General features: G+C 35.6%; 49 protein-coding genes (1 of these 49 running past the window's edge). 16 read left to right on the top strand and 33 right to left on the bottom strand.

The genetic code is table 11. The features are described from left to right. A protein-coding gene (locus F6U93_RS06490; protein WP_150938020.1) for a hypothetical protein crosses the window boundary here: on the top strand, positions 1-596 show its 3' portion. 121 nt of this gene lie to the left of the window's left edge; the window shows 596 of its 717 coding nt (coding positions 122-717); its start codon lies off the left edge, out of view; its stop codon occupies positions 594-596. Here F6U93_RS06490 and F6U93_RS06485 read toward each other — a convergent pair. Next, a complete protein-coding gene (locus tag F6U93_RS06485) occupies positions 580-1,200 on the bottom strand; it encodes a thioredoxin family protein (RefSeq protein WP_150938018.1) in 621 nt (206 codons plus the stop codon). The genes F6U93_RS06490 and F6U93_RS06485 overlap by 17 nt on opposite strands. 110 nt (positions 1,201-1,310) lie before the next feature. Between F6U93_RS06485 and F6U93_RS06480 the strand changes: the two genes are divergently transcribed. After that, positions 1,311-1,877, top strand: a complete 567-nt coding sequence (locus tag F6U93_RS06480; protein ID WP_150938016.1) for a DNA-3-methyladenine glycosylase I — start codon at positions 1,311-1,313, stop codon at positions 1,875-1,877. Here F6U93_RS06480 and F6U93_RS06475 read toward each other — a convergent pair. Next, positions 1,874-2,863, bottom strand: coding sequence for a 2-hydroxyacid dehydrogenase (locus F6U93_RS06475; protein WP_150938014.1), 990 nt, complete (start codon positions 2,861-2,863; stop codon positions 1,874-1,876). The two genes, F6U93_RS06480 and F6U93_RS06475, sit on opposite strands and share 4 nt — an antisense overlap. Positions 2,864-3,124: 261 nt before the next feature. On the opposite strand from F6U93_RS06475, the gene F6U93_RS06470 reads away from it, so the two are divergent. Beyond that, entirely contained in the window at positions 3,125-3,823 is a 699-nt protein-coding gene (locus tag F6U93_RS06470; RefSeq protein WP_150938011.1) for a DUF2490 domain-containing protein, read from the top strand. Positions 3,824-3,846: 23 nt separating this feature from the next. On the opposite strand, the gene aat is transcribed toward F6U93_RS06470, so the two are convergent. After that, positions 3,847-4,473 (bottom strand): leucyl/phenylalanyl-tRNA--protein transferase, encoded by a 627-nt coding sequence (gene aat, locus F6U93_RS06465; RefSeq protein ID WP_150938293.1) that lies wholly within the window; start codon positions 4,471-4,473, stop codon positions 3,847-3,849. Positions 4,474-4,641: 168 nt separating this feature from the next. Continuing rightward, entirely contained in the window at positions 4,642-5,022 is a 381-nt protein-coding gene (locus tag F6U93_RS06460; protein WP_150938009.1) for a DUF3127 domain-containing protein, read from the bottom strand. Between the two features lie 372 nt (positions 5,023-5,394). Here F6U93_RS06460 and F6U93_RS06455 point away from each other — a divergent pair, with 372 nt between their 5' ends. Both F6U93_RS06455 and F6U93_RS06450 read left to right on the top strand, forming a co-directional pair. Next, a complete protein-coding gene (locus tag F6U93_RS06455) occupies positions 5,395-6,546 on the top strand; it encodes a sensor histidine kinase (RefSeq protein WP_150938007.1) in 1,152 nt (383 codons plus the stop codon). A gap of 2 nt (positions 6,547-6,548) precedes the next feature. Further along, positions 6,549-6,893 carry a hypothetical protein gene (locus F6U93_RS06450; RefSeq protein WP_150938005.1) on the top strand — a complete coding sequence of 115 codons (345 nt, stop codon included), beginning with the start codon at positions 6,549-6,551 and terminating at the stop codon, positions 6,891-6,893. Here F6U93_RS06450 and F6U93_RS06445 read toward each other — a convergent pair. Both F6U93_RS06445 and greA read right to left on the bottom strand, forming a co-directional pair. Then, positions 6,888-7,277, bottom strand: coding sequence for an HIT family protein (locus F6U93_RS06445; RefSeq protein WP_150938003.1), 390 nt, complete (start codon positions 7,275-7,277; stop codon positions 6,888-6,890). The two genes, F6U93_RS06450 and F6U93_RS06445, sit on opposite strands and share 6 nt — an antisense overlap. Before the next feature lie 315 nt (positions 7,278-7,592). Beyond that, on the bottom strand, positions 7,593-8,066 hold the full coding sequence (gene greA / locus F6U93_RS06440; RefSeq protein WP_150938001.1) for a transcription elongation factor GreA: 474 nt from the start codon (positions 8,064-8,066) through the stop codon (positions 7,593-7,595). 272 nt (positions 8,067-8,338) lie between these two features. Between greA and F6U93_RS06435 the strand changes: the two genes are divergently transcribed. Continuing rightward, positions 8,339-8,776 (top strand): Rieske (2Fe-2S) protein, encoded by a 438-nt coding sequence (locus F6U93_RS06435; protein WP_150937999.1) that lies wholly within the window; start codon positions 8,339-8,341, stop codon positions 8,774-8,776. 156 nt (positions 8,777-8,932) lie between these two features. Here F6U93_RS06435 and F6U93_RS06430 read toward each other — a convergent pair whose 3' ends face one another. The 8 genes from F6U93_RS06430 to F6U93_RS06395 all read right to left on the bottom strand — a co-directional run bounded on the left by F6U93_RS06430 (position 8,933) and on the right by F6U93_RS06395 (position 16,312). After that, entirely contained in the window at positions 8,933-11,119 is a 2,187-nt protein-coding gene (locus F6U93_RS06430; RefSeq protein WP_150937997.1) for a TonB-dependent receptor, read from the bottom strand. Positions 11,120-11,438: 319 nt separating this feature from the next. Further along, complete coding sequence (gene arfB, locus F6U93_RS06425) at positions 11,439-11,846, bottom strand: alternative ribosome rescue aminoacyl-tRNA hydrolase ArfB (RefSeq protein ID WP_150937995.1); 408 nt, start codon at positions 11,844-11,846, stop codon at positions 11,439-11,441. Further along, a complete protein-coding gene (locus F6U93_RS06420) occupies positions 11,846-13,396 on the bottom strand; it encodes a DUF4301 family protein (protein ID WP_150937993.1) in 1,551 nt (516 codons plus the stop codon). The genes arfB and F6U93_RS06420 overlap by 1 nt, the downstream gene beginning before the upstream one ends. Further along, complete coding sequence (locus tag F6U93_RS06415) at positions 13,383-13,964, bottom strand: AAA family ATPase (protein ID WP_150937991.1); 582 nt, start codon at positions 13,962-13,964, stop codon at positions 13,383-13,385. Before F6U93_RS06415 ends, F6U93_RS06420 begins: the two co-directional genes overlap by 14 nt. Next, positions 13,925-14,557 carry a nicotinamide riboside transporter PnuC gene (pnuC, locus tag F6U93_RS06410; protein ID WP_150937990.1) on the bottom strand — a complete coding sequence of 211 codons (633 nt, stop codon included), beginning with the start codon at positions 14,555-14,557 and terminating at the stop codon, positions 13,925-13,927. Before pnuC ends, F6U93_RS06415 begins: the two co-directional genes overlap by 40 nt. Further along, positions 14,541-14,801, bottom strand: a complete 261-nt coding sequence (locus tag F6U93_RS06405) for a thiamine-binding protein (protein WP_150937988.1) — start codon at positions 14,799-14,801, stop codon at positions 14,541-14,543. The genes pnuC and F6U93_RS06405 overlap by 17 nt, the downstream gene beginning before the upstream one ends. Positions 14,802-14,850: 49 nt before the next feature. Continuing rightward, positions 14,851-15,633, bottom strand: a complete 783-nt coding sequence (locus F6U93_RS06400; RefSeq protein WP_150938291.1) for a geranylgeranylglyceryl/heptaprenylglyceryl phosphate synthase — start codon at positions 15,631-15,633, stop codon at positions 14,851-14,853. A 49-nt stretch (positions 15,634-15,682) separates the two neighbouring features. After that, positions 15,683-16,312 (bottom strand): 4'-phosphopantetheinyl transferase family protein, encoded by a 630-nt coding sequence (locus tag F6U93_RS06395; RefSeq protein ID WP_150937986.1) that lies wholly within the window; start codon positions 16,310-16,312, stop codon positions 15,683-15,685. A gap of 130 nt (positions 16,313-16,442) precedes the next feature. Here F6U93_RS06395 and ahcY point away from each other — a divergent pair, with 130 nt between their 5' ends. Beyond that, on the top strand, positions 16,443-17,759 hold the full coding sequence (gene ahcY / locus F6U93_RS06390) for an adenosylhomocysteinase (protein WP_150937984.1): 1,317 nt from the start codon (positions 16,443-16,445) through the stop codon (positions 17,757-17,759). Positions 17,760-18,131: 372 nt separating this feature from the next. On the opposite strand, the gene F6U93_RS06385 is transcribed toward ahcY, so the two are convergent. Continuing rightward, on the bottom strand, positions 18,132-18,401 hold the full coding sequence (locus F6U93_RS06385) for a hypothetical protein (RefSeq protein ID WP_150937982.1): 270 nt from the start codon (positions 18,399-18,401) through the stop codon (positions 18,132-18,134). A 96-nt stretch (positions 18,402-18,497) separates the two neighbouring features. On the opposite strand from F6U93_RS06385, the gene F6U93_RS06380 reads away from it, so the two are divergent. The 3 genes from F6U93_RS06380 to tamL all read left to right on the top strand — a co-directional run bounded on the left by F6U93_RS06380 (position 18,498) and on the right by tamL (position 26,426). Further along, positions 18,498-18,980, top strand: a complete 483-nt coding sequence (locus F6U93_RS06380) for a DUF1569 domain-containing protein (protein ID WP_150937980.1) — start codon at positions 18,498-18,500, stop codon at positions 18,978-18,980. A gap of 235 nt (positions 18,981-19,215) precedes the next feature. Beyond that, on the top strand, positions 19,216-24,114 hold the full coding sequence (locus F6U93_RS06375) for a translocation/assembly module TamB domain-containing protein (RefSeq protein WP_225312594.1): 4,899 nt from the start codon (positions 19,216-19,218) through the stop codon (positions 24,112-24,114). 23 nt (positions 24,115-24,137) lie between these two features. Continuing rightward, entirely contained in the window at positions 24,138-26,426 is a 2,289-nt protein-coding gene (tamL, locus tag F6U93_RS06370) for a translocation and assembly module lipoprotein TamL (RefSeq protein ID WP_150937978.1), read from the top strand. Positions 26,427-26,839: 413 nt separating this feature from the next. Here tamL and F6U93_RS06365 read toward each other — a convergent pair whose 3' ends face one another. From F6U93_RS06365 to rplU, 5 genes are all read right to left on the bottom strand, one after another. Continuing rightward, complete coding sequence (locus tag F6U93_RS06365; protein WP_150937976.1) at positions 26,840-27,850, bottom strand: phytase; 1,011 nt, start codon at positions 27,848-27,850, stop codon at positions 26,840-26,842. 154 nt (positions 27,851-28,004) lie between these two features. Continuing rightward, on the bottom strand, positions 28,005-30,839 hold the full coding sequence (locus F6U93_RS06360) for a TonB-dependent receptor (protein WP_150937974.1): 2,835 nt from the start codon (positions 30,837-30,839) through the stop codon (positions 28,005-28,007). Positions 30,840-30,995: 156 nt separating this feature from the next. Next, positions 30,996-32,564, bottom strand: a complete 1,569-nt coding sequence (locus F6U93_RS06355) for a tetratricopeptide repeat protein (RefSeq protein ID WP_191963462.1) — start codon at positions 32,562-32,564, stop codon at positions 30,996-30,998. 152 nt (positions 32,565-32,716) lie between these two features. Next, the gene (gene rpmA, locus F6U93_RS06350) at positions 32,717-32,977 is read right to left on the bottom strand and encodes a 50S ribosomal protein L27 (RefSeq protein ID WP_013869859.1); all 261 of its coding nucleotides are present in this window, start codon (positions 32,975-32,977) and stop codon (positions 32,717-32,719) included. 43 nt (positions 32,978-33,020) lie between these two features. Next, positions 33,021-33,644: a 50S ribosomal protein L21 gene (rplU, locus tag F6U93_RS06345; protein WP_150937970.1), complete on the bottom strand. Its 624-nt coding sequence runs from the start codon at positions 33,642-33,644 to the stop codon at positions 33,021-33,023. Positions 33,645-33,952: 308 nt separating this feature from the next. On the opposite strand from rplU, the gene F6U93_RS06340 reads away from it, so the two are divergent. Continuing rightward, the gene (locus tag F6U93_RS06340) at positions 33,953-34,570 is read left to right on the top strand and encodes a heavy-metal-associated domain-containing protein (protein ID WP_150937968.1); all 618 of its coding nucleotides are present in this window, start codon (positions 33,953-33,955) and stop codon (positions 34,568-34,570) included. A gap of 277 nt (positions 34,571-34,847) precedes the next feature. On the opposite strand, the gene gldD is transcribed toward F6U93_RS06340, so the two are convergent. From gldD to mutY, 4 genes are all read right to left on the bottom strand, one after another. Next, entirely contained in the window at positions 34,848-35,429 is a 582-nt protein-coding gene (gene gldD / locus F6U93_RS06335) for a gliding motility lipoprotein GldD (RefSeq protein WP_150938287.1), read from the bottom strand. After that, on the bottom strand, positions 35,429-36,736 hold the full coding sequence (locus F6U93_RS06330; RefSeq protein ID WP_150937966.1) for a gliding motility-associated protein GldE: 1,308 nt from the start codon (positions 36,734-36,736) through the stop codon (positions 35,429-35,431). The genes gldD and F6U93_RS06330 overlap by 1 nt, the downstream gene beginning before the upstream one ends. A gap of 50 nt (positions 36,737-36,786) precedes the next feature. Further along, entirely contained in the window at positions 36,787-37,251 is a 465-nt protein-coding gene (locus F6U93_RS06325; RefSeq protein WP_150937964.1) for a single-stranded DNA-binding protein, read from the bottom strand. A gap of 151 nt (positions 37,252-37,402) precedes the next feature. After that, a complete protein-coding gene (gene mutY / locus F6U93_RS06320) occupies positions 37,403-38,443 on the bottom strand; it encodes an A/G-specific adenine glycosylase (RefSeq protein ID WP_150937962.1) in 1,041 nt (346 codons plus the stop codon). Positions 38,444-38,582: 139 nt separating this feature from the next. On the opposite strand from mutY, the gene F6U93_RS06315 reads away from it, so the two are divergent. Both F6U93_RS06315 and F6U93_RS06310 read left to right on the top strand, forming a co-directional pair. Continuing rightward, a complete protein-coding gene (locus F6U93_RS06315) occupies positions 38,583-38,873 on the top strand; it encodes an HU family DNA-binding protein (RefSeq protein ID WP_013869848.1) in 291 nt (96 codons plus the stop codon). Between the two features lie 422 nt (positions 38,874-39,295). After that, positions 39,296-40,843, top strand: a complete 1,548-nt coding sequence (locus F6U93_RS06310; protein WP_150937961.1) for an Rne/Rng family ribonuclease — start codon at positions 39,296-39,298, stop codon at positions 40,841-40,843. A 952-nt stretch (positions 40,844-41,795) separates the two neighbouring features. Here F6U93_RS06310 and F6U93_RS06305 read toward each other — a convergent pair. Next, a complete protein-coding gene (locus tag F6U93_RS06305; protein WP_150937959.1) occupies positions 41,796-43,091 on the bottom strand; it encodes a DUF445 domain-containing protein in 1,296 nt (431 codons plus the stop codon). A gap of 264 nt (positions 43,092-43,355) precedes the next feature. Here F6U93_RS06305 and F6U93_RS06300 point away from each other — a divergent pair, with 264 nt between their 5' ends. Then, positions 43,356-43,733, top strand: coding sequence for a hypothetical protein (locus F6U93_RS06300; protein ID WP_150937957.1), 378 nt, complete (start codon positions 43,356-43,358; stop codon positions 43,731-43,733). Positions 43,734-43,961: 228 nt separating this feature from the next. On the opposite strand, the gene F6U93_RS06295 is transcribed toward F6U93_RS06300, so the two are convergent. Together F6U93_RS06295 and F6U93_RS06290 are read right to left on the bottom strand one after the other, a co-directional pair. Next, positions 43,962-44,924 (bottom strand): OmpA family protein, encoded by a 963-nt coding sequence (locus F6U93_RS06295; protein ID WP_150937956.1) that lies wholly within the window; start codon positions 44,922-44,924, stop codon positions 43,962-43,964. Positions 44,925-44,954: 30 nt separating this feature from the next. Beyond that, on the bottom strand, positions 44,955-45,716 hold the full coding sequence (locus tag F6U93_RS06290) for an exodeoxyribonuclease III (RefSeq protein WP_150937954.1): 762 nt from the start codon (positions 45,714-45,716) through the stop codon (positions 44,955-44,957). A 170-nt stretch (positions 45,717-45,886) separates the two neighbouring features. On the opposite strand from F6U93_RS06290, the gene F6U93_RS06285 reads away from it, so the two are divergent. Further along, positions 45,887-49,309, top strand: coding sequence for a hypothetical protein (locus F6U93_RS06285; protein WP_150937952.1), 3,423 nt, complete (start codon positions 45,887-45,889; stop codon positions 49,307-49,309). 101 nt (positions 49,310-49,410) lie between these two features. On the opposite strand, the gene F6U93_RS06280 is transcribed toward F6U93_RS06285, so the two are convergent. The 6 genes from F6U93_RS06280 to F6U93_RS06255 all read right to left on the bottom strand — a co-directional run bounded on the left by F6U93_RS06280 (position 49,411) and on the right by F6U93_RS06255 (position 56,155). After that, the gene (locus tag F6U93_RS06280; protein WP_150937951.1) at positions 49,411-49,803 is read right to left on the bottom strand and encodes a regulator of G-protein signaling domain-containing protein; all 393 of its coding nucleotides are present in this window, start codon (positions 49,801-49,803) and stop codon (positions 49,411-49,413) included. A 54-nt stretch (positions 49,804-49,857) separates the two neighbouring features. Beyond that, the gene (locus F6U93_RS06275) at positions 49,858-50,184 is read right to left on the bottom strand and encodes a hypothetical protein (RefSeq protein ID WP_150937949.1); all 327 of its coding nucleotides are present in this window, start codon (positions 50,182-50,184) and stop codon (positions 49,858-49,860) included. A 494-nt stretch (positions 50,185-50,678) separates the two neighbouring features. Continuing rightward, entirely contained in the window at positions 50,679-51,422 is a 744-nt protein-coding gene (locus F6U93_RS06270) for a succinate dehydrogenase/fumarate reductase iron-sulfur subunit (protein WP_150937947.1), read from the bottom strand. Positions 51,423-51,432: 10 nt separating this feature from the next. Beyond that, positions 51,433-53,445: a fumarate reductase/succinate dehydrogenase flavoprotein subunit gene (locus F6U93_RS06265; RefSeq protein WP_150937945.1), complete on the bottom strand. Its 2,013-nt coding sequence runs from the start codon at positions 53,443-53,445 to the stop codon at positions 51,433-51,435. Positions 53,446-53,456: 11 nt separating this feature from the next. Beyond that, on the bottom strand, positions 53,457-54,134 hold the full coding sequence (locus F6U93_RS06260) for a succinate dehydrogenase cytochrome b subunit (RefSeq protein ID WP_150937943.1): 678 nt from the start codon (positions 54,132-54,134) through the stop codon (positions 53,457-53,459). A gap of 161 nt (positions 54,135-54,295) precedes the next feature. Then, entirely contained in the window at positions 54,296-56,155 is a 1,860-nt protein-coding gene (locus F6U93_RS06255) for a T9SS type A sorting domain-containing protein (RefSeq protein WP_191963460.1), read from the bottom strand. 122 nt (positions 56,156-56,277) lie between these two features. On the opposite strand from F6U93_RS06255, the gene F6U93_RS06250 reads away from it, so the two are divergent. After that, the gene (locus tag F6U93_RS06250) at positions 56,278-57,573 is read left to right on the top strand and encodes an aminopeptidase P family protein (protein WP_150937939.1); all 1,296 of its coding nucleotides are present in this window, start codon (positions 56,278-56,280) and stop codon (positions 57,571-57,573) included. Positions 57,574-57,671: the final 98 nt, after the last annotated feature.

Below are 57,671 nucleotides of genomic sequence, written 5' to 3'. Positions count from 1 at the left end.
ACGAATTGGAACCTGAAAAGGAACCTACGCCAGAAGAAATAAAAATATTGGAAGCTTTAGAACAGCAAAACCATGCTAAAGCCGAAACCAATCAAGCTTTTAACCAAAATGAAAAAGCGAAACACTTTGCTCAGGCCTACAAACCTATAGCACCACCTGAAGATTACACCCCAAAATCGAATGAAAAAGGCGAAGCTCAAGAGCCTACTCAAAAAAACGATTTTAAACCAGCTACTGATGCGTCTTTAAACCAAGAAGAATTATCTAAATTCAGTAAGGTTAACGAATTGCTAAAGAAACAGCGCGCACAAAATAATTCTAGAAGTAGTATTAGTTTTTCACTTCCAAATAGAACCAAAGTACATATTCCAATCCCGATATATCTTTGCGAAGTGGATGGAAAAATCATTGTCAATGTTACAGTAAACGCCAATGGTGATGTTGTGGATTCTTATGTAAATACTGCCTCTACATCAAACAACGAATGCCTTATGGAACGTGCTTTAGAATACGCTAACCGTTCACGATTTAGTAAAGCACCAAATCAAAAGGACCAATTGGGTACGATTACCTTTATGTTTAAAGGCAAACGCTAGCCTCTTGCAATTTTATGAGCATTAAGGTGACATCATCAATCACATTCTGACCTTTATTATCATTATACCAATGCTGTAAATCGGCTTTAAAAGCAGGCGTTAATTTACCATTCTTAGCAACAAAACGTTTCACATAATTGGCCGCTTCACTAGGTCGCGGACCGTACGTATTCAACACCTCTTCTCTTATATTATCAATAACAATCACTTTAGGAATGGAAGCACTACCATTGGTTAAAAACTGCTCCATCAATTGTAAATTTTCATCGCGGATGACTATTTTAAAATCAATGTTTTCACTTAGCGAAGCCACCTTATAAAGTGCCGGCACGACATGAGCGGCATCACCACACCAACTTTCAGTAATAACCAACCAAGTAACTTGACGTTTAAACTCAGCAATACGATGCTGTGCTTCTACTGATACCTTAATGGTTTTATCCCAACGTTTCATGCGCCTATCATTTAGCTTGGTATAATTTGCTAATTCTTCGGTTTTACTTACTCCCGTATTTGAGTTTTCATCAACGAGTTGTTTTACTAAAGCCCGATAAGCTTCATACGACATACTACGCTCTAAACTTTCTTTAATAATAGATTTCATAAGCCTTACATTTAATATGGGATAATCATTGAACGACACAAAATTAGTACCTTAACAAGATAATTAAGATGACATTTGTCATAATACTCATATAAAACATACAAAATCAGATGAATACTATAGAAAGATGCCTTTGGTGCCAAGGTGATGCCCTTTACGAAGCCTACCATGACCAAGAATGGGGCGTGCCTGTTTATGATGACGACAGTCTTTTTGAATTCTTGATTTTAGAAACTTTTCAAGCCGGTTTGAGTTGGATTACCATTCTGCGAAAGCGTGAAAATTTCAGAAAAGCTTTTGATGATTTCAACTATGAAAAAATAGCTCATTACGATCAAGATAAAATTGATAATCTGCTTCTAGATGCCGGGATTGTACGCAATAAACTCAAAATAAAAGCCACCATAAGCAACGCTCAAGCCTTTATTAAAATTCAAAGAGAATTTGGTAGTTTCAGCAAATATATTTGGGGTTTTGTAGATGGTAAACCCATTAAAAACACATTTAGAACACATAGCGAGATTCCGGCAAATACCCCCCTAAGTGACAAGATTAGTAAAGATTTAAAAAAACGCGGATTCAAATTTGTAGGTTCAACCGTTGTTTATGCACACATGCAAGCCACAGGTATGGTTAACGACCATACGACAAACTGCTTTAGATACAACCAAGTTTAATTAACTTCATTAACGAGTTCTTCCCCGTTTTTAAAAGCTTTGATATTTTCTAAAGTCGTTGTGGTAATTTCAAACATGGCTTCTTTGGTGAAAAAAGCTTGATGCGACGTGATTAATACATTAGGAAAACTATTTAAACGCAGGATAAAATCATCATGAATGATACTTTCAGATAAATCTTTATAAAACAAGTTTTCTTCCTGCTCATATACATCAATGCCTAAATAGCCTATTTTGTTTTGAGATAAGCCTTCAATAACAGCAGCTGTATCAATTAAAGCTCCTCGACTGGTATTAATAATCATCACGCCATCTTTCATCAAGGCTAAAGATTCTTTATTAATAATATGCTTAGTACTTTCCAATAATGGACAATGTAGTGATATGATGTCTGAGACTTTAAATAATTCTTCTACAGAAACATATTTCACCCCTTGCTCCTTTAAGGCTTCTGAGGGATAAACATCATAAGCTAAAATCTCACAACCAAAACCACTGAGCACTTTACAAAAAGCGGCTCCAATTTTTCCGGTACCTACTACGCCAATGGTTTTATTACTTAGGTTAAATCCGATAAGTTTATTCAGTGAAAAATTCCCTTCACGCACCCGGTTATAAGCTTTATGAGTTTTCCGGTTTAAGGTTAATATTAAGGCTAATGCGTGTTCGGCAATCGCTTCAGGAGAATACGCCGGCACACGAGTCACTTTGATATCATGAGCTTTAGCGGCTTCTAAATCGACATTATTAAATCCTGCACAGCGCACCGCTATTAGTTTAATATTATTCTCAGCTAAAACAGACATAGTTTTAGCATCCAATTGATCATTTACGAAGGTACAAATGGCATCAAAACCCTTGGTTAAATTTGCTGTATGAGGGTTTAAAGGCGTTTCAAAAAAAGTGAAATCAAATTGGTAATCGATATTATATTTTTCAAAATATTCTTGATCGTAAGGTTTTGAGCTAAATAAGGCGATTTTCATAAAAATAAGATTTAACACCATTTATCTGTTGAAATTACCGTAATAAAACTCCCTTTTCTGCCAGCCGGCAGACTGGTTTCATTTTTCTTCTTCATATAAAGAAAAAACCAATCATTTTCTGTTACGGTAATTTCAAACAAGAACTGGTATAATTTAAAAATTGAAGATAGTAAATCCTTTTAATTCTTTTTGCCGAAAACTATAAATCTAATTACTTTTGAACTTTGTTAGATAAAGCTTATTTAAATTATCATCCAAATAATGGATTTGAGAAATAAACGATATATAATAAATAGAACTTTATTTATCATTTTCATTCTAGGATGGTTTAAAGTTTTTGCCCAAGACAGCTCTGCAGTTTTAGGTGAAACTTCCGTTATACTCATACATCCAATTTCTAAAAAATATACTGCAGACCTTACTGTTCGTTCGCGTTATTTCTTGTACGACCCGCCCTCTTGGCAGTTGCGACAACAGCAAGTTGACCTCAACCTTTTCTCAAATTACATCATAGATAAAAAGCACATTGTAAGTCTTGGTATTTATTACAGATATAGAACCCTTTTTGATACAGGACGTAGTGAAGTTAGACTCACTGAAAAATACAATTACATTACCTATAATCAAAAAATTCGTTACAGGCATAAAATTAGAACTGAACAACGTTTTTTAGAGGATTTAACCATTTTTAGACAACGGTATCTATTTGAAGTTGGCACTCCACTAAAAGGAGATACGTTTGATGTTGGTGAAACCTATTTTACTGGAAGTATAGAAGGTCTTTTAAGTTTAAGTACTGAAACCGAAACCATCACAAGCTTAAGAACCATCGCTCAAATTGAATGGAAACTTACAACAACTTTTAAAGTCAAAACAGGACTTGAATACCGGTTATATGATTTTAATCAGGAGGCATACAGTCGCTTATTTTTTCTGACGTCAGCCGTACTTCTTCTTTAGTTTTTCAAATAAAAAAAAACAGCTTACAAATAACTTAAAAAGGATGCTCTTGAAATTTCTTCAGCACCCAAACTTTCAAGGTGATTAGTGTGCACTTGGCAATCAATGAGCTTATAATTATGGTTTTGAATAAACTTAATAAAACCCACTTTACTAGCATTACTAACTTTAGAAAACATGCTTTCGCCACAAAACACGCCATTTCCCAAATCGATACCATAGAGTCCGCCAACGAGACTATTATCTTGCCAAACTTCAACCGATTTGGCATAACCAAGTTGATGTAATTCACTGTAAGCATCAATCATGCTTTGTGTAATCCAGGTATCGTCTTGCCCTTCGCGTTTTATTTTAGAACAGGATTGCATGACCTCTAAAAAGGCTTTGTTTTCGGTTACCGTGAATTGGTCTTTACGAAGTACCTGCCGCATACTTTTAGAAACCTTTAATTTTTCAGTAAACAACACAAATCGGGGGTCTGGTGACCACCATAAAATCGGATCGCCTTCACTAAACCAAGGAAAAACACCCGTTTTATAAGCTAAAAGTAAGCGTTCCACAGACAAATCGCCACCAACGGCAAGTAGGCCGTCTGCTGATGCTTCATGGGCTGCTGGGAACCTAAGATCCTCTGATAAAACGTGAAACATGGGCTCCATGACCGTGAAAATTAAAAAATTAAAGACACAAAATTAATAAAAGTTAAATAAACCGGTTTACCAAGTTCATTTTGAAGCTGCGTGGAATAAAAAAACCTCAATGCACTTCAACATTGAGGTTTTATATTTATTTCCGCGAAAGCGAAAAACCTTTTTAATTTAGAAAGGCAAATCGTCTGCGTCTTCTTCTTTTAAATCACCTGCTGGCTCAAAAGCATCTGCTGGTGGTACTGGAGGCATGCCTGCGTCTCCTGCTCCTGCTGGTTGAGCTGCTTCAATACGCCATCCTTGAATAGAGTTAAAATACTTTGTTTCTCCTTGAGGATTTACCCATTCTCTACCGCGTAAATTGATGTTAATTTTAACTTGTTGTCCTACTTGGTAGTTGTTTAATAAATCGGTTTTATCTTGAACAAACTCCACCATGATGTGCTGTGGGTACTGCTCATCTGTAGTTACTACAATTTCTCTTTTTCTAAATCCGTTACTTCCAAATGATTGTGTTTCCCCAACCATTTTAATTCTTCCTTGAACTTCCATTTACTCGTGTTTATGTTTGATTTTACTTCTTAACTCAAAATTAATTAAATATTGGGGCGCTCGTCTATTGTAAGATTCCATTGTTCTATGAATGGCAAGCGGCCAGATGCTTTAGCACCTGTATTCCAACGAAAAAACCTGTAATTTATTGGCCAACAGCCTATTTTGATTAACGCAGTAGATCTTCCCCAAAATATTTCCACAAAACTAACTAAAAAAATCTTGAAAATTGAATCTAGTTTTCAACATTAACAAAAAGCTTTTCTAAAAAAATGCTAAGCTCACGTCTCGCTCTAAAAAATCAATTTACCAAGTCTTTGCGCAATATTATTAACAGATTTGCATTATATTACCAATCAAATTTTGATATCAATGATATTTGCAAAATATAGCAATACTTTTCGTTGGGGCATTATTATCGCATCGTTTGCTATTGTCTCTCTCATTTTATGGAAAACTTATGAATTCTTTCAGCATTTTAAAGAGGAAGAGCGCATTAAAATGGAAATCTGGTCTTTTGCTCAAACGGATTTAATTAATTCTGACGACAATACCAACCTAGATTTAACCCTAAAGATTTTAAACAGCAATACCACCACCCCTGTATTAGAAATTAACAAGGATGGCAGTATTGGTAGTTACCTCAATATTGATGACACGCAATTTTCCGATCAAAAATATGTTGACAAATTAATTGCTACCTTCAAAAGTGAAAACAGGCCTATTGAAGTTATTTTCGACAATAAATTAAACAGTACGATTTACTATGGCAACTCGCCGTTGTTAAACAAATTAAAATACTACCCTTTAGCTTTATTACTCATTGTTTTTCTTTTTGGCGCCGTTATTTTCTTCTTCTACCGAAGCAACAAAAACGCGACACAAAACAAACTATGGTCAGGAATGGCTAAGGAAACCGCTCATCAAATAGGCACGCCGCTTTCATCTTTAATTGGTTGGACCGAAATTTTAAAAACCGAAAACGTCAACCCCGATTATATTATTGAAATCGAAAAAGACGTGGATCGCTTAAAAACAATCACAGAACGTTTTAGTAAAATTGGATCACTGCCCACCTTAGAAAAAGCAGATATTATTGCTGAAACCATTCACTCTTATGAATACTTAAAAGACCGGTCTTCAAACCTTATTGAATTTGAATTATTTGTTCCGGAAGGAGAAATTTATGTAAATTTAAACAAAGAACTTTACAGCTGGACCATTGAAAATTTGGTTAAAAACGCGATAGATGCTATGAAAGGCCGCGGAAAACTTAAAGTTGAAATCTCACAGCTTGAAAATTACGTCAAAATTTGTGTGAGCGATACCGGTAAAGGTTTGGCTAAAAAGAACTTTACGAAAATTTTTGAACCTGGTTACACCACAAAAAAACGTGGTTGGGGCTTGGGATTATCATTAACAAAACGTATTATTGAAGAATTCCACGATGGAAGAATTAAAGTTTTACAATCTGAAATTGGTAAAGGCACCACTTTTCAAATTAGCTTAAAAAGCACTGTATAATTATGCCGGAGAAACTTATAGAAATTAAAGAAGTTGCTTTAAACAACAATTGCCCTGAGTGCTATAACACTAAGGGTTTGCATTTATTATTTAAGCAAAAAGTAGTTGAAACCTCATTCTACAAGGCACTTACGCCAGAAATTAAGCATGAATTAAATTGCAAAACATGTGAAACAGCCATTTATCCTGAACAATGGACTGATGACATTGACCGTGTTGTAGACTATCAGAAAAAAGTATTTGAACCAAAATCACCATTTACCAAACTCAAAGCGCTGTCTTGGACCTTAATTATTAGCGCTATCGCTATAATTGGTATTGGTATTTCGGTAGTAGTGGCTTTATAATTCGGCTTGAATGGTCTTGGCTAAATCTTGAAACTCTGCTTCAGTCATAGCCACCTTTTTAATAAATCGTGCATCATCCATAGATTGTAAGGGAATTAAATGCACATGGGCATGAGGTACTTCTAAACCTATTACTGACATGCCAATACGCTCACAAGGCACAGCTTTTTTAAGCGCTAAGGCTACAGCTCTTGAAAAGGCCATCAAACCATGATACGTCGTTTCATCTAAATCAAAGATTTTATCAACCTCTTGCTTCGGAATACATAACGTATGTCCTTTCGCATTGGGGTTCACGTCTAAAAACGCTAAAAAATCTTCGGTTTCTGCGACCTTGTAACAAGGAATTTCGCCATTTACTATTTTAGTAAAAATTGATGCCATAATATCATTTTGAGTATTGAGAGTTTACAAAAAACTCATTTTAATTTTACAGCATATTGGTAATCATACATCATGATATTATTGTCATTCATAACGAAGTGAAGCATCTAATAAGATTCCTCGGTTCCTTGAAATGACAAAAAAACAATATACTTTCAGGTTAATAACAAAGCATGAATAATCAAATTAATTTTGCTACTACCTTATACTAAAATAAGTTCACTGTAAATATAAAAGATTCCTGTTGAAATAAACAGGAATCTTTATGATCACTTCTTTAAAATGTATTTTATGGTATATTTCTACAATGAAAATCTACCTTGAGATTTCAACAATATCAAATTTCATTACCCCGTTAGGCACTTGAATTTCGGCCACATCACCAACAGATTTCCCTAGTAAACCTTTCCCGATAGGTGAATTTACAGAAATTTTTCCTGTAGCTAAATCGGCTTCACCATCGGCTACCAAGGTATAATTCATTTCCATGCCATTGGTTTGGTTCTTTATCTTCACTTTCGATAAAACTAAAATTTTAGAGGTATCCATTTGTGACTCATCAATAACGCGAGCTCCGGCAAGAGCGTCTTCCAATTTAGAAATTCGCATTTCTAACATCCCTTGTGCTTCTTTGGCGGCATCATATTCGGCATTTTCACTTAAATCCCCTTTATCTCTGGCTTCGGCTATGGCTCTAGAGGCTTTTACACGCTCAACATCTTTAAGTTGTCTTAACTCGTCTCTCAATTTTTTTAACCCATCTGCTGTATAGTACGATGCTTTACTCATAACTTCATTGTTTTACTTAATAAAAGATGCTGAGATACTTCAACATAAAATAATAGCGTTAAAGGATTCAGCAAACAAAAAAATCCCGTTTCCACGAGATTGTCCTACAAATATACAAAATATTTAAATTATATGTTTTTTAATCTGAGAGTCCGCTTAATTTTTTTATAAGTTCCTAAAAGACCATTCATATAAAAGTCACAGCGTTAAACAATAAAATTAAACCCGCACTGTTTTCTATTTATTGTAAATTGCGCCTTATTTTCCATGCTATGAAATTACTATATACCTTATTCCTGTCTTCTTGTTTCGTGTTATTAACGAACTGTAGTGGCAGTAATGATAACGATGAGAACTGTAACTTTTTACTGGATGTCACGGTAAATTATCAAATTGATTTAAACCTGCCTCAATACAGTCAATTAAATTTTGATGGCAATTCTATTTATATCCCTGGTATTGGAAACAACGGAGTAATTGTAGCTAGCATTGGCGGAAGTTACATGGCTTGGGATGCCAGTGACCCCAATCATGCTAGAAGTGAATGCTCTGCTATTGTACCTGATGGTTTATTTGGTGAATGTGGCTGTGGAGATGGTAACCGCTATAATTTTATAACAGGCGAACCAGACAATAATGACGGTTTAAGATGTGCTTTAAAATTTTACAGAGCAAACTTGAGCGGCAATATTCTTTACATTTCGAATTGAGATACTTTTTTATTGGGTATCATTTAAAAAAAAGACCTTTCAGGTTTTAAAAACCTAAAAGGTCTGAGATACTTTTCATTATAAACTTTAAGAGTTCTACCAAACATGAGAAAAAAGCAGATACCTCTCTACGTTTGGAACAATCAATACATTGTATTAAAACTTCAAATTAAGGCCCACCAAGAAATTAGCCGTGGCCTGCGGATAATAGCCCGCATAATAGCCTGTAGTAATCCCTGTTGGGCTAGAAGGATTATTATAATCATAAGAACCAAAGTATCCATTAGACACATATTCCCGATTAAAAATATTGTTTGCTAATCCTGAAATTACAATAGCTTTGAATATTTTTTTAGGTTTAATCACATAGGTGATACTTAAATCGTTAACAAAATAGTCTGGAAGTTTTGATTCTTCGTTATCGGTATTTCCCATGTATTGTTCACCCACAAATTTACTTAACCATGATAATTGTAAATTTTCTATTGGAGAATAATTAAAAGCATTACCCACAACAACATTTGGTGAAAATGATATATTAGTTTCTCCTAAATCAACTAATTCGCCATCAATTGAACTTGTAAAATCTCTGTTTTTATTTCGGCTTAACGTCACGTTGGTGTTCATGCTGAATTTATCAGTAAACATGATATTGGCATCCACTTCAAGTCCTAAACGGTAACTTTTACCACTTGTGGCTCTTAATGGGCTTCCCACATCATCTAACTCACCAGTTAACACCAATTGATTTTCATAAAACATATAATACAAGTTGGTGTTTAAATTTACTTTTTCGCTATTGTAACGCCAGCCCAATTCTACATCATTAAGGGTTTCATTTTCAGTAACACCCGCCTTAAAATCATCTCTATTAGGCTCTCTATTAGCAATAGCAAATGAGGCATAAAAACTATTGAAATCACAATGTTTATAGGTTATACCAACTTTCGGATTAAAGAAACTGAAATTCGCATCAGTCACAAAAGGCACACCATCAGAATTGACCCCATCGGTTTTATAGTCTACAAAACGGCCTTGTAAATCAACAAATCCTGTAAACTTTCGTGCAAATTTGAACGTGGCTTTAGAGAAAACACTAAAATCTTTTTTAGTCGCATCACCATCATAATAATGATCTCTAATTTCGGCATCTGGAGCAAATTGTCTGGCCCAAATCACTTCACCAAAGTGATCTCCAGAATAGGTGTTGTATGAAACTCCTGAAATAATCTCTAAACTGTTCTTCTTATAGGTCACATTGGCGTTAACCACATAAAAATCGTTATCCAACCAACGTCTTCTAATCACATCGGTAATTGGTTCACCGTCATCATTAACGTCTGTTGCTACAACAATACCATTATATAAATCAATATCGGTGGTTTCTGACTCATACTGCTCAAAATACCCTTCTCCTTTTGTGTAGTTTAAACCTAAGGTTGTTGACCAACGGTTGTTTAAACGCTGATTCCAGTGTAACTGATAATGATCCTGCCAGTAGGCATCAATTTCATTATCATATGTGTAGGGATTTTGGCGACGATCTTCCTCCAATTGCTCGGCTGTTAAACCATACCAAGCTTGATAGGTTTCTTCTTCATTACCAAAAGTTAAGGCTTTAATTAAGGTGTTTCCTTCTTTGTAAACCCCTTGAATGAAATACGATTTTAAATCGGTAAAAGCACGATCGACATACCCATCAGAATCAATTTTAGAAAAACGACCAGACACTTCAAAACGATCATCAATAAGCCCTGTACTCATTTTTACGGTATGTTTTCTAGTATTATAACTTCCGAAACTATTGGCTATTTCCGCGGAAGCGATATCAGAAGAATTATCAGTTAACAGGTTTAAACTCGCTCCAAAAGCCCCTGAACCATTTGTTGAAGACCCCACACCACGTTGCAGTTGTAAACTTTCGGTGGAAGACGCAAAATCACCCAAATTCACCCAAAACGTGCCTTGACTTTCAGGATCATTATAAGGAATTCCATTTATAGTCACGTTTACTCGAGTTGCATCGGTACCACGAACGCGAATACCTGAATAACCAATTCCTGCTCCGGCGTCACTAGTTGTAACAACAGAAGGCAAATAATTTAAAAGCGTTGGAATGTCTTGACCTAAATTACGTTTTTCAAGTTCTTCTTTGGAAACATTAGAGTGTGTTATAGGCGAATCGGCGTTGACTCGTACCGCTTTCACTACAACCTCATCTAGATTTTCGGTAACGGTTGAATCTACAGGCTTATCATTCTCTTGGGCAATAGTGCTTATTGAAAATAATAAAACAGCCATATACAGCAGTTTCTTAGTAGCAATTTTTATAGTCGATTTCATATCGATTAAATCTTAATAATCGAATAAAAAGAGGCTATTATTCTTTAATGTTAGTGATTTGTTTTTTTAGAATTCATGCTGAAGTTTAAAACCAACAGAAATTCAAATTCCTAAACAGCATTATCTGTTCTAGGTTCGATGGGTATGATCTCAGCCCTTTGGCAGTTAAAAATTAAAAGTTAGAAAGGAATAATTAATTGCTATGCAAAAAATGATTCAATCTAAACTCATAACAGATCACTGAAAGAAGCACCCCTTTATTGAGAACGCTGCAAAAGTACTAAGCATTTACCAAAAGCCAAGACTTTACTTAGGTTTTTTAATCGAGGTCCGGCTTACGCCTATTGGCCTTTTTATCAGAGACTTGCTTTTTGTTTTTTAGGCGTTTTTTTACGACAGATTTTGGGATTTTAGTTGGAATACGGCGTTTTCTTACTTTTAAAGCTTCAGTGATGACATCAAAAAAGCGCTCTATAGCTAGGTTTTTATTTTTATGCTGACTCCTGCTTTCATCACATTGTAAGATTAAAACGCCTTCATTAGTCAGCCTATTTTCAAGCTTTCTAAAAAGACGTTTTCTTTGCGTATCAGTAAAAATTATGCTGTTATTCAAATCGAAAGTAAGCTCAATCTTAGAGGACACTTTATTAACATGTTGTCCGCCACTACCCGAACTTCTAACAGCTTTAAACTTTAATTCATTTATTAGTTTTTCCTTACTAAACATTAAGACACTTGATGTGCTGGCTTCAGCAAATCGTTTACGGTTTTAACAGGATTAAATGTTTCTAAAGGCACTTCAACAAAAATAGAATTCCAAAAAGCCATACTACCATTCCATAAACCAGGAAGCTCTAATGCTTTAATTTCAACGCCGTTTTGGGTTTTAGTCGTGATAAAAGCCGCCTCAGGATCCACATAATCTTTAAGGTTAAACTTTTCACCTTTATAATTTTTTACTCCACAAACCAAATCGGTTGGATTGAAATGTGTGGCCTTATAAACAATGCCTTGTTGGGCTGTTTTACTAAAATCGATTTGTGCGAACTCTACAATTTGCAGGGACACCTCATCATTTTTATCCTTCACCCAAAATGGCCCACCACCAGGTTCACCTTGATTTTTAACCATACCGCAAACACGAATAGGTCGGTTTAGTTTCTGTAGCAAATAATCTATTTTTTCTGAATTTGAAAGCGCTTCAAAATCAACATTTACCGGCACATTAAGGCGGTAGCGTAAAAACACTATCATCAATTGAAAGTCGGCATCGGTAAGATTACCTGAATCTAATTTGTGCAAATATTCAAAAACCTTTTCTTGAGCTTCAAGTAAGACTCCAGCAAGAAGTTTTTTGTATTTAGAAACCTCTCTATTTTGATTGGCTACTACAATATTATCAATGTTTTTTATAAAAAGGATATCGTGATCCAACTCGTTTAGATTTTCTAATAGTGCACCATGACCTGCAGGTCTAAACAAAATGGAACCATCGTCATTCCTATAAACCTTGTCTTTTGCCGTTAGGGCAACCGTTTCTGTTTCTTGCTTTTGATAAGAATAAGACACATTGAACGTGGTTCCTGTTTTCTGTTCCAAGTCTTCTTTTATTTTAAGCAATTCCGCATTAAAAAGGTCATGATGTTTTTCTGAAACTGTAAAATGCAGATTGGAGTTCCCTCCAGAAGTGGCGTACAATGTTGATTCAAATAAATGCTCTTGAAAAGCAGTAACATTCACCGCTTCGTACTGATGAAAAGGCAATAATCCTTTTGGTAAAGACGCATAGTTTAACGCATCTTCATCTAGCATGGTTTTTACAAAATGTACACAGCGTTCACCTCGAGACAGACCATTGAAATCTGCAACGCATTCGCGCACTTTATTTAACACCTCATCATAAAAAGGAAAAGCCTTTAAATTTGCAATAAAGGTTCCTATTAAAACATTAGATGGCTTAACTACAAAGTCATCTAAAGATTCTTTCGCGGGATTATATTTATTTAAAAATTGAAACAAGAACTTAAACATACGTGATGCTGCACCAGAAGCTGGAACAAATTTAAGAACAGACAGGTCCTTTAGCTTCTCATCATAAAACTGAATCAACTTTTCAGTTTCGGCTTCGTTATAATTTTCAATCCCTTTTCCTATGGTAGCGGCACCAATTAGTTCAGAATGTGTCATCCCATCTTTTAAGCGGGTAATTTGCTTTTTAATTTGTTCAATGGTGATGCCTTTTTTATAGATCTGTTCTATATCCTTATCTAGAAACATTATTGTCTTCTTTTAATAATTTATCAATGTGTTTTACAGCGGTTTTTAGGCGTTCAACCTTACTCCCTTTTAGTAAAACATATGGTTTATCATGTTTAATTAATTCATTTTGAAATGCTTCAAACATCTCTTCACGTTGGTTGGGCTTATCTCTTAAATCGTCTGCTTCCCAAGGCGTATCAATATAGGTCAAAAAATACAAATTGTAGCTGTTTTCCAATGCATATTTTTCAAGAATAGGGTCACAACTTCCTAGGTAATACACTTCAGAATACACTTTCGTTTCTAGCAAATCGGTATCACAAATTAAAACCGTATCTGTTTTTTTCGCCAGTTCATTTTCAAAGCGCATTTGGCCTTCGGCAATAGGCAGTAAATCTTTAGTTTCACAGGTTTTTCGTTCGTTATTCCATTTATTCTGAAGGTACTCCCGCGCATACTCAGGCACCCAAACCGAATTATAGTGTCGTGCTAATTGCCTAGACAGTGTCGTTTTCCCTGTAGATTCAGGACCAAACAGCACGACTTTTATGCAATTTGCGGGTTCTTGTCTAAACTTTTCTTCCATGCTTTATAACCATAAATGGCAATTACTGTAAAAATTAAATACTGAAAAGAGGTAAACACTAGGCCTTTATACAAATAAAGTGGTACCGAAATAATGTCACCAACAATCCAATACACCCAGTTTTCAAGTTTCTTTTTGGCCATAAGCCACATGCCAACAAAGAATATAGCCGTAGTGAGCGTATCTACATAAGCTGTCCAAGAATTAAATTTATCAAACACAGCATATACTACGACAATAAACCCAAGGGTTAAAAGAAAAATGAGTACACTCCAAAGATGTTCTTTCTTCGTGGTTGCAGTTACAGGAACTTCGTTGTTACTAGCATCTTTTCTTGTCCAATAATACCAGCCATAAATACTCATAGTAAAATAATAGGCATTAATGAGCATATCCCCCAAAAGTCCGTAAACCAACAAGATATAAACAAAAATCGCAGTACTGATGATTCCTGTTGGGTACACGAGAATATTCTCTTGCTTCGAACACCAAACACTCAGGAAACCAAAAAACACACCAAGCATTTCTAAGACAATGAGATGCGTTGGAATGCCCTGATACTGCGAAAAAAACCAATCAAAAATGTGGCTCATAATCTTGTCTATCAGATTTTACGATTTTCATATATAGCAGACCGCGTTCTATCAATTCAAAAGCTTCTTTTATTTCAACGGTGAGTAATTCCATAACGGCGTCATAATCACCATATACCTGAGTGCTTAACGGATTTTCAAGCACGGTTAAATCTGATGCCCGTAATTTTTTAATGAAATTTATAATGGCTGGCTCGTATTCGTCTTGAATAGGCGTTAGTGTTAATTCAACTGATATTTTCATAGTATGATTAAATTCTCTTAATGAGACATATTTTAGGTTAAACGGCTTTTTAATGTATTACTGCTCCGTCATTATTATCTTCCTTTAATAATTGTTCCGCAGAAGAAGGCGCTTTTAAGTCTTCAAAAAACAATTCATCTTGTTCAAAAGCGGTTCCAATAACGGCTAAATCGGCTCCAGCCTCATAAACCGCATCAAGCTGGGCTTTGCTTCTTATACCTCCACCAACAATAATTGGGAGTTGCACTGCTTTTTTGACTTCAGAAATTATACGCTGTGTCAAAGGAGCTTTAGCACCACTTCCAGCCTCTAAATAAATCAACTTCATACCAAGTAGATGTCCGGCACAAGCGGTATCCACAATATCCTGTACATTGGTACGAGACAAAGGTTTTTCGCCCGTTACACGTTCAACAGCTGTTACTTTTCCGCCTTCAATTAATAGATAGCCGGTTGGAACAACTTCCAAATTACTGCCTTTTAATTTTGAAACCGCCTGCACATGTTTTCCTATGAGATATTCGGGATTTCGACCTGAAATAAGCGACAAAAACAACAAGGCATCCGCTTTGTTGGTAATTTGGGTCACATCACCAGGAAATAAAACCACTGGTAAATTGCTGTGTTTTTTAATTTCAGAAACGAGAATATCGGTTACAAAATCGTCCACCGTGCTTCCACCAACAAAAATATGTGTCGCCAGCGATGCGTTTACTTTTAGTAAAAAAGAATCAGTTCTTTCAACAGGAAATTTATCGGGATCGATTAAAACCGCTAGTAGCTTTTTTTTCTCTAAAACCGATTTTAATATGTTTTGATATATGTTATTCACCACAAATATTTATCTAACGTTTAACGCCTTAATTTTTAACCATTAATTATTAACCATCAACAGCGTAAGCGCAGGTAAACCCTTCAAATTCAAAAAAATGAATGTCGTATGGGTATTTCTTGTCTTTGTAATCAATCCAAGCTTTAGTTTCTTCGTCTTTCAACTCAAAAGGAATCACTAAAAGACAATCTTTAAAACTCAAACCAGGAACAGCAAATAACTTATATAAAGACTCTTTAACGCACCAAATGGCCGTTAATTTTTTAATGTAACAAGTTGATGTTTTATCGAGGTAATCAAATTCATAATCAACAAACTTATGAGCGATCACTGTAATTTTATCACGTTGTTTTTCAATATCAATACCCACAATACCATCACTAACAATCACCCCGGCAAAAATGAAAGAATGTGTAATCGAGATTTGCCTACCATCTTTTAAATGTGGCTTTCCGTTTTCGTCGTAAAATAAATCGGTGTCATCATAGCCAAATTCGGCCAATAATTTACGTACACAAAGAAATCCGCGTTGGTGCAATTCACTTTTCATACCCAAAACACGCTTTAGTGTTTCTGGTTTTAGCACCATACCTTCCATTAAATCATCATAAGACTCTTCAATCTTCCAGATTTTAACGGTAGTTTGTGAATTTGGTGTTATGGTTTTATAAAGAGGCATTTAAAATCTAAAACTTATTGATTACCTTTGCAGCTCCTAAATATTTAAGGGCTATTTTGATAGGCGAATTTAAGTATTTTAAGTCCTAATCACAATGATGTTTGGGTTTTAACAAAAAGAAAAAATTGATATGAGTACAAAAACAATTCCATACGTAGCAAACAAGGTAAAAGACATCACACTTGCCGATTGGGGTAGAAAAGAAATAGAATTAGCCGAAGCTGAAATGCCAGGACTAATGAGCTTAAGAGAAGAGTACAAAGATGCTCAACCTCTAAAAGGCGCTAGAATTGCTGGTTGTTTACACATGACCATTCAAACAGCGGTTTTAATTGAAACTTTACAAGCTTTAGGTGCTGAAGTCACTTGGAGTTCTTGTAACATTTTCTCTACTCAAGATCAAGCTGCTGCGGCTATTGCTGCTGCTGGAACAGCTGTATACGCTTGGAAGGATATGACTGAAGAAGAATTTGACTGGTGTATCGAGCAAACTTTATTTTTTGGAGAAGACAGACAACCTCTGAACATGATTCTTGATGATGGTGGTGATTTAACCAACATGGTTTTAGATAAATACCCAGAATTAGCTTCAGGAATTAATGGTTTATCTGAAGAAACCACTACTGGTGTTCACAGACTTTACGAGCGTGTAAAAAAGGGAACACTTCCAATGCCTGCTATTAACGTAAATGATTCAGTTACTAAATCGAAATTCGATAACAAATACGGATGTAAAGAATCTGCTGTAGATGCGATTCGTCGTGCAACAGATATCATGTTAGCTGGAAAACGTGTAACTGTTTGTGGTTATGGAGATGTTGGTAAAGGTACTGCGGCTTCTTTTAAAGGTGCAGGAAGTATTGTAACCATTACAGAAATTGACCCAATTTGTGCACTTCAAGCTGCGATGGACGGTTTTGAAGTTAAAAAACTAGAAACTGTTATTGGAAATACTGATATCGTTATCACAACAACAGGAAATAAAGATATCGTTCAAGGCAGACACTTTGAGGCTTTAAAAGACAAAGCTATTGTTTGTAACATTGGGCATTTTGATAATGAAATTGACATGGCTTGGTTAAACAAAAACTACGGTCATACTAAAAACACGATCAAACCTCAGGTTGATAAATACACTATTGACGGTAAAGACATTATCATACTTGCCGAAGGCCGTTTAGTAAACTTAGGTTGCGCAACGGGTCATCCAAGTTTTGTAATGAGTAACTCTTTTACAAACCAAACTTTAGCACAAATTGAACTTTGGACTAATGCTGATGCCTACGAAAACCAAGTTTATATGTTACCAAAAGCTTTAGATGAAAAAGTAGCAAAATTACACTTGGCTAAAATTGGAGTTGAATTAACTGAATTACGCGAAGAGCAAGCCAGTTATATTGGTGTAACGGTTGAAGGACCATACAAACCAGAGCACTACAGGTACTAGTTTTTCATTTCCGCGAAAGCGGAAATCTCAAGCACGGAAGTAATTATATAAAACAAAATCCCAAGCAATCATGTTTGGGATTTTTTCATTTTTGGGCGTTACCCTGAAAAAGGGTCGGGCTTTCACTACTCGCTCCCTTCTTAGGTCGGGGAGCTCAAACAAGCCGTTCAATCCCTAACGCAAGTGTAGAACTCTATTCATTTACCAAATCCAATCAAAACACTACCAGAAATTCGAATCTTCATAAGAGAAAAAATTCAGCTATTCAGCAGGGTCTTCGAGCGGAGTCGAGAAGTAATATTTTGATAACCATTATTGTTCTCGACTCCGCTCGAACGCCCTAAAATTCATCACTAAAACTCTTAACACTTATTAATCTACCAAGTCTTCTTCAAAATACCACCATAAACTGGAATCTATAGAGGATTTCATTTTAGTAATATCTGCATGGTCTTTTAAAAAAATAGTGAGGTTATCGCCTTCTCTATTGCGACCATAAGTTTTTCTAATTTCAACAAGTTCAACATCATCAAAATGATCTAAGTGTTTTTTAATTCTAGGCACTAAAGCTTCATCACTTAAAAAAATTTTAATTGTAGGGTGCGATGGGGAATTTCTAATTTCAGATCTAAAAGGCAGCATATCTTATCAGTTTTAAATGAAACAATTAGGTTGGTTATAGTTGGAATAGCTTAAAGTTAAGAATTTAATTGATATCTTTTAGAAATATTTTAAAGCATGATTCACAAGCAAATAGAAAAACTTCAAAAGCTATTAGATGAAATAGAGGGTACTTTTCCTTACAAAAACCTAAAAAATCCAGAGGTTTCAAAATCGACCATTGGCTGGCAACTCGACCATAGCTTAAAAGTTTTTAATGCCGTTTGTAAAGTCCTGGCAGCTTCCAACCCTGAGGATTACAAGCCAAATTTCAACCTCACCCGTTGGTTTATTTTTTTAATAGGTGCCTTCCCTAGAGGAAAAGTTAAAGCTCCAAAACAAGTGGTTTCTACAAGCTCAAATATTTCAGTAAACATATTAAGGAGTCAGCTTGAAGACGCTCACACAGGATTAAAGATCATAAGCACTTTAGATAAACACGCCTTTTTTAAGCATCATATCTTTGGAAATTTATCAAAAAAAAAGACCTTTAGGTTTTTAGAAATACACACAGAACATCATTTAAAAATTGTAAGAGAAATTTTAGCCTATTCCAAATAAAGAAAAGCTTAAAATACCTTATTTTTACCGCTTAAAAACCTAAACTCCCTTCAAACTGAAAGAAAACGCAGAAGAACCGAATAAAGACAGCACACCGCCTAAGAAAAGGAAGTACCGAGGCTTAAGACGCTTGGGCAGAGTTTTTATGGGCTTAATTGTTTTTTTTGTTGTTCTCGTTCTCCTGATTAGAACCCCATGGGCTCAAAATTTTATTAAAAGCAAAGCCCTCAATTATGTGTCTTCTAAAACAGACACTAAAATCGATATCGAATCCCTATTTTTAACCTTTGATGGCGACATAAAAATCACAGGACTTTATCTTGAAGACCTACAACAAGACACACTTATTTACTCCAGATCATTAGAAGCTAACTTGGCAATTATCCCACTAATTACCGGTGAGAGTTTTGGAATAGATGGTCTAGACTGGGAAGGTGTTCGTGCGCACGTTTGGCGAAAAGACTCTATTCAAGGCTATAATTTTAATTTTTTAATCGATGCTTTTGCTTCGCAAGACACGACTACTGTTGAAGTTGAAACCGACACAACCTCAACAAACATGAAGTTCATGTTAAGAGACCTCGATTTAAAAGATTTTGAACTCTCCTTTAATGACGACCTCATCGGCATACAAAGTTCGGCTAAATTCGATGAACTATTTCTAGATTTAAAAACCATGGACCTCGACGCTATGCTCTTCGAGGCGCCCGAAGCTAGCATTACCAATGCTAAAATAGAAGTTCTTCAAAGTGAATCAAAAACCGTTGATAACGATACCACAAGCAGTACCTTACCTCGATTTCTTGTAGAAGAATTTGCTTTAAAAAATGTTAATGTCCATTACAATTCGAGCACAGCTGATTTAAATTTAAAAACCAATATCCATAATTTTTTAGCTGAAGACACCGAAATTAATCTAGACACGAACCTCATCACTTTAGAGGACATTGCTTTAAGTAATTCATCTGTAAATCTTGAACTCACACAGGTAGCAAGTACAACTGCCCCTGAAACTTCAGAAAAGTTTGAATGGCCAGATTACGATATTTCCGTAGACCAAGTTAACCTAGAAAACAACAATATTGCCTACTTTGTAAATGGCAACAGATCTAAAAAAGGTGTTTTTAACGCCAATGCTTTAGATTTTAAAAACCTGACACTCATAGCCAATACCGTTTACATGAATAAAGGCGGTGTGGGTTTAAATGTTGAAAAAGGGCAGTTTCAAGAACGTTCTGGTTTAAACTTGAAACATCTCATGATGCAGGCAAAACTCGGTGCTAAAAAACTAAGTTTAGGTAATTTAGACATCGCTTTAAACAAAGACAGGCTTGTGGGTCATCTTGAAATGCAGTACCCTGAGATTAACGCCTTGATGGAAAGACCTGAAAAGTCTAAGCTTGATGTGCAACTTTCTAAAATTAATTTTGATTTTAACGACATATTTCTGTTTCAACCTGATTTAAGAGCCAACGAATATATGGCTGCTTTAAGTAAAAAACAGCTTTCGGGTAATGCCAAAGCGAATGGGTACATTTCAGACATCCATATTCCGAGTTTAAATTTACAATGGGGCGATTCAACGAAACTCTCAGCTACAGGTCGTATTAAGAATGCTACTAATACCGATTCTTTAAAATACAACCTTCCAAGCTATAAAATCAAAACGTATAAACCAGACATCGAGCGCTTTGTTGCTATTGAAGATTCTACTGTAAACATTCCTAATAGTATATTTTTATCAGGAAATATTGAAGGCTCACTCAACGGAGTATCAACAAACAGCACCTTAGCCACAGACCAAGGGTTTGCGAGTATTGACGGAAGTTTCGATGACTTTGAGAATATTAAATTCAACACCGAAATTGCCGTTGAAGAATATGAGCTAAACAAGCTGCTTAACGACCCCAAATTCGGGACACTAACCGCTCATGTTTCAGCGAATGGCGGTGGTAAAACGGTAAACAACCTTAACGCCTTAGCGACTGTTTTTATTAACGACTTTAGCTATAACAATTATGAGATTTCAGAACTTGAAATTAACGGCGATATTAAAAACGGTGAAGGCGTTATCACTTCTATTTACAAAGATGAGTTTATTGATATCGACTTAAATGCCTATGTGATTTTAGACTCTATCGCTCCAGAGGTTACAGCAGATCTTATTCTAGCAGGTGCCAACTTGCAAAAATTAGGTTTAACCAATCAAAATATAAAAACCGCCTTTAATTTAAACTTCGATTTTAAAGGTGACGCTTCTACATTTGATGCTTATGCGCTAATGAATGAAGGAGTGGTGGTTTATGACAATGAATCCTTTTTACTTGGTGAATTAAAAGCCATTGCTCACCTAAAACCAGACACGACTTCGGTTGTTGTTGAAAATAAAATTATTAATGTAGACTTACAGTCTAATGCGAGTCCAACGGTTTTTAGTAAAGCGTTAGAACACCATATCACTAGTTATTTTTATAGAGATAGTAGGACCGATGTTTTAGACACCCTGCAAAACCCTGTTAAAATTAAACTTAAGGCTAGACTGGCCAATTCTGATGTCATCAACGAGGCCTTTTTGGTGAACTTAGAAGATATGGACACCATAAATGTAGAAATGGATTTTAATGAGAAAGAGCGTAAACTCTTGGCTCATGTAGATGCCCCTCACATCAATTATTCTCAAAAGATTATTGACAGTTTATCCTTTACAATGGTTACCGATGCTGATAAGTTTGATTTTAATTTAGGCTTTAGTGAAATTAGCGCCGGCCCCCTACTGCTTCCTAAATCAATTATTACAGGCGAACAAATAAATAACGAACTTCATTTAGACCTTAATGCATCATATAAAGGAGAGGAACTATCTGATGTACGCGCTACAATTACAGGTACCCGAGACAGCTTAAATTTTCATGTTTTACCTGAAAAGCTTCTCTTAAATAAAGAACTATGGAGCACGCCTCAAGACAATGCGGTCATTTACTACCCCGACCGTATTACTTTCAATAATTTTAGTTTTTCAAAAAACAATCAATCGGTTGGTTTTACCGATAAGCTTCCGGAAATAAAAAAAGATCATATTGCAATGACCTATGAAAATTTCAAATTAACTGAGATTTTCAACTATTTAAACCCTGAAAAACCCATTGCAAAAGGAGATTTAAACGGGCTATTAGTACTTGAAGACCCACTAAATAACTTAGGTTTTCTAGCCGATTTAAATATTTCTGAATTAGAAATAAAAAACATGAACATGGGCACTTTAAGTCTCCAAGGAAAATCTCAAGGTGCTAACAACTACAGCGTAGAAAGCACTTTATCGGGTGGAGATATTGATTTAAACCTTAACGGAAATTATAAAACCCAGAACAACATTGCCAATTTAGACATCGATATCAACCTGAATCAATTCAACATGCATGCCTTGGAAGGCTTAACTGATGGTGAAGTGATGGAAACCGACGGCTATTTTAAAGGCAACTTTAAAATTAGTGGAACTACTGAAGCCCCTAAATATGACGGCACTATCAACTTTAATCAGGCGAAATTTAGAGTCACCAAACTTAACACAGCCTTTGCGCTAATTGACGAAACTTTAAAAATTGACAACACAGGTATCTATTTCACAGATTTTGAAGTTCAAGATGAAAACAATAACGCTTTTGATATTGCTGGAAACATAGGCACAGACTCCTTTATCAATCCAACATTCGACTTAAGTTTAAATGCTGAAAACTTTCAAATTTTGAATGCTACAAAAGATGATAATGACATGCTTTATGGGAAGATTGTTTTTGATGCCGATGCTAAAATTACGGGTGATTTAGAAATTCCTAAAATAGACCTCAGACTTAACGTAGACTCTGAAACAGATGTCACCTACATCATGCCGGCCTCTTCGGTTGATGAAGAATCACGAGAAGGTGTTGTACGTTTTGTAAACCGAAAGGACCCTGATGCTATTTTAACAGAAACTAATGAGCAAACCACTACCCTTACTGGTTTTAATATTTCTAGCTACTTGGTGGTTGGCGACAATGCAACATTTAATATAATTATTGACGAACAGACCAACGATAACTTTAAGGTATATGGTCAAGGTGAATTTGATTTTACCATGAGACCCAATGGCCAAATGAACCTTTCGGGAGTTTATAATGTTTCCGGAGGCCATTATGAAATGAGCTTATATAATTTGGTAAACAGACGCTTTGAACTTGCTCCAGAAAGTAGAGTGACTTGGTCTGGAAACCCTTTTGATGCAGAGATGGATGTTAGTGCCATATACGACGTTGAAACCTCTGCTTCTGGCTTAATGGCTTCGGCGGCTTCTGGAATAGACCTCAAGGAGAAAGGACGCTACCAACAAGTTTTACCTTTCTTGGTGTATTTAAATATTGACGGCGAACTTACAGCTCCTGAAATTTCATTTAAGCTCGATATGCCTGAAGATGAACAAGGTGCTATTAGCGGGCAAGTATATGGCAGGGTACAGCAAATTAACCAAGAACCTGATGCTTTAAACAAACAGGTCTTCTCACTTTTAGTTTTAAATCGCTTCTATCCAGATTCAAATAGTGACGGTAGTGAAGGTGGCTTTAGCGCGATTGCTAGAGATAATTTAACCAGTGCGCTTTCTGACCAGCTCAATGTATTCTCAGATAAACTTTTAGGAAATTCTGGCTTTGATTTGGATTTTGGACTTAATAGCTTCACCGATTATCAGGGCGATTCACCTCAAGATCGTACCAACTTAGATATTGCTGCCCAGAAGAAACTATTTCACGACCGTTTAATTGTAAAAGTGGGTAGTGAAGTTGAAGTACAAGGGCATTCTGATGGTAGAGAATCTACCCCGCTTATTGGGAACGTAAACCTAGAATACTTGCTCACAAAAGATGGCCGTTATAAACTTAGAGGGTTTAGAAAAAACGAATATGAAAATATTATTGAAGGGCAAACCATTGCTACTGGACTAGCCCTTGCTTTCACCCAAGAATTCAACAAATACCGAGAGCTTTGGGACGCCATGTTCAAAGCCACAAAAGAGGAAAAAGAAGTAAAGAAAGCACAAAAAGAAGAAGAAGAAGAAGAAGAAAACCTCGAAGACAAAAACGAAACTAAAAACAAAGACTAACAAAAAATAGCATCCATTTAAATATGACGTTTAGAAACTTCTTAGTCTTATGTACCATCATCGTATTATGCTACGCTTGTAGTGTTGCGAAATACATTCCAGAGGATGAACGTCTCTACTCTGGTGCTACGCTAGAAATAGAAAGCGATTCTTTACTTAAAGACAAAGCTAAAGATGTTATTAAAACCAATTTGAATTCAGTCATTGCCATAACGCCTGAGCCAAATAGTAAAATTTTAGGCATGCCTTTAGGCTTATATTACTATTATAAAAACCAGCAGGAGCATCCTGGATTTATCAATAAATGGCTGTATAAAAACTTTGGCGAAGAACCTGTTTACGAAAGTGATGTACAACCTTTTGAGGTGGAGTCTCTACTGCTTAATAGATTAGACAATAGAGGGTTCTTTTACAGTTCAGCGTCTTCAGATTTTGTATTTGATGAAGAAGACAAAGAAGCATCGGTAGCCTATAAAGTTATAGTAGCTCAACCTTATAAAATGGAACAATATACTGTAGATAGTCTTCCAGAACCTATAGGCAGCAATATAAAAGCTCACATGGACAAAACCGTCCTAAAGAAAGATATGCGTTTTGATTTACCGCTTATGCAAAATGAACGTAAACGTATCGATTTATCACTAAAGAAAAGGGGGTATTATAATTTCAATGAAAGATTTTTATTGTTTGAAGCAGACACCAATCAATATAGAAACAAACGTTTTGATTTATACTTAAAGTTGAAGGAAGAAACACCTAAGGCTGCCATAGTGCCTTATGAGGTTTCTAAAATAAACATCTATCCGCATTACAGTATAGAAACCGACAGTTTGGACATATCTCCTGAGCGCTATGAGAATAAAAATTACTATCAGGATGAATTATTTTTCAAACTAAAATATCTTGATCCCTTTGTAACGCTTGAGGAAGGACAGAATTACAATGCTGAAGATTCTAAAAACACCGCACGGCGACTATCACAAATAGGAACCTATAAATTTGTAAATATTCAATATAAAGAAGTGGATTCGGCGCTCACAGACAGCCTGGGAGAACTTGAAGCCAATATTTACTTATCACCACTCAACAAAAGAGCCATTCAAGCCGAATTACAGGCTGTCACAAAGTCTAACAACTTTACAGGACCTGCTATGTCGCTATCTTTTTTAAACCGCAACTTGTTTAATGGAGGTGAAACTCTAAAATTAAGCGCCAAGTTTGGTTATGAAGCACAGTTTACGCGAGGCAGCGACGAAACCGAAAAACTAAGCAGTACCCAACTGGGTTTAAGTGCAGAATTATTATTTCCAAGAATTATATTCCCTATAAAAGTAGGACCACACTTTTTTAAATACAACATCCCTAAAACAAAAACATCTTTAAGCCTCGATTATTTAGATCGAAAAGGATACTTCAGCTTAATCTCTTCTTCTGCCCTTTTTGGTTACACCTGGGATGCTAACAGATTGGTCACTTATGAAATCAACCCGATAAGCATCAACTACACCAAACCTTCTAACGTTACGGAAGCCTTTCAAGACATCTTAGACGATAACCCTTATATGCAAGACAGTTTTGAACAGGAGTTCATCACTGGAATGACTTTCTCTTTCACTTATAACGGTTTGTTAGAAACCCGTAAACGTGATCAAATATTCTTCAATACCAAATTAGATATAGCAGGAAACTCCTTAAGCCTTTTTAATAAGGACAATCCTGATGGGAGCCCCAATGAAGTTTTCGGGTTAGAATACGCCCAATATGCCAAAGCCGATGTTGACATTTACTACCATCATAAATTTAAGAAAGACCATATTTTAGCCAGTCGAATTTTTGCAGGTTATGGTATTGCCTACGGAAACTCCACCATTCTTCCCAATGTGAAGCAGTATTTTGCTGGTGGCCCTTACAGTGTTCGTGCGTTTAGAATCCGCTCTTTAGGCCCTGGAACCTTTGACGGTAAAACAGTGAGCGACACCTATTACGATCAAACGGGAAACATCAGACTAGAAGCTAACATTGAATACCGCTTCCCTATTTACTCCTTTTTTAAGGGTGCAGCCTTTGTTGATGCTGGTAACATTTGGAACTCTATTGAAAACCCATCTTTACCTGGCGGAAAATTTACTAGCTCCTTTCTTCAAGAATTAGGTATGGGCGCCGGTGTTGGTCTGCGTGTAGATGTTCAAGGTTTTGTAATACGATTAGATTTAGCAACCCCTTTTCATAATCCAGCCTTACCAGAAGGAGAACGTTATAACTTTGATACGCAAGAATCAGTATTGAACTTCGCCATCGGTTATCCGTTTTAAACCGAAGGCATATCAAATAAAAAACCCCGAATACAACATAACGGGGTCACAATCATATACAGCTTTTAAATCAATAGTAATTATTACTTCGATTTCTATAAAGTAATCAAATGATTTTGAAATAAATATTCAGATTTTATTATGAAGCATACAGGTTCTCGACTCCGCTCGAACACCATAAACAAACAACTTCAAAGACGGTGTTCGAGCGGAGTCGAGAACGTCTATAACTAAAAAAATTTTTAAGACACAAAGGCCCAACGTACCATAAACATTTATAAATCAGCGCTATATGTGTCTTAAAAATTTTATTTCAAAATTATTATGTTACCTTATAAAAATCGATTTAACATAATAAAAAGGTCCTTCAGGTTTTAAAAACCTGAAGGACCTTCTAAACTCTAAATTTGTTATTATTCTGTAAGCTTCAACTTTGCTAAATCATGAAAGAAAAAGTTCTTATCATCATTCATTGAAACAAATACGCCATTAGGGAATTTATCACCTAAAGCCATTGTAGTCACATCACAACCATCAGTTTCAACAGTACCTAAATTAAGCTCTTTTATAAAAGCAAGCGTATCTAGGTCGAAAATATTAAAAGTGTGTGCTTGCTGGTTAGACACAATAAGAAAACCACGGTCTTCATATTTTGCAATAGCAAGACCTTCAATATCTCTTTCAAAATGTTCACCACCAATCGTAGCAACTTCTTCGTTACCTTTAGAAGGCTCGGCATGATATTTTCTAACCCCGTGCATTTCATCAGAATAGTAAACAAAACCATTTTCGTTATCTACAGCAATGGCTTCAATTTCTTTTTTACCACTGAATTTACCAAATTCTCTTACTAACTTGGCATGCACTCCTAAGCTATCGCTAGACAATTCGTATTGATGTAAATAACCATCTGCTGGTCCGTTTTTTCTACCAACAATCGCGTAAATTTTGTTAGAGGTGGCCGATTTATAAAGCGCAATTCCCATTGGTGAATCACCTTCTTCTTCAACCGCATTTTCAAAAACAGAATAACCACCGTTATCTAACGGAATCATCTCAGGAACGGCATAAAGTCTAAATACTTTACGTTCTCTTTCCGTAAAAGCAATAATAGCTGTTTCTGTTGAATCGTTGACTTTAAACCCGTATTCTAAATCGATGTTATTAGGACGCTTTAAGCCGCGAACGGTTTTATCTTCAATAACTTTTCCGTCTAAATTAAAAGCATAAATAGCGCCTTCGGTATTTTTATCGGTACCAAAAATGATACTTTTTGAAGCATCGTTTGGGTTGATCCAAATGGCAGGATCATCAGAATCATGTAAAGTGTGTTCTGTAATCACATCTGGTGCGATTTCTGGTAATTTTTTACCACATGAACTCACTGCTATGGCAAGTGTTGTTAATAAAAGTAATTTTTTCATTTATATATTTTTAAATGAGGTATACAGGAAAGTGCCTTGATTGTCATATTAAGCCTGTCGAAATATATTTTATCCTCTCATAGGTTTCGACAAGCTCAACCTGACAAATCAAATTCAACGATCCTGTTAAACAACCTCTTGTTTACATATTATACTATTTTCTATTAAATAAATCGTATTTCACACCAAAAGTAAAACGTCTTCCGTAGTATTCGGTTTGCATGGTTCTATCTCTTTCCCCTTGGAAATAACGTAAAGATTGGTTTGTTATGTTATTTACATCAGCGTAGACACTTAAGTTATCGGTGATATTAAATCCAGCGTTGAAATCTAAGAAAAACTGTTGATCGTAGTATCTATCTTCAAAAGCATTTCCTCCAATTTCATCGATATAAGCATCAGAGAAGTTAGCAGAAAGTCTTGCACTAAACTTTTTATCAGAATACCCTAAAGACCCGTTAAATAAATTTGGTGCTGTATTAGGTAAATCTAAATCTTCACGTTCTTCACCATCTTCATTTCTAATACCATCAGTACTAGAAGTTACATATGTATAGTTCGCATAAACACTGAAGTTTTTAGCAAAACCAGGTAAGAAATCTAACTGACGTTGGAAAGAAAACTCTAAACCAAATACAGAAGCTTTATCACCGTTTACTGGTTGATACACATCAAAACCTGTTGTTCCAGCTCCAAAAGTATCATCTTCAGTTTCAAACTGAGACGTATAAATAAAGTCTTTAATATCTTTATAAAACGCGCCACCTGAAACAATACCAACACTTTTAAAATAGTGCTCAGCCATAATATCAAAGTTCATTGATGTTGTGGGATCTAGAGCTGGGTTACCGATAAAAATTTCATCATCACCATGAACAATATCAACTGTAGGTACAATATCTACATAGTTAGGGCGCGCTAAAGTGTTGGTCCAAGCAAAACGTAATACTGTCGCATCAGTCGCATTAAATTTAAAGTGCACACCTGGAAGTACGTTAGTATAAGAGCTCTCTCTAGTGACCTCACCAAGAAAAGTATCTTCATCTTCAATTTCGTTTCCTGTAGCGATTAAATTAGTATTTTCAACTCTTAAACCTACAATCATACTTAATTTATCTGTGATTTTTTGATCGGCCATAATGTAAGCTGCATAAACATCTTCCTTCACATCAAAGTTTTCACGTAAATATTCATCTGGAACTGGGTCACCTCCTGATAAATCAAGACTACCTAACCATTCGTTATCGGCAAAGTAACCTGCTTTATACTTGCTTCCAACTAGATAATCTGGATCTGTTAGGTTTTTTGTAGGTACATCAGCAAGTGTTGGATACATCGCTTCTAAATCATTTTCAAAAAAGTTATTGTCTCTATACTTAGTTTTGAAACGCCCTCTTCCTCCAAATTTAATAGAACTATTTCCTTGTCCGAATAAATCTAAAGGCCATTCAAAGTTTAAGAAGGTATTAATGTCTTGCTCTTCGGTGTATTGATTTTCTTCAGTAATATCGGCAAATTCAAAAGCAGACATATCATCAGCATCCGCAGGGTTTACTGGTGTAAATAAAGGGTATCTCATGTTCGACACATCGTTGTTGATGATGTATTCAGTTTCGTAAACCGCATAACGCTCATTTAAACGTTCTTCTGAAGCTTTAGCATAAGAAGCCATCCAATCAACTTTTAATTTTCCAACTAAGTGATCACCACCTAAGCTGTAATTTTGCATACGTTGATCTTCTAAACGGGTATTTTTATTTCTGTTATTATCAATACCACCTTTAGTTTCTCTAACCACTTCAACAGGAAAACGCGTAGGCACATTGTTTTCAATAGTAAAATCACCAACTTCAATATCCTCACCATCTAAAATACCATGCTCTAAAACATAACGGTTTTCACGGTCATCTCTCCAGTTGTATATGGTTTTTAAGTAAATGCTATTGTTGTTGTCAAAGTCATAATCAAAGTTTGCAGAAAAACTTCTTCTCACACGTTGAACAATATAGTTACGTTGCTCGTAAACGTTAGTATACGGATCAACATCAACAGTTTCAACATCCGTTCCGTTGAAATATTCAAATTCATCAGACCATTCAGCTTCCACATCATGAGAACCAAAATCATTGTCGTTAATAGACGCAGAAAGCATCCATCCAAACTTATCATTTTTACTACGATCACCTAATAGAAAGGCGCCGTTTAAGATTCTTTTCCCAGAAATTTCGTTGATTCCAGAACCTGCAGTAGCAGACAGTCTAAACCCTTCAGGAGATGTTCTGGTCACTAAGTTTACAGCACCACCTAAAGCATCAGCATCCATATCTGGAGTTAGTGCTTTAGTTACCTCTATAAGTTGAATCATGTCTGCAGGAATTAAATCCATTTGAACGTTTCTATTATCACCTTCAGCTGAAGGAATACGGCTTCCATTTAAAGTCACAGAGTTTAATTGTGGTGCTAAACCACGAACAATAATGTTTCTAGCCTCCCCTTGATCCACTTGCATAGTAATACCAGGAATACGTTTCACAGCATCACCAATATTAGCATCTGGGAATTTACCAATTTGATCGGTAGATACTATATTAGTAATGTTGGCTTTATTTTTTTGTGCATTCAAAGCCTTAGCCTGACCACTGTTGTATCCTGTAATTAAAACATCTTCTAAAGCAACAGACGAAGGACGAATAACAATGGTCACCTCTGCAGTTTGACCTGCATATACGGTTACACTAGTTTCGGCAGTGCTATAACCAATATAGGTTACTTTAATGGCGTGTTTCCCTTCAGGAACGCCAACAATGGTAAATTTACCATCCTCGTCAGATAAATTACCTTTACTTAAGGCTTCAATTATAACGTTACTAAAAGGAACCGAAAGACCATTTTCGTCGATCACCTTCCCTTGAATATTTCCATTTTGAGCAAATCCCCAAAACGAAAAGCATATTATAGTTAATAATAATGCGTACTGTTTTTTCATCATTTTATTATTTTTAGTTTGGAGGCAAATCTAGGTTTCAAGTGCCGTTTCAAACTGAAATAAGTATTAACAAAAGGTAACTTAAGCCCTAAAACAGGCTATATAGGATAGCAACATTAACACGCCGATAACATTCGGGTGACATTTCATTAAACCCTGCTAAAGATTAAGCAAATACCCTTGCAAATCGGTTTTAGAATCGATAGGCAGCTTCTTTCTCAGCCTATATCGCGCAATACGAACACTATCGGGTGTGATATGAAGAATGGAAGCAATCTCTTTTGAAGACAAATTGAGGCGTAACAACATGGAAAGTCGCAATTCTGAAGCCGACAAATTGGTGTTAACATCAGATTTCAAATTTTTAAAAAAGTCGGGGTTAATTTTTCCAAAAAAGCCCATGAGTTCGGTCCACTCATCACCATTTACCAAATCAAAATCAATTTCTTTTGCTAAATCTTCCAATTTAGATTTTACAAACTCGCCATTCCTAGATTTTAAATTGGTGAGGGTTTTAGAAATATCTGAAAGCAACTTATTCTTATGTGCAATATTTAAACTGTAGTTTGTGAGTGCAGAAATTTTAATATCAATTTCTTTTTTCAAGGCAGTTTCTTCGGCAGTTTTTGCATCTAAATCGGCTTGAAGAATTTGTTGCTTGTATTGCAGAATTTCTTTTTCTTGACGTTTACGTTTTTTCATATAAATAAACCAAGCCACAAATACTAAAAACATGGCAACACTCACAATCAAGATGGCCAATTGACGGGTTTCATTAATTTGATTTTGCTTATTAAGTAACACCAATTGGGCTTCACTCTCCTTAACATGGTAAAGAATCTCCATGGCACTAACCAAATCGGCGTTTCTGCGTTTAAAATCTTCGTCGTTTAAAGTATTTTGCTGATGCAGGAAATCGTAAGCATTTTTATACTCGCCCAATTCAGCATAAGTTCTAGCCAAATCTTTTAAAGCACTCTCCTCCTGACTTACATTTTTAGTTTTCTTAGCCAAATTAAGGGCCTCTTGGGTATAATCTAGGGATTTATCAAAATGGCCTTGCTTTCTGTTTACATCACCAAGGTTATTGATAATATTAATTTTCAGATCTGAAGCTTCCGGCTTTTCATAATCGAATGCTTTTTTAAAATAAGTGTAGGCTAAATCATATTGCTCTAAATCCTCATAGATACTCCCCATATTTTCATAGGTTATGGCGAGTCCTGTACTATCTTCAAGGGCTTCAAAAATTTCTAAGCTTTGTTTTTGATAAGCCAAGGCCTTTTGGTAGTCGCCTTGTTTTTCGGCCACACCGCCTAATAAGGAGTTGGCCGTAGCCAAACCACCTTGGAATCCTATTTTTTTAGAAATGTCAACACTTTGATCTAAATAAAGTTTGGCCTCTTTATATTGTTTTAGATTGTGATGAATAGCAGCAATATTATTGTTAGCGTAAATATAGAAGCTATCCTTTTCAACGTAATACTCTTGAGCCACATGATAGTTTTTAAGGGCTTCACTATCTAGGTTTAAGCTTTTATAAAAATTGGCAAGCTTAACATAAACTTGAGCTATTTTTAAGGAATCTTCAGCTTTTTGGGCCGTATTAAGACGTTTTTTAAGCGCATTAATTCTAAGTTCATGAGAAAGACCTGTTTTTTCTTGTGCGTTTAGGGAATGATAAACACAAAAAAACGTAATAATAAGTAGGTATTTAATAAAATTCACGGTGGTATTTTTATTTAACAAAAGGTTGCAAAATAACTCCATGAACATTAACAAAACATTATTTTAAAAACATGTTTTGATTAAAAAAAGAAAACAGGAAAAGCCCTTCCTGAAAACAGAAAGGGCTTTTTATACATTAAGAAAACTGTTTCTTAAGCCTCGAAAGGCTCGATAGAAACGTAAGATTTATTATCTTTTTTCTTTGTGAATTTTACAAGTCCATCAACTTTAGCGTGTAAAGTGTGGTCTTTTCCTTGGTATACATTTTCACCTGGGTGATGTGTATTACCACGTTGTCTTATGATAATGTTTCCAGCAATAGCAGCTTGTCCACCAAAAATCTTAACGCCTAAACGTTTCGATTCTGATTCTCTACCATTCTTCGAACTACCAACTCCTTTTTTATGAGCCATGATCTTAAGGTTTTATATTGTTAATATTAAGCGTTATTGAAAATTACTTTTCAATACCACCGTCTAATTCGTCTTGCCATTTTTTCAACTCATCCCACTTACCATCAGCAGCTAATTGAGCTTGTGCTGGCCAAGTATCAGTTACGTGGTTACCACGAACATCAGCAATGATTTCTGCAATTTTAGCAGCATCAGTTTTTGCTAATTTAGCAAAAGTTGCGATTCCTGCTTCAGCTAAAGTTTCAGCGATTTTTGGTCCAATTCCTTCGATTTTTTTCAAATCATCAGATTTAGTAGCCTTTGCTTTTTTTGCTGGAGTTGCTTTCTTTTCAACTTTGGCAGCTTTTTTAGCTCCCGAAGTGGCAATACTTTCAATTACGATTTCAGTTAAAGATTGACGGTGACCATTTTTCACACGGTAACCTTTACGTCTTTTCTTTTTGAAAACTATAACTTTATCACCTTTAAGGTGCTTTAAGACTTTTGCTCCTACTTGAGCTCCGTCTATAGCTGGGGCGCCTACAGTTACATTGTCACCATCACCTACTAAAAGAACATTATCGAAAGAAACTTCTTTACCTTCTTCAGTTTGTAAACGGTTAACAAAAACTTTTTGGTCTTTTTCAACTTTGAATTGTTGCCCTGCTATCTCTACAATTGCGTACATAGCGTAACGTTTTTATTAATTATTTTATTTGAAATGAACCTACCTCTCGGAAGGCGGGTGCAAATATACTTCTAATTAATTAAACTACAAACGTTTTACCCTTGATAGGCCAATATTTTTCAACTTTTTTTCGTAACGCCCATAAAAACCCGAGAAACACCCCGCTAAAACACCATAAAAAGCTGAAATACTTCTGTTTGAAATCATTTTTTAGACGTCTAAAGCCATTACAAATTTAGCTTTTTAACATATTAAATCGCAATATTTAGTAGCTTTGCAACGAAACAACCATTTCTAATACATCTATTATGAAAACAATAAAACACCTATTAATTCTTGCTCTTGTAACAACTTTTACTTTTAGTTGTAAAAACAAAAATGCTGAAGTTAGAACTGTTGAAGTTGAAACTGCTGCAGAATCAACAAAAGAAGTTGACCCCAATGCGACTTACGCTAAAGCGGAATTTACCATTAAAGGGATGACCTGTGCTATGGGTTGTGCGGCAACCATACAAAAGAAAATTTCTAAAATGGACGGTGTAAAATCGGCTAAAGTAGATTTTGAAAAAGAACTGGCTATGGTTGAATACGATGAAGCTAAAGTCAACCCAACGTCATTGGAAGAAACTGTTATTGGCGTATCTGACACCTATTCGGTAACCGATATGAAAACCGTTGATGCTTTTTCTACAAAAACAGCTTGCAAACCAGGTTGTGAAAAAGACTGTTGTAAAGCTGACGTAAAAAAAGGAGAAAAAATGGCCTGTAAAGCCGATTGCAAAGAAGCTTGTTGTTCAGGTAAAACTAAAACAGCTTGTGAGCCAGGATGCGAAAAAGACTGCTGCAAAGATGGTGTGAAAGCTGGAGAAAAAATGGCTTGTAAAGCAGATTGTAAAGAAGCATGCTGCAAGGAGAAAGCAGCGTAGTTAATTTATTATTGATTCGTGTTTCTGTTTATTCGTTTAAGCGTTTATTTGTTTAATCGGACCATTAATTGATTAATTATTATTGGACTCACTACTTTTACAAAACAATTAATTTTAGAGCCTTGTATCTTGATTCCTCAGTCTTAAACCTCTCAAAAAAAACTCCTATTTAAAATTAAAACAAGTAGTCAAAACATAAAACAAAGCCCGTTTCACGATTGACGCTTCCCGGTGAAAATTTTTCACTTTTCATTATTAACTTTTCATTTAACAAAAGCTACTTCCACTCCACCGTTTCCATAATATGCCTAATATCCTTTTGGATATAATTAGCGGCTGGCAAAATAGAATCATAATTAGGCTTGGCATAAAAATATAGCGAACCTGTTAAAAAATGCTGTACGCTATCGGTAACATAAAACTGTGAAGGAGACGCTACATCACCTTTAACTTCCGCGAAAGCGCCATACACTTTACGCGTAGTATTCTCATAGGCCGTTACTGGAATTTCATCGGCTTTAACCGTATGTTTTTGAGTAAAATTTTGAGCATCTCTTAAAAAATCTTTGAGATTTTTTTCATCGTTATCAATAGACTTATACGTTAAAAACAAGGTGCCTTTTAATGAAGGATATTCAATATTCACACCATAACTTTCGGTTGGTGCTTGAACTTTTTGAGTTTTTATTTCAGTAGCTAGCTCGTTAGTTTCGAAGGTAAACGGCAAATCGAATTCTGTTTTTTTATACTTGGCTTCAGGATACTCCAACCTTAAAAAAGCTTTAGGTTTAGGCACCACGGCATCTTCGCAAGCCACCAAGCAAACCACAAATAGTATTAAAACGTAATAGATTTTCATCATTCTTTAATCGTAAATTTTAAAAGCTTAATACGTTTTTTGTCTAAAGCTTCAATAGTAAAAACGTAATTTTCAAAATTTATTTTACTGTTTAACTTCGGGAAACTCCCCGATATTTCTAAAACAAAACCGGCAATGGTTTCAGATTCACCTTTACTCGTTTCAAAAACAGTTTCGTCTTCAATTTTAATGATTTTATAAAAATCTTTCAGGGCTGTTTTACCTTCAAAAACATAGTTGTGATCATCCAGCTTGGAGTAGGTCAAATCTTCGTCATCAAATTCATCACTAATGTCACCTACAATTTCTTCAATAATATCTTCTAAAGAAATTAAGCCTGAGGTACCACCGTATTCATCAACCACCACAGCCAAATGCACTTTTTTCTCTTGGAATTCAGTCATTAAATCATCCAGCTTTTTATTCTCTGGAACAAAAAATGGGTCACGTAAAAGGCTCGTCCAATCAAATTGTTTTCTATCTATATATGGTAGTAAATCTTTAACATACAAAATTCCTTCAATGGTATCGATACTATCTTTATAAACGGGAATTCTGGAATAGCCATTAGCAATCACCTCGGGCATAATATCGGCGTATTTCTGCTCAATATTTAGGGCAAAAATATCTATACGCGGACGCATAACTTGTTTGGTATCTGTATTTCCAAAAGATACAATACCCTTTAAAATCTTGTGTTCTTCTTGTGTGGTATCCTCTTCGCTAGTGAGTTCTAAAGCCTGCGATAACTGGTCAACACTAATATTCGATTTCTGTTTACCGAGTTTACTATGAATGCCTAAAGTCACACTACGCATAGGTAAACTTATGGGCGATAATAGAAAGTCTAACACCTTTAAAGGGTAGGCCATAAAAACAGCGAACTTTAAATTGTTTCTGCTCGCGTAAATTTTAGGCAAGATTTCACCAAACAGCAAAATTAAAAAGGTAACTACAACAACTTCAATAAGAAACTTAACCTGTGGATTACTAAAATGGCTAAACATAATATCACTTAAAAAAGCGAATAAAATAACCACAGCAATATTTATAAAATTATTAGCGACTAAAATGGTAGCCAATAACTTTTTAGGGCGCTCTAGAAGTTTTTCTATAATTTGAATACGGCGCGATGAATGCTCAATACCTTCGTCTATATCTGCTCTTCCCAAGGAAAATAGCGCCACTTCGGCCCCAGAAATAAGTGCAGAACATAAGAGGAGTACAAACAACAAAACAAAACCAAGAACTACAGGGAGGTCTGTGGCTATAAATAAGGACATTAAACTGGCAGGATCAGGATCCAATGGCAACTGGTTTAGTTAAACTTAAATGTTGAAAAATCATAGTTTTCATTTTAAAACGGAAGATCATCTTCAGCACCTTCATCGCTAGGCTTTTGCACCGGCTCTTGTTTAGCTGAAGTTGCAGTGTTTTGAGGCGCTGCTTGATTCGAACTGCTAGTAGCGCTAGAACCACTTTCCTTTTTAGTTGTTAAAAAAGTAAAATCACTACAGTGAATTTCGGTAGAATAACGCTCTAAACCTTTATCATCCATCCATTTTCTGGTTTTCAAACGGCCCTCGATGTACACCTTATCCCCTTTACTCAAGTACTTTTCACAAATTTCAGCACCTTTATTTCTAACTACAATATTATGCCACTCGGTATTTGTTATACGTTCATTAGTTTGCCTATTAGTATAGGTTTCGTTAGTAGCCAAAGGGAATCGCCCAAGGCAGTTACCACCTTCAAAATAGTGCATTTTCACTTCATCACCCAAATGCCCAATAAGCATCACTTTGTTTAACGTTCCTGACATAATTTGTATTAAAATTAGAAAAGCAAAATTAGTTTAAATGCTTCACATGATTTTAAAATTAAGAAAAAAATGTGACGCCAATAAACTTAGGCTTCGAAAATAAGAAATTCTAAGCCAACTACCATATATATAATAGGTTTGAAAATAACCCCTAAAAATTGAAGTTTTCAATAAAATTACCAATTAATATAGGCACTGCATAATCGCGAATATTTTCAACAGGTATGGTTTCACCTTTTAAAGTCTTCACATTTACAATCCAAAAATTAGTATATAAATGTTGATGCGATAATTTATGAACAATAGGCTCCTTATTATAAAGTCGCCACGAATAATCCTGACCACTTAATAAGTCTTGTGATTGTATAACAGTTTCAAAACCTTTAGTATCCAGGTTGCTATTAGATTCCACTAAAGGGAACTGAAACAGGTTTTGCCAAATCCCTTTCCCTTCGCGTTGCTCTAAAATGGTATTTCCGCTTTCATCAATGAATACTAAAAAATTAAAATATTTCTTTTTCGCTTTCGCGGATTTAATCTTTACGGGCAACTCCCCTATTTTATTATTTCGAAAAGCAAAACATGACTCCTGAAACACGCAAACCTCACAATCTGGATTTTTAGGCTTGCATTGTATAGCTCCAAACTCCATAATAGCTTGATTAAATGCCGAAGGTTGCTTTTCATCAATAAGCTCATGCGCCAAATCCTTAAATTCCTTTGCGCCTTTTGATGAGTTTATGGGCGTATCTATTCCGTAATAACGTGACAGCACTCGGTACACATTACCATCAACCACCGGTGTGGCTTCGTTAAAGCAGAAGGACGCTATGGCACTAGCCGTATAATCACCAACACCCTTCAATTTTAACAAGTCCTTATATGTATTAGGAAACACACCATTTAAATCGTTCGCTACGTATTTTGCCGAAGCATGTAAATTTCGAGCTCTAGAATAGTAACCCAATCCTTGCCATAATTTTAATACTTCAGACTCTTTTGCTACAGCTAAATCGAAAACTGACGGAAAATTAGTAATAAAAGCATCATAAAATGGTAACCCCTGATTTACTTGTGTTTGCTGTAAAATTATTTCAGACAACCATATATGGTATGGATTTGTAGTATTTCGCCAAGGTAAATCACGCTTATTTACTGAATACCAATTAATTAACTTTTTTGAAAATATCATGCACGAATTAAATAGAGCGCGTAAAAATAAACGTTTATAATATTAAATTTAAGTGAATTAGGTTTGAAATATTGAATATTAAATCCTTATATTTGCATCCCTTTTAGAATATATAGTAACCCATAATAAAATATTAAAAATGACGAAGGCTGATTTAGTAGCAAAAATTTCTGAGAAATTAGGAATTGAAAAAGGTGATGTTCAAGCAACTGTTGAAACATTTATGGAAGAAGTAAAAACTTCTTTAGAAGCTGGTGATAATGTTTACTTAAGAGGTTTTGGAAGCTTCATTATTAAAACAAGAGCTGAGAAAACTGGTAGAAATATCTCAAAGAACACAACTATTAAAATACCTGCTCATAATATCCCTGCATTTAAGCCAGCAAAAGTTTTTGTTGAGGGCGTTAAAACAAATGTAGACGTAAAATAAATTGCATAAGCTGAATGCGATTCAGCAACTAAAACGAATTATTAATTTAAAAAGACACTATTTATGCCAAGTGGTAAAAAACGTAAGAGACATAAGGTAGCGACGCACAAACGTAAGAAACGTAGACGCGCTAACCGTCACAAAAAGAAAAAATAAATCAAAAAAGTAGTTAGATTAACTACTTTTTTTGATTTTAACAACAACGAGTTCTTTGAAATGAGTTTTTAAGGCTTTCAATAGCTTTACAAAACTCCACGGATTTAAAAAATCCTGTGGTCTGGTACGTAAGTATCAGATAAAAATAATGTATAATCCATCTATACCATATAGTTGTTAGTTGTTTGTTTTTGGTTATTAGTTTTTAACTTTTAAGCCTTTATCAAACAACTTTCAACTTTGTTGTATGGATAAAAATTAACACCATGGATAAAGAATTGATCATTCGATCTAGTTCCGACAATGTTGATTTTGCCTTATTAAAAGATGGAAAACTTATTGAATTACAAAAGGATGAAGAAAGTAACGACTTCTCTGTTGGCGATGTGTTTATAGCCAAAATACGAAAAGCCGTTCCAGGACTAAATGCTGCATTTGTAAATGTAGGTTATGAAAAAGATGCTTTCTTGCATTATCATGATTTAGGTCCTAAACTCCCTTCACTTTTAAAATTCACAAAACGTGTAAGCACAGGTAAACTAAAAGAATTTTCTTTAAAAAATTTCCCATTCGAGAAAGATATTGATAAAGGCGGCAAAATAGTTGACGCTTTAAAATCAAATCAATCGCTATTGGTACAAATCGTAAAAGAACCTATATCAACCAAAGGTCCTAGAATAAGCTCAGAGCTTTCTATTGCCGGAAGATATATTGTTTTAGTCCCTTTTTCTAGTCGTATTTCTATTTCTCAAAAAATAGAAGACCGCGAAGAAAAAGACCGTCTAAAACGTTTGGTAAAGAGTATTACTCCACCAGGTTTTGGCGTTATTGTACGTACGGTAGCACAAGGCAAAAAAGTAGCAGAACTAGATAAAGATTTACAAAATTTGCTTAGTCGCTGGACGGCAATGTGTAAAAAGCTACACAAAGCACATCATCCAAGTAAAGTATTAGGAGAAATGAATAAAGCCTCTTCTATTCTACGAGACATATTCAACGATACCTTTACAAGTATTCATGTTGATGATGAAACGCTTTTTTATCAAATTAAAGACTATGTGCAAGAAATTGCACCAAAAAAAGAATCAATAGTGAAATTGTATCAGTCAAACGTTCCGATTTTCGAAAAACACGGAATCGAAAGACAAATTAAAACCTCCTTTGGCAAAACCGTTTCTATGGCAAAAGGTGCTTATCTGGTTATTGAACATACCGAAGCCCTACACGTTGTAGATGTTAATAGCGGTAACCGCTCCAATAAAGCCAATAGTCAAGAGGACACTGCACTAGAAGTTAATCTTATAGCCGCTACAGAAATAGCCCGACAATTACGTTTACGTGATATGGGTGGTATTATTGTAGTCGATTTTATCGATTTAACCAGTGCCGAAAACAGGCAGAAACTTTTCAATCACCTTCGTGATGAAATGAAAGACGATCGCGCCAAACACAAAATATTACCTCCAAGTAAATTTGGATTGATACAAATTACAAGACAGCGTGTGCGTCCAGAAATGAACATCAAAACACGTGAAGAAAATCCAGATGCCATTACCAACGGAGCCGAAGTAGAAGCCCCAATTGGAATCGTGCAAAAGATAAACTTCGATCTTGAAAAACTATTCAAAAAAGACTATAAAAAGGTGACCTTAAACACACATCCTTTTATAGCGGCCTTCCTAACACAAGGCTTTCCATCTGTGCGTTCTAAATGGTTTTTAGAACACAAAAAATGGGTGAAAATATTACCAAGAGATGCTTACACATATCTAGAATACCACTTTTTCGATAAAGACGGTAATCAAATTAAATAACCTAAAACCCCTTTCTATTCATTTAGTTAGGGGTTTTTTGTTTGTCATTCAGAAGGAGGTACGACTGAAGAATCTTTTAATCATTCTTAAGATTCTACGAAATGACACCTTTCATATTATTTCAATATTCAATAATAGTTATTTGGGCAATTGCGAAGCACCGCGCTTTCCACTATATCTTTTTTGCTTTTAATGGCAAAAAAGGATGCCGCTGCAATCGCTATTGCGGGGTTTGAGTTTTCATAAAATATGTTTTAAAAGATAAAAATTAAGTAATTCAAATTTCTTTATTACAACTAAAACACGACTTAAACCCTTCAGGTTTTGAAAACCTGAAGGGTTCTTCAATTGAAATAACACTTAATTTAAATCACCTTAATAAGCATAAACAATCAAGTGCTTAAAAAGCACATATTAAACACTAGTCAACCATACTTATGGAATAAAAAAAATGTAACCCAAACGAGGGATACTCTAGCTGAATTTTTGGTTATCTTAACTTACAAAAAAAATTCAATCTATCAGCTTAATCAATCTTCCCCAAATGGAGGCATTCTTAAGAGGACTCATTAAGCTTGGTCTTTATTTTTCTTATGAAAAAAGCGGCTAATAAGGATGTCAACAAAAAGCCAGACATCCCTGCTAAGATTCGCCACATGGCAATATTCTCTAGTGAATTTAAGAGAACTAAAAATATGATTCCTGATGCCAATACAAAGCCCAGAATAAGAAATAACAACATATTATATTTAAATTTTTCTGACATTATTTAATTATTTTAATTTAAAGATAAAACTGTTGTTGTATTATCACAACTCGCTCTATCGTCACGATCGTGCATATAACAGTATGAACTCATAGATACAAGCAACAAATTAGGGAAAAATATAAATTATATTTTACCTGTAACTGGTACGAGCACAACACTCGTGCTAGTAATGTAGTAGTAAATCTAAACATGAGAATCCAAAACAAACAACTTAATTACCATAATAATCATACCTACAATACCACCAACAATAGCACCATTTAATCGAATGTACTGCAAGTCCTCTCCTACCTTAGTTTCTATTTGTTTCACCAATTCTACATTTGATAATTTCCCAAGGCTCTCACCTACCAATTCACCAATTTTATGATGGTGCGTGTCAATAAGTTGAAGTATCGTCGATTTTAACCAAGCATCGGTATGCGCTAGCTTCGTAGTATCATCTTGAAAGGCCTGTAACGCATTATTGACCTTATCACGTATTAACTTGGTGTAAGTATTATCACCATCAAAAATCTGAGTTTTTATAGTGGTTTTCAAACGGGTTAGACCTTGTTTCACAATCCCAGAGCCTAATAGGCGTTCTAAAAATTGTTCACCAAAAGCGTTGATATCTTCTTGTGCTTTTTGATCGCCAGAAGCTAAGCGTTCACCATATTCGTAGAGCTGATCATCTAATGCAATAATAATTTTATGCCGTTCTGGCGCTGCCTGAACCTCTTCAATAAGACTAATTAATTGCTCTTGAATACCTTGTGCAATACGTTGTGGTTTTATGGCGCCTAACACTTGTCCGGCACCAACTAATAAGCCTTTTATAGGTGAGCCTTCCTTTTGTTTGTTTACTAAAGTTTGTACTTCAGTCGTTAAAAACTCTAAGGTTCCATCTGCGCCTATTTTTTCCTTAAGCACCTCTAAAAACACCTGAAGCATGCCATGATGATCTTTATCTTTAATGGTTTGCTTTAATAAGTTACCCAATGGAACAGCAAAATTATTGCCTTTTATTGCAGGTTTAATCACGCCTTCTAGAGTTTCAACCACATCATCATGATCTAATTTTAAAACTAAAGCTTCTAATTCTGGTTTTAAGGTTTGTCTAATACTCTCCTGATTATCGCCTTCCAAAAGGTAATCTACAATAGGTTTTGCTAAAGATACCCCCGAAATTTTATCACGTATCATCTCCTTAGACAGCCATTCGTTATTTACCAAATCAACAATACCCGCCGATAATTTCTCACGACTCTTCACAATAATATTGGTGTGCTTTTTTACCACAGGAATAGGAATTTCTTGAAACAAGGCTCTAACTGCAAACCAATCGGCCACACCTCCAACTACAGCAGCCTCAAAACCTGCTAGCAGAATTTCAAGCGTATGCCCTTCATATATTTTATAGTATTTTAAAACCAATGCCGCCACCATTAAAATAACAGCAATGGCCAAAGAGCGGTTCCCTAATTTATTTTTTTTCATAAGTCTTTAAATAAATAATGTAGAACATAAATTTTTCAGCAAAAACACGCATAAAAAAATTGCTACATGAATCTAAAATACAAAAAGCATAGATACCCTTCCGCTTATTCAAATAGTAAAATTTGATTTCAGTATGAAATCATCAAACCAACCGTTTATCTGCAAAACTTATGTTAAAAACCTTAAAGTGTTGTTAACAGCACATCCATTATGTTTTTTCACTGCGTAGCTCCATCAAAGACGTTTAACAAAACTATTTTAAAAATGAAAAACCTATTTAAAACTATTAGTCTGATTGCAATCGTAGCTTTAGTATTCACATCATGTAGTGATGATGATAATCCTGCAGACAACGATTTATTTGCTGGAACTTACGAAGGTGAAATTGGATACAATAACGAAAGTACCACAATTGCTTCAGAGGACGGTAGTATATTTGTTACCAAAGTTGGAGACAAGTATAATTTTGACTTCTCAAATAGTGACATACCAAGTATTAACGGTATTGAGTTTGAAGAGGGTGCCGAAACAAACATCAATATTGGTGGTAGTGAAACGAGCTATATCAGAATTGATGAAAGTAATTTAAATATTTTTTACAACGAAGACGGCGAAACTTGGACCGCAGATTGCACGAGATAATCTAATAATTAATTTTTAGACCTCAATAAAAAACCCTTCAAGATTTAAAGACCTAAAGGGTTATCTAACAAAAAACCTTTCAGTTTCTATTTAACTGAAAGGTTTTTTATGTGTTCTGCTTTGCGTTAGCGATTGCAGAGGAAAGCCCACAGCGAGGTACGAGCGCGGACTTGCAACGAAAAGCGCGACCTCCCGATAGCTATCGGGATTGGTAACGCCCTAATCAATTTAATAATCTTCGTGTAGCAACTTGGTTAACTCATCTAATTTTGGTGTTAAAATCACCTCAATTCGGCGGTTTGTTGCGCGACCTTTTGGCGTATCATTAGTAGCAATTGGTGCATATTCTCCACGACCAGCTGCTGTTAAATTTTCTGGATTTATGGCTCTATTTTCTCTTAAGATATTCACGATAGATGTAGCACGTTTGGTTGATAAATCCCAGTTACTCGTTAAAGGGCCATTGCCTTTGTACGGTACATTATCGGTGTGACCTTCTATTAACACCGCAATATCTGGGTTTTGACCTAAAACTGTTCCGAGTTGCTCAACAGCGCGACGCCCTTCAGAACCTACAGCCCAACTTCCCGAATTGAAAAGCAACTTGTTTTCCATAGACACGTAAACTTTACCATCTTTTTGTTCTACTGTTAAACCCTTTCCTTCAAAATCAGTTAAAGCCCCCGAAATAGCATCTTTTAAGGCGGTCATGGCGGCATCTTTAGTAGCGATAACACTTTCTAACTCAGCCACACGATTAGAACGGTCTTCAAGCTCTTTTTTAAGCTTTTCTAAACGTGTAATTTCTGCAGACAAAGCTTCTTCTTTAGCTTCAAGCTCGGCCAGTAATTCTCTGTTTTTTTCTGAATTGGAAGCAATAGCACGCGAACTGTTCTTTTCTAAAGCCTGGTAAGAATCTTTTAAAGCATCCAGATTAGCTTTGGTAGCGTCGTAATCTGCTTGCAATTTATTGCGTTCAATAATAGCTTCATCATAGGCCTTTTTGGTTTGTTTAAAATCACTTTCCGCTTGGGCTTTAGATTTTAATAAGGCTTCATAATCTTCATTTAATTCTCGGTTTTCCTTTTTTAACTCCGCATATTTGGCTTCCAAATCTTTATAGATTTTTGGCGAAACGCAAGAGGCCAAAATAGTAGCAATAAAAATGGCAAAAACACTTTTCTTAATCATGTTGTTTAGTTTTAAATAAGTATTTAGTTATTAATTTTCTAGTTCTAATAAAATCGGACAATGGTCACTGTGCACCGCCTCGGTAAGTATAACGGCTCTTTTAATTTTTTCTTGTAATGGCTGAGAAACCATAGCGTAATCTAAACGCCAACCCTTGTTATTTGCTCTAGCGTTGGCGCGGTAGCTCCACCAGCTATATTGTTGCAATTCAGGGTTCACATAACGGAAAGAATCTACAAAACCACTTTCAATAAAGCGGCCCAACCAGTCACGTTCAACAGGTAAAAACCCTGAAACTCCTTTCATTTTTGGGTTGTGAATATCAATTTCTTCATGACAAATATTATAATCGCCACAAATCACCAGGTTTAGATGCTCTATTTTTAGCTTGTTGATATAATCCTGAAACATATCCATGTACTCCAGTTTATGATCTAAGCGTGCAGCATTTGTTCCTGATGGTAGGTACAAACTCATCACAGAAACCCCGTCAAAATCGACACGTAAGTTTCTACCTTCAAAATCCATAGATTCAATACCTGTTCCGTATTCTATATGATTTGGTTTGGTCTTGCACAATATAGCCACACCAGAATACCCTTTTTTCTGCGCACTAAACCAATAATGGTACTCATAGCCTGCTTCTTCAAAAAGCGTTAAATCAAGCTGCTCTTGCATGGCTTTGATTTCTTGCAAACAAATAACATCTGGATTGGCACTAATTAACCATTCAATAAAACCTTTATTTAAAGCGGCTCTTACACCATTAACATTGTACGATATAATCTTCATTTATGAATTTAATTTAGAAAGCTTGAAGCCTAAGTTTTAGGAAAACACTATAAAATCGTGTTCATTGGTGCTAAAATAAATAATACGTTACTTTTACCCTATTATTTTACAGCAGTTTTAACAAGTTGCCTTTACAAAATATTCTAAGCGATTTGCAGTTTAAGTAGTTAATGAAATTTATTACTTCTATACTTTTTTTTCTCATTGGTTTTTGTGGCTTCTCACAAAGCACCCCCTCCAACTATAGCACGAAAAAAGTTGCAATAAAAGACAGTATTTTTATTGAAAAGGTAAGTATTAATCCCTCAACTTTTTCCCTTCAAACTAAAGACCAAAAACCTATTGATTCTAGCTTCTATAAAGTTGATTTTTCTAAGGCTCTTTTAACCTTTAAAAAACCAATTAATACTGATACGATTATTATCAATTATTTAAAATATCCAGACTTTCTAACTAAGACCTACAAGGCGTTAGATGAAAATATCATTGTTAATAGCAATAATAACTACCAGGGCTTACATAAACTCAAACAATCTAATACCAACAATAATTTTGTGCCTTTTGATGGTTTATCTACTTCGGGAAGTATTTCACGTGGAGTGACTGTAGGAAACAACCAGAGTTCGGTGTTAAATAGCGAATTAGACCTTCAAATTACTGGAAAACTAAGCGAGAAGGTGTCTTTACGAGCCTCTATTCAAGATGCGAACATTCCGTTACAAGAAAGTGGATATTCCCAAAGGCTTGATGAATTTGACCAAGTTTTCATTGAATTGTTTAGTGAACGCTGGAACATTCGTGCTGGAGATATTGATTTGGTTAATACTGACTCCTACTTCGCCAAATTCTCTAAACGTGTACAGGGTTTAAATTTGAATGTGAATTTAGGGCCAGAAGACCAACGAACCGACCTTTTTGCCGCTGGAGCAATCGTACGTGGCCAATTTACACGAAGCCAGTTTACCGCCCAAGAAGGCAATCAAGGGCCCTACAAACTTCAAGGACCCAATGGCGAATTATTCGTACTCATCGTATCGGGCAGTGAAACCGTTTATGTAAACGGTGCAGCTCTAAAACGTGGCGAAAACGAAGATTATATCATCGATTATAATGCTGGAGAAATTATATTCAACCCCACATTTCCAATCACTTCTGAAATGCGTATTACCATCGACTATCAATTTAGCGAACGCAATTACACGCGTTTTGTCGCCTATGGCGGCGGAAGTCACGAAACCGAAAAACTAAAAATTGGCGTGTCTATCTATTCTGAAAATGATGCTAAAAACCAACCGTTACAGCAAAATTTATCAGAAGACCAAGTAGAAATTTTAGCTCAAGCTGGAAATGACCAGACTAAAATGGTTTCACCGTCGGAATCACGCGCCGAGTACAACCAAAATAGAATTTTATACAAAAAAGAAGTCATCAACGGTGTGGAACAATTTGTGTTTTCTAACGATGAAAACGACGAATTATACAACGTCACTTTCACCTTTGTGGGTGCCGATCAAGGGGCTTATGCTTTAAGCAGCATTAACGCCATTAATAATATTTATGAATATATTGGAAACGGTTTGGGTGCCTACGCCCCAATCATTCAATTGGTAGCGCCAAAAAAACTACAACTTGTTGTGCTAAACGGGCATTATAAACCTTCAGAAAAAACGAGCATTAGCTTTGAAGGTTCGGGTAGTAAAAACGATGAGAATTTATTTTCAAACATAGATGACGATGAGAATGACGGTTTCGCTGGAAAGCTCACCATAAACCAGGCGCTCATTAAAAGTGATGACCTATGGAATGTGAATCTGTTTCTAGACAATAATTACATCAGTACAAACTATCGTAATATTGAAGGCTTGTATAACCCAGAATTTAACCGCGATTGGAACCTCGACCAAACCAACTTAAACGGTATTGGTTACAATATGGGCAATCAGCTTCTACTAAACACAGGTGCTCAAATGTTTCACAAGGACAAAGGTTTTATCAATTACACCTACGAACACTTAAATTTCTCTGAAGATTTTAACGGTAACCGCCATTTGGCCAATATTGATTTAAAGCTAAATAAATTTCATATAACAAGTTACTCGAGTTTCTTAGACGCCAATGCCACGGTAAACAACTCCACGTTTTCAAGATCCTACAACCGTTTAACCTACAATCTAAATAAAGCTTGGTTGGGCACCAAATTGGCTTTTGAAAACAACGAACAAACAAACAACGCCACTCAAAATTTAACAGAATTAAGTCAGAAATTCCAATCTTACGAAGCATTTGTTGGAATAGGCGATAGCACAAAGGTTTTTGCCGAAGTGGGTTACATACACCGCATAAATGACAGTATTAGAAATAACCAACTTGAAAAAGTAAACAGTTCCAACACTTTTTATCTCGATTCTAGGATCGTTCAAAATAAGAATACGAACCTGTCTTTATATGCCAATTATAGAACTTTAAAAAATGAAGATGACACCTTAGACGATGAGCATTCTCTAAATTCTAGGCTGCAATACAGTCAGAAGTTATTTAAGCAAATGATTCATTGGAATACTATTTTTGAAACCAATTCGGGCACCTTACCGCTTCAAGATTTCACTTACGTGGAAGTTGAGCCTGGCCAGGGGTCATACACATGGATAGATTACAACAACAACGGCATTCAAGAGCTTGAAGAGTTTGAATTGGCGCAATTTCAAGATCAGGGTACTTATATCAGAGTCCTTTTACCAAATCAATTTTTTGTTAAAACCCACCAAAATAGGTTGAGCCAAACACTTACTATCAACCCATCGATGTGGGCCGTTTCTAAAGATAAATCTAAAAAATTCTGGTCGCATTTTTACAACCAAACCAGCTTCTTAATTGACAGAAAAATAGAACGCCATGCCGATAGTTTTAACTTAAACCCTTTTGGTGATACTTCAGATGAACTGCTAGGCTTGCAACGTAATTTCAGAAATGTGTTCTTTTTTAATCGCGGAAAGCAACGCTACACCACATCATACACCTACCTTGAAAACAGTACACGAAACATCTTGACTATTGGGTTTATTGAAAATAATTTGAGTAGCCACCAATTAAATTTCAATCATAAAATTGCTACAAATTGGCTTATCAATATGCTGTCAGCCTTCAATACCAATGAAAGCAAAAGTGAAAATTACTCCAGCAAAAATTATAACCTAGATGAATCGGTTTTAAACCCTAAACTATCTTACTTATTTAATACCAATTCGAGTTTCGATATCTTTTTTCAAAACACCCAGAAAACCAATACTATTGGCAATGGCGAAACTTTAAAACAACAAAAATACGGTACGGCATTCTCTTTCGGCACTAGCCAAAAAAGTGCTGTAAATGGCGAGTTTAATTATATTGCTAATAATTTTGAAGGGGACGCCAACACCCCTGTGGCCTATCAAATATTAGAAGGCTTGCAACCAGGTACCAACTTTACTTGGAGCTTGTTAGCCCAACGAAAACTCACAAAATTCTTAGATTTGAATTTGAGTTATTTTGGACGTAAAACAGAAACTAGTAAAACCATTCATTCGGGGTCGGTGCAATTGAAGGCTTATTTTTAAATATATAAACTGTGATTTTTTTTGTTTCACTAATTGACTACATACTTAATTATAAAACCATGATTAGTAGGTTAAGCTTCTTTTCGGTACAATTCTTTTAATTATAGATCATCACAGTCTGTGTCTTCTAACTCTTCTTTAGCTTCTTTAAACTGATCATCATAATCATCACCATAGTATGGGATGCAATCATAGATGTCTTCAATAGCCTCCCAAAAACGTATGGTTGCCGCCTTATATTCTTTACAATTTTCTGCCGTAGGATTTTCAAGAAAATCTTGATAGGCCTGCTGAGAATCACTTAATGCATCCTCATATTCATCTTCCCAATCAAAATCACAGCCTCCAAAGCCTAAAGCATCAGTGACATCATCTTCACTACAAGATGTTAATAGGAAGCACCCCATAACACAGATAATCATTACTAATTTTAGGTTTCTAAAAAATAGAGAACCACTACTTTCTTTAATTTTACTTTTGTTTAAATTTTTCATGTGTTTGTTTTTTAGTTTGAATATTGAATTATAAATTTTAATTAATGGTTCGGTTTAATAAGTATCACTTACCACAGACTTTGGTATAGTATCGTGTTTATCTAAAAGCGCCTCATAGTAAAGTCCTTTCGCATTCCTATACCTCCTATTATTTTCGTCTGTTGGGTTATTCCTATAATTAGCACCAGAAGCTTGGAAATTTGATAAGGCCTCTTCTAGACGGCCTGACCAACCTAGTCCCTTTTTACTATCAACATGGTTGCGTGCCGAATTATAAGTGTTAATACTTGTCGCTGAAGAAAAAATGGTAAAATAGGTTAATGAAGCCATTTTTAATTTGAAAGCATTCATTTGTTCCTCTTTATAGTTTATCTGTTTCATAGCTTGAATATTTTAAAAAGTAATGGCTAAGACATGATATTTCATTCTTAATAATAGACAGGGGGCAGTGACTGGTATAAAAGTATTTAGGAAGTTTAATAAACCATGCCACATATGTAACAATCTATAAAACTATTGTTACATCGTTGAAAACACTAGTAAAATCAAGGCTTTAGAGCAGCATGAATAGTATGTATACAAAAGGAAAGAACTCTCAGTCTGTAGCATTCAGAGACACCCAGAGCATCATTTTAGACAAAGATCGTACTGATTTTTACAGGTTTTTTACACATTTCATCTTTGAGGTTTTGTGTATTCTCGAGAAAATTTTTTTGGTCATAAATGTTCTCGACTCCGCTCGAACACCATTTAACCCGGTGTTCGAGCGGAGTCGAGAACTTTACATACCAACAACATAAATCTCACAACGGCGCACAAAAAAAGCCCATATCTCAAAAAAGATATGGGCCTGATTCTTATAATTAAAGAAAACCTTACTTAAGCGCAGCTTTCATAAGTTCTCTATTCATTCTAGCAATGTTGTCTAGTGAAATCCCTTTAGGACATTCTACTTCACAAGCACCGGTATTGGTACAGTTACCAAAACCTTCAAGATCCATTTGTGCAACCATGTTTTTTACACGATCTGCAGCTTCAACTTGTCCTTGTGGTAATAAGGCATATTGCGATACTTTAGCACCTACAAACAACATCGCAGATGAATTTTTACAAGTTGCTACACAAGCACCACAACCAATACAAGTTGCAGCATCCATAGCCTCATCGGCAGCGTGCTTAGAAATAGGTAACGAGTTCGCATCTTGCGTGTTTCCAGAGGTATTTACAGAAATGTAACCTCCTGCATGTTGAATACGCTCAAAAGACATTCTATCTACAACTAAATCTTTAATTACAGGAAAAGCTGCTGCTCTCCAAGGTTCGATAGTAATGGTATCGCCATCCTTAAACATTCTCATGTGTAATTGGCAAGTCGTAACGCCACGGTCTGGACCATGAGCTTCACCATTGATATATAAAGAACACATGCCGCAAATACCTTCACGACAATCGTGATCGAAAGCTACTGGTTCTTCACCAGAGTTTACTAATTGTTCGTTCAAAACATCCATCATTTCAAGAAAAGACATATGTTCGGAAATCTCAGTAACTTTATAATCGACCATTTGACCCTTTGCATTTGAGTCTTTTTGTCTCCAAATTTTAAGTGTTAAATCCATAGTGTCAATCTTATTTGTATGAACGTTGTTTTAGTTCAATATCTTTAAATTCTAATTCTTCTTTATGTAAAACCGCATCAGCAGGCTCTCCTTTGTATTCCCATGCAGAAACAAAAGCGAAATCTTCATCATTACGTTTAGCCTCTCCTTTTTGAGGACCATCTAACTCTGCAGACTCTTCTCTAAAGTGACCACCACAAGATTCTTCTCTTGTTAAAGCATCTTTAGCGAATAACTCGCCTAATTCTAAGAAATCGGCAACACGACCAGCTTTTTCTAATTCTGGGTTCATTTCATCTTTTGATCCTGGAACTTTAACTTCTTTCCAGAATTCTTCACGAATGGCTTTAATTTCAGCCATAGCTTCAGTTAAACCTTTAGCATTACGCGCCATTCCTACTTTATCCCACATCACTTTTCCAAGTTTTTTGTGGAAATAATCTACAGATTTCGTTCCCTTGTTATTCACAAAGAAATCAATTCTGTCTTTTACTTCTTTTTCAGCCTCTTCAAACTCTTTGGTTTCTGTTGAAATTTTACCAGTTCTAATATCTCCTGATAAATAATCACCTATAGTATAAGGTAATACGAAGTAACCATCAGCTAAACCTTGCATTAAAGCAGAAGCTCCAAGTCTGTTTGCACCGTGATCAGAGAAGTTCGCTTCACCAATACAGTATAAACCTTCAACCGTAGTCATTAAGTTATAATCAACCCAAACACCACCCATAGTGTAGTGTGTTGCAGGATAAATCATCATTGGCGTTTTGTATGGATTCTCATCAACGATTTTCTCATACATTTGGAATAAGTTTCCATATTTCGCCTCAACAATGGCTTGTCCTAAGTCGTATATTTTTTGTGCAGAAGCGTTTTCAATATTATGAATCTTAGCTTGCTCTTTTCCGTAACGTTCAATAGCTGCTGCGAAATCTAAATAAACCGCTTCACCGGTGGCGTTTACACCAAACCCAGCATCACAACGCTCTTTAGCTGCTCTCGAAGCTACATCACGTGGTACTAAGTTACCAAAGGCAGGGTAACGTCTTTCTAAGTAGTAATCTCTATCGGCTTCAGCGATTTCAGTCGGTTTTAATTTCCCTTGCTGAATCGCTTTGGCATCTTCTATTTTTGCAGGTACCCAGATACGACCATCGTTACGTAAAGATTCAGACATCAATGTTAATTTAGACTGATAATCTCCTGAACGTGGAATACATGTTGGGTGAATTTGTGTATAACAAGGGTTTGCGAAATACGCTCCTTTTTTGTGGATTTTCCAAGCTGCAGTAGCATTAGACCCCATTGCATTAGTTGAAAGGAAATAAACGTTTCCGTAACCACCAGTTGCAATAACAACGGCATGTGCAGAATGACGCTCAATTTCACCAGTAATTAAATTACGAGCGATAATACCTCTTGCTTTTCCGTCTACTTTAACAACGTCAAGCATTTCATGACGGTTAAACATTTCAATTTTACCACGAGCAATTTGTCTATTCATTGCAGAATAAGCTCCTAATAATAATTGTTGTCCTGTTTGTCCTTTAGCGTAAAATGTTCTTGATACAAGAACCCCACCAAACGAACGGTTATCTAATAACCCACCATAATCACGTGCAAAAGGAACCCCTTGTGCCACACATTGGTCGATAATATTAGCAGAAACCTCAGCTAAACGGTAAACGTTAGCCTCACGAGAACGGTAATCACCACCCTTTACAGTATCGTAAAATAATCTATATGTTGAATCCCCATCACCTTGATAGTTCTTCGCTGCATTAATTCCCCCTTGTGCTGCAATAGAGTGTGCACGACGTGGTGAATCTTGATAAGCAAATGCTTTTACATTATAACCTAGTTCTGCTAAGGTTGCTGCTGCAGAACCTCCAGCTAAACCTGTTCCTACAACGATAATGTCGATATGACGTTTATTGGCAGGATTAACTAAGTCAATATGATTTTTGTAATCTGTCCATTTATCTTTAATTGGACCTTTTGGTACTTTTGAATCTAAAGCCATTTTATTTAAGATTAATGGTTAAAAAAATGATAAAGTGCTACAAAAACAAATCCTAGTGGGACAAGAATTGAATATGCTTTACCTAAAGTTTGTAATGTCTTTTTTCTACCTGCTGTACCTCCCATAGATTGGAAAGCCGATGTGAAACCGTGTGCTAAGTGAAGTCCTAAGAAAACAAAGGCCAATACATAAGCACCTACACGAATAGGGTTAACGAATTTATGAATCAATTCTTCATAATAGCGGTAGCCTTCAACACCAGCCATGGTACCAGACCAATCACCTTTTATAAATTTGGTATTAATTTCTGGAAACCAAAAATCAATAAAGTGTAAAATAATAAATGCTAGAATGGCAACACCACTCCAGATCATGTTTCTACTTACCCAAGAGGAGTTTGCAGCACCATTGTTCTTAGCATAGGCTACACCATTTGCTTTTTTGTTTTTTAGCTCTAATATGAATCCCATAATAAAATGGAAAACCACACCAAAGATTAAAACGGGTTGCAACGCAAATTGTACTAAAGGATTTGTACCCATAAAGTGAGACACCTCATTGAAAAGCTCTGGACTAAATACGGATAAAAGATTAATAGCTAAATGCTGAAGCAAGAAAAACATAAGAAAAAAGGCTGAAAGTGCCATAGCGACTTTCCTCCCTATCGAAGATTTAAAAAATCCATTCATTTTGATTAAGTTATTTAAGATTCTAGCAAAGGTAGGTTAGACGCGAATTATAGGCAAATAACATTTGTCAAGTTTTTGTTATTTAGAATCATTATAATTAACTACGTATTAATACTTAGAAATTTAACAAAAATAAATACGAATACTTAGTTTTTTTTAATTTAGTCTACTATAACTTTTTCGGTTAATTCACCGCTTTTAGCTGAAAGTTTTACAAAATACACCCCTTTAGTCAACCCACTCAAGTCAAGAATTTCCTCTTGAGATGGCTGATCAAACGATTTACTCAAAATAAGCCTTCCGCCAATATCAAAAACAAAAATTTGTTCTAATTCAACAGTAGACGCTCCCTGAATATAAAGCCAATCTTTTGTTGGGTTAGGATATAGCTTCAGTGCGTCATGACCGATCTCATGAGACCCAATACTTAATGTACAATTAGAATTACTGATGCCCGCCATTTCAGATTTTCCACTAAAACATGACGCTACAGGCACACTTTGTTCACTCCTAGCTTCCACAACATGACCAGCTGTTTTATTATCATCCGACAAATCCCGTATTTGTTCCCCTGCCGATGTAGAATAATGCATCACATCATCAGTATCATTAATCACATGAGCCAACTGATGCGCATGTCCTATTTCATGTAGAGCAACCCCTTGGAAATCGACTTCAAATCCTGGAAATCCAGCTCCAAAATGCCAATTCGTTTCATTGTCAAAAACAATATCTATATCAGTAGGATAAACTTGAGAATCGTTTATCACATCACTATTATTTAAACAAAGTGTAAAAGAATACGACGTACGCCCTACAGTCCCATCAGGGAGCTCGTTACCATTATCAAATCTAACGATATTGACGCCATCAGTCATACTAACCTGATCAACAGATGAAACCGCTCCGACACCAAAATTAACTCCAGTTTCACAGCGCCAAGTTTCTAGAGCCGCAATAAAATCTGCCTTGGCACCAGAATGCACATTGTCTGCATTAAAGCTCGTTTCAAATTGAAACTCATAACCACCACTACCATCATTATTAACCAAACGTGTTGGATACGCATAGATCATATTTCCACTTCCATTATTTACACTGAAATTCACATTTAGCAGCGCGTAAGTAACCCTTAAATCTTCTGTAGATTCAATAGTATTTGAACTAGCATCTGTGACACGAATATTACCTGTTCCAGCTTCTGCAGGCACTTCAACTGTAATTGAAGTTGTTGACCAATTCAATATTTGAGAATCTAAGGCATCCACATACACAGCATTATTCTGATCATCCTCACCCCCAGTATCAGCATCTCTAAAACTGACTTTACCTTTGGTAGCACCAAAATCCCCTGATGAACCACTAGCAGGAGTTATAGTGATTATTGATCTTGTACCTGCAGAAACACTTGTAGGCACAAAGGAAATCCCTGTTGGAGCCAAATTACTTTTAGCTTGGTTTAATTTTGATGTTTCCTGTGCTACATTAAATGTTTTTACAACGGAGTAACTCTTTTTTGTATAAGAAGAAATTAACTTGTAAAAAGAACTCGTAATGCCCTGTTTTGAAGTAAACGGATTATGAGCAGCATCATTATACAGATTATACTTATAAAAACCTTGAACACCACTATAAGCCTTATAGCTTAGCGTTTCATCTAAACCTGGAACTTCACTTCCGCGTAAAGCAAAAACACCCAAGTCTCCAACTTTTAATTTTAAGCTATGGGTTACAATTTGACAATCAAAACCTATGGTTCCACCAGGCGTAATAACATCAACTGTCTTCACTGCATCTCCCTTAAAAACCTTATAAACCTCAAGCGTGTTTTTAGTATAAATATTATCATCAGCTCCCCAAAAAGCGGACTTAGCAATAACCTTACCTTCAATCACCAATTCTGAAGCCTGCACTTGCTGTTCTAGTGGAATTTCTCTTAAAAACCCTTGAGAAAAAACAGATAACCCTGAGAGAAAAAACATCAGAAAGAGCAGCCTAATTTTACTTAAAATATTATTCATCGTCCCCATTGAATTTATGTATTTAATTAATAATTAACCCCTTAACACCAAAAGTAATGAATTATACCTTAAGTTTTGTTTAGAATCACTACTTTTATAGCCCTTATAAATTCACTGTAAAAATGAAATACACACCTATTAATAGTAAGCTATTTATAAAAAATCGTGAAAATTTTAAATCAAAAATGCTCCCTAACAGCTTAGCTGTTTTTAACTCTAACGATATTTATCCGGTAAGTGCAGACAGCACATTACCTTTTGAGCAGCACCGAGACATCTTTTTTTTAAGTGGAGTTGATCAAGAAGAAAGTATTTTAGTCTTATTTCCTGACTGTCCAAAAGAGAAACATCGTGAGATTTTATTCTTAAAAGAAACCAATGAGCATATTGCCATTTGGGAAGGCGCCAAACTCACAAAAGAAAAAGCTTTTGAAACTAGCGGAGTAAAAACGGTTTACTGGTTACAAGACATGGAAAAAATCATGTTTGAAATCATGACCCAATGTGACACCGTTTACATTAACACTAACGAACACTATCGTGCCAATGTTGATGTGGAAACTCGAGAAGACCGCTACACAAAATGGCTAAAGGAGAAATACCCAGCCCACCGTGTTGCTAAAAGCAACCCGATTTTGCAACGTTTACGTTCAGTAAAAGATCCTATTGAAATTGACCTGATCCAACAAGCTTGTAATATTACAGAAAAAGGCTTCCGTCGCATTTTAAATTTTGTAAAACCAGGCGTTTGGGAACATGAAATTGAAGCGGAATTTATGCACGAATTTTTAAGAAACCGTTCAAAAAAATTCGCTTACACCCCGATTGTAGCCTCAGGAAATAATGCTAACGTTTTACATTATGTTGAAAACAACCAACAATGTAAAGCAGGTGAATTAATCTTGATGGATGTTGGTGCTGAATACGCCAACTATTCTAGCGACATGACCCGTAGTGTTCCGGTTTCTGGACGATTTACTGATCGTCAAAAAGAAGTTTACAACGCCATTCTTCATGTAAAAAAAGAAGCAGAAAAAATGCTTATCCCGGGAACCGACTGGGCAGCTTATCATGTTGAAGTTGGTAAAATGATGACCAGCCAACTTCTAAAACTTGGTTTATTGGATAAAGCTGATGTTCAAAATGAAGATCCCGAATGGCCAGCATACAAGAAATATTTTATGCATGGCACTTCTCACCACATTGGGTTAGACACGCATGATTACGGTATTTTAACCGAACCCATGCAAGCCAACAATGTCTTTACCGTAGAACCTGGTATCTATATCCCGGCTGAAGGTTTTGGTATTCGATTGGAAGATGATTTGGTCATTCAAGAATCTGGAGCGCCAATTAATTTAATGAAAAACATCCCGATTGAAGTCGAAGAAATTGAAGATATTATGAACGTTAAATAAATTATTTATCTGGATAAAAAGAAAAGAGGCTGCTTGATAAATCAAGACAGCCTCTTTTTACATACAAATGTCACGTCCTGAAATAGCGATACACTAAA

This window comes from Pseudotamlana haliotis, assembly GCF_008806375.1.
In the GTDB taxonomy this organism is placed as follows: Bacteria; Bacteroidota; Bacteroidia; order Flavobacteriales; family Flavobacteriaceae; genus Pseudotamlana; species Pseudotamlana haliotis.
Note: the sequence above shows the minus strand (reverse complement) of the source record. Positions and strands in the feature narration are given on the sequence as shown.

Excerpts from the sequence above, each read along its gene's own strand:
- rpmA (WP_013869859.1), bottom strand. The coding sequence starts at position 32,977 with ATGGCTCATAAAAAAGGAGTTGGTAGTTCGAAGAATGGTAGAGAATCA.
- F6U93_RS06470 (WP_150938011.1), top strand. The coding sequence starts at position 3,125 with ATGGATTTGAGAAATAAACGATATATAATAAATAGAACTTTATTTATC.
- F6U93_RS06365 (WP_150937976.1), bottom strand. The coding sequence starts at position 27,850 with ATGAAAAAATTACTTTTATTAACAACACTTGCCATAGCAGTGAGTTCA.
- F6U93_RS06405 (WP_150937988.1), bottom strand. The coding sequence starts at position 14,801 with ATGAAAATATCAGTTGAATTAACACTAACGCCTATTCAAGACGAATAC.
- F6U93_RS06270 (WP_150937947.1), bottom strand. The coding sequence starts at position 51,422 with ATGGATTTAACACTTAAAATTTGGAGACAAAAAGACTCAAATGCAAAG.
- F6U93_RS06310 (WP_150937961.1), top strand. The coding sequence starts at position 39,296 with ATGGATAAAGAATTGATCATTCGATCTAGTTCCGACAATGTTGATTTT.
- F6U93_RS06305 (WP_150937959.1), bottom strand. The coding sequence starts at position 43,091 with ATGAAAAAAAATAAATTAGGGAACCGCTCTTTGGCCATTGCTGTTATT.
- F6U93_RS06300 (WP_150937957.1), top strand. The coding sequence starts at position 43,356 with ATGAAAAACCTATTTAAAACTATTAGTCTGATTGCAATCGTAGCTTTA.
- mutY (WP_150937962.1), bottom strand. The coding sequence starts at position 38,443 with ATGATATTTTCAAAAAAGTTAATTAATTGGTATTCAGTAAATAAGCGT.
- F6U93_RS06485 (WP_150938018.1), bottom strand. The coding sequence starts at position 1,200 with ATGAAATCTATTATTAAAGAAAGTTTAGAGCGTAGTATGTCGTATGAA.
- F6U93_RS06460 (WP_150938009.1), bottom strand. The coding sequence starts at position 5,022 with ATGGAAGTTCAAGGAAGAATTAAAATGGTTGGGGAAACACAATCATTT.
- F6U93_RS06295 (WP_150937956.1), bottom strand. The coding sequence starts at position 44,924 with ATGATTAAGAAAAGTGTTTTTGCCATTTTTATTGCTACTATTTTGGCC.
- rplU (WP_150937970.1), bottom strand. The coding sequence starts at position 33,644 with ATGTACGCAATTGTAGAGATAGCAGGGCAACAATTCAAAGTTGAAAAA.
- F6U93_RS06380 (WP_150937980.1), top strand. The coding sequence starts at position 18,498 with ATGATTCACAAGCAAATAGAAAAACTTCAAAAGCTATTAGATGAAATA.
- F6U93_RS06325 (WP_150937964.1), bottom strand. The coding sequence starts at position 37,251 with ATGTCAGGAACGTTAAACAAAGTGATGCTTATTGGGCATTTGGGTGAT.
- tamL (WP_150937978.1), top strand. The coding sequence starts at position 24,138 with ATGACGTTTAGAAACTTCTTAGTCTTATGTACCATCATCGTATTATGC.
- F6U93_RS06435 (WP_150937999.1), top strand. The coding sequence starts at position 8,339 with ATGAAATTACTATATACCTTATTCCTGTCTTCTTGTTTCGTGTTATTA.
- F6U93_RS06315 (WP_013869848.1), top strand. The coding sequence starts at position 38,583 with ATGACGAAGGCTGATTTAGTAGCAAAAATTTCTGAGAAATTAGGAATT.
- F6U93_RS06420 (WP_150937993.1), bottom strand. The coding sequence starts at position 13,396 with ATGTTTCTAGATAAGGATATAGAACAGATCTATAAAAAAGGCATCACC.
- F6U93_RS06265 (WP_150937945.1), bottom strand. The coding sequence starts at position 53,445 with ATGGCTTTAGATTCAAAAGTACCAAAAGGTCCAATTAAAGATAAATGG.
- F6U93_RS06450 (WP_150938005.1), top strand. The coding sequence starts at position 6,549 with ATGCCGGAGAAACTTATAGAAATTAAAGAAGTTGCTTTAAACAACAAT.
- ahcY (WP_150937984.1), top strand. The coding sequence starts at position 16,443 with ATGAGTACAAAAACAATTCCATACGTAGCAAACAAGGTAAAAGACATC.
- F6U93_RS06385 (WP_150937982.1), bottom strand. The coding sequence starts at position 18,401 with ATGCTGCCTTTTAGATCTGAAATTAGAAATTCCCCATCGCACCCTACA.
- F6U93_RS06475 (WP_150938014.1), bottom strand. The coding sequence starts at position 2,863 with ATGAAAATCGCCTTATTTAGCTCAAAACCTTACGATCAAGAATATTTT.
- F6U93_RS06255 (WP_191963460.1), bottom strand. The coding sequence starts at position 56,155 with ATGAATAATATTTTAAGTAAAATTAGGCTGCTCTTTCTGATGTTTTTT.
- aat (WP_150938293.1), bottom strand. The coding sequence starts at position 4,473 with ATGTTTCACGTTTTATCAGAGGATCTTAGGTTCCCAGCAGCCCATGAA.
- F6U93_RS06290 (WP_150937954.1), bottom strand. The coding sequence starts at position 45,716 with ATGAAGATTATATCGTACAATGTTAATGGTGTAAGAGCCGCTTTAAAT.
- F6U93_RS06430 (WP_150937997.1), bottom strand. The coding sequence starts at position 11,119 with ATGAAATCGACTATAAAAATTGCTACTAAGAAACTGCTGTATATGGCT.
- F6U93_RS06395 (WP_150937986.1), bottom strand. The coding sequence starts at position 16,312 with ATGCCTCTTTATAAAACCATAACACCAAATTCACAAACTACCGTTAAA.
- F6U93_RS06415 (WP_150937991.1), bottom strand. The coding sequence starts at position 13,964 with ATGGAAGAAAAGTTTAGACAAGAACCCGCAAATTGCATAAAAGTCGTG.
- F6U93_RS06340 (WP_150937968.1), top strand. The coding sequence starts at position 33,953 with ATGAAAACAATAAAACACCTATTAATTCTTGCTCTTGTAACAACTTTT.
- arfB (WP_150937995.1), bottom strand. The coding sequence starts at position 11,846 with ATGTTTAGTAAGGAAAAACTAATAAATGAATTAAAGTTTAAAGCTGTT.
- F6U93_RS06445 (WP_150938003.1), bottom strand. The coding sequence starts at position 7,277 with ATGGCATCAATTTTTACTAAAATAGTAAATGGCGAAATTCCTTGTTAC.
- F6U93_RS06260 (WP_150937943.1), bottom strand. The coding sequence starts at position 54,134 with ATGAATGGATTTTTTAAATCTTCGATAGGGAGGAAAGTCGCTATGGCA.
- F6U93_RS06280 (WP_150937951.1), bottom strand. The coding sequence starts at position 49,803 with ATGAAAAATTTAAACAAAAGTAAAATTAAAGAAAGTAGTGGTTCTCTA.
- F6U93_RS06480 (WP_150938016.1), top strand. The coding sequence starts at position 1,311 with ATGAATACTATAGAAAGATGCCTTTGGTGCCAAGGTGATGCCCTTTAC.
- F6U93_RS06285 (WP_150937952.1), top strand. The coding sequence starts at position 45,887 with ATGAAATTTATTACTTCTATACTTTTTTTTCTCATTGGTTTTTGTGGC.
- greA (WP_150938001.1), bottom strand. The coding sequence starts at position 8,066 with ATGAGTAAAGCATCGTACTATACAGCAGATGGGTTAAAAAAATTGAGA.
- F6U93_RS06455 (WP_150938007.1), top strand. The coding sequence starts at position 5,395 with ATGATATTTGCAAAATATAGCAATACTTTTCGTTGGGGCATTATTATC.
- F6U93_RS06250 (WP_150937939.1), top strand. The coding sequence starts at position 56,278 with ATGAAATACACACCTATTAATAGTAAGCTATTTATAAAAAATCGTGAA.
- pnuC (WP_150937990.1), bottom strand. The coding sequence starts at position 14,557 with ATGAGCCACATTTTTGATTGGTTTTTTTCGCAGTATCAGGGCATTCCA.
- gldD (WP_150938287.1), bottom strand. The coding sequence starts at position 35,429 with ATGAAAATCTATTACGTTTTAATACTATTTGTGGTTTGCTTGGTGGCT.
- F6U93_RS06275 (WP_150937949.1), bottom strand. The coding sequence starts at position 50,184 with ATGAAACAGATAAACTATAAAGAGGAACAAATGAATGCTTTCAAATTA.
- F6U93_RS06360 (WP_150937974.1), bottom strand. The coding sequence starts at position 30,839 with ATGATGAAAAAACAGTACGCATTATTATTAACTATAATATGCTTTTCG.